The organism is Flavobacterium sp. CAN_S2 (assembly GCF_015752255.1).
In the GTDB taxonomy this organism is placed as follows: Bacteria; Bacteroidota; Bacteroidia; order Flavobacteriales; family Flavobacteriaceae; genus Flavobacterium.
On the sequence record NZ_JADOVA010000001.1, the window covers coordinates 1,268,773 to 1,326,443 of the forward strand.

At 35.0% G+C, this 57,671-nt stretch carries 58 protein-coding genes (2 of these 58 only partly in view); 32 read left to right on the forward strand and 26 right to left on the reverse strand.

Annotated elements, in window-relative coordinates; translation table 11 throughout:
- From IWX80_RS05745 to IWX80_RS05765, 5 genes are all read left to right on the forward strand, one after another.
- Window positions 1-982 carry the end of a hypothetical protein gene (locus tag IWX80_RS05745; RefSeq protein WP_196852528.1) on the forward strand. It extends 2,321 nt beyond the left edge of the window, so the window shows 982 of its 3,303 coding nt (coding positions 2,322-3,303); the start codon falls outside the window, past its left edge; its stop codon occupies window positions 980-982.
- On the forward strand, window positions 979-1,398 hold the full coding sequence (ybeY, locus tag IWX80_RS05750) for an rRNA maturation RNase YbeY (RefSeq protein WP_196852529.1): 420 nt from the start codon (window positions 979-981) through the stop codon (window positions 1,396-1,398). Before IWX80_RS05745 ends, ybeY begins: the two co-directional genes overlap by 4 nt.
- Before the next feature lie 144 nt (window positions 1,399-1,542).
- Window positions 1,543-3,414, forward strand: coding sequence for a tRNA uridine-5-carboxymethylaminomethyl(34) synthesis enzyme MnmG (mnmG, locus tag IWX80_RS05755; RefSeq protein WP_196852530.1), 1,872 nt, complete (start codon window positions 1,543-1,545; stop codon window positions 3,412-3,414).
- 210 nt (window positions 3,415-3,624) lie between these two features.
- A complete protein-coding gene (locus IWX80_RS05760; protein WP_196852531.1) occupies window positions 3,625-4,473 on the forward strand; it encodes a class I SAM-dependent methyltransferase in 849 nt (282 codons plus the stop codon).
- Window positions 4,474-4,716: 243 nt separating this feature from the next.
- A complete protein-coding gene (locus IWX80_RS05765; protein ID WP_196852532.1) occupies window positions 4,717-5,283 on the forward strand; it encodes an OmpH family outer membrane protein in 567 nt (188 codons plus the stop codon).
- Between the two features lie 60 nt (window positions 5,284-5,343).
- On the opposite strand, the gene IWX80_RS05770 is transcribed toward IWX80_RS05765, so the two are convergent.
- Genes IWX80_RS05770 through IWX80_RS05785 form a run of 4 tightly spaced genes read right to left on the reverse strand, consistent with a single transcriptional unit; the run spans window position 5,344 to window position 9,630 of the window.
- Complete coding sequence (locus tag IWX80_RS05770; RefSeq protein ID WP_196852533.1) at window positions 5,344-6,582, reverse strand: nucleotidyltransferase family protein; 1,239 nt, start codon at window positions 6,580-6,582, stop codon at window positions 5,344-5,346.
- 47 nt (window positions 6,583-6,629) lie between these two features.
- On the reverse strand, window positions 6,630-7,148 hold the full coding sequence (locus IWX80_RS05775; protein ID WP_196852534.1) for an aspartyl/asparaginyl beta-hydroxylase domain-containing protein: 519 nt from the start codon (window positions 7,146-7,148) through the stop codon (window positions 6,630-6,632).
- The gene (locus IWX80_RS05780; RefSeq protein WP_196852535.1) at window positions 7,138-7,803 is read right to left on the reverse strand and encodes a sulfotransferase family 2 domain-containing protein; all 666 of its coding nucleotides are present in this window, start codon (window positions 7,801-7,803) and stop codon (window positions 7,138-7,140) included. The genes IWX80_RS05775 and IWX80_RS05780 overlap by 11 nt, the downstream gene beginning before the upstream one ends.
- A gap of 33 nt (window positions 7,804-7,836) precedes the next feature.
- Window positions 7,837-9,630, reverse strand: coding sequence for an asparagine synthetase B family protein (locus IWX80_RS05785; RefSeq protein WP_196852536.1), 1,794 nt, complete (start codon window positions 9,628-9,630; stop codon window positions 7,837-7,839).
- Window positions 9,631-9,687: 57 nt separating this feature from the next.
- Here IWX80_RS05785 and IWX80_RS05790 point away from each other — a divergent pair, with 57 nt between their 5' ends.
- The 7 genes from IWX80_RS05790 to IWX80_RS05820 all read left to right on the forward strand — a co-directional run bounded on the left by IWX80_RS05790 (window position 9,688) and on the right by IWX80_RS05820 (window position 17,881).
- Window positions 9,688-10,602 (forward strand): hypothetical protein, encoded by a 915-nt coding sequence (locus IWX80_RS05790; RefSeq protein WP_196852537.1) that lies wholly within the window; start codon window positions 9,688-9,690, stop codon window positions 10,600-10,602.
- Window positions 10,592-11,452: a sulfotransferase domain-containing protein gene (locus tag IWX80_RS05795; RefSeq protein WP_196852538.1), complete on the forward strand. Its 861-nt coding sequence runs from the start codon at window positions 10,592-10,594 to the stop codon at window positions 11,450-11,452. The genes IWX80_RS05790 and IWX80_RS05795 overlap by 11 nt, the downstream gene beginning before the upstream one ends.
- Window positions 11,453-11,461: 9 nt before the next feature.
- Entirely contained in the window at window positions 11,462-11,740 is a 279-nt protein-coding gene (locus IWX80_RS05800; RefSeq protein ID WP_196852539.1) for a PqqD family protein, read from the forward strand.
- Window positions 11,724-12,164, forward strand: coding sequence for a lasso peptide biosynthesis B2 protein (locus tag IWX80_RS05805; RefSeq protein ID WP_334682232.1), 441 nt, complete (start codon window positions 11,724-11,726; stop codon window positions 12,162-12,164). Before IWX80_RS05800 ends, IWX80_RS05805 begins: the two co-directional genes overlap by 17 nt.
- Before the next feature lie 988 nt (window positions 12,165-13,152).
- Window positions 13,153-13,773 carry an adenylyl-sulfate kinase gene (cysC, locus tag IWX80_RS05810; protein WP_196852541.1) on the forward strand — a complete coding sequence of 207 codons (621 nt, stop codon included), beginning with the start codon at window positions 13,153-13,155 and terminating at the stop codon, window positions 13,771-13,773.
- 6 nt (window positions 13,774-13,779) lie between these two features.
- Window positions 13,780-15,552 (forward strand): ABC transporter ATP-binding protein, encoded by a 1,773-nt coding sequence (locus tag IWX80_RS05815; RefSeq protein ID WP_196852542.1) that lies wholly within the window; start codon window positions 13,780-13,782, stop codon window positions 15,550-15,552.
- A gap of 61 nt (window positions 15,553-15,613) precedes the next feature.
- On the forward strand, window positions 15,614-17,881 hold the full coding sequence (locus tag IWX80_RS05820; RefSeq protein WP_196852543.1) for a helix-turn-helix domain-containing protein: 2,268 nt from the start codon (window positions 15,614-15,616) through the stop codon (window positions 17,879-17,881).
- 58 nt (window positions 17,882-17,939) lie between these two features.
- Here the strand turns inward: IWX80_RS05820 and IWX80_RS05825 are convergent, their stop codons facing one another.
- Window positions 17,940-18,887: an SPOR domain-containing protein gene (locus IWX80_RS05825; protein WP_196852544.1), complete on the reverse strand. Its 948-nt coding sequence runs from the start codon at window positions 18,885-18,887 to the stop codon at window positions 17,940-17,942.
- 199 nt (window positions 18,888-19,086) lie between these two features.
- Between IWX80_RS05825 and dprA the strand changes: the two genes are divergently transcribed.
- On the forward strand, window positions 19,087-20,187 hold the full coding sequence (dprA, locus tag IWX80_RS05830; protein WP_196852545.1) for a DNA-processing protein DprA: 1,101 nt from the start codon (window positions 19,087-19,089) through the stop codon (window positions 20,185-20,187).
- A gap of 89 nt (window positions 20,188-20,276) precedes the next feature.
- Here the strand turns inward: dprA and trpS are convergent, their stop codons facing one another.
- Window positions 20,277-21,251 carry a tryptophan--tRNA ligase gene (gene trpS / locus IWX80_RS05835; RefSeq protein WP_196852546.1) on the reverse strand — a complete coding sequence of 325 codons (975 nt, stop codon included), beginning with the start codon at window positions 21,249-21,251 and terminating at the stop codon, window positions 20,277-20,279.
- A gap of 258 nt (window positions 21,252-21,509) precedes the next feature.
- Here trpS and IWX80_RS05840 point away from each other — a divergent pair, with 258 nt between their 5' ends.
- Window positions 21,510-22,271: a lysophospholipid acyltransferase family protein gene (locus IWX80_RS05840; RefSeq protein WP_196852547.1), complete on the forward strand. Its 762-nt coding sequence runs from the start codon at window positions 21,510-21,512 to the stop codon at window positions 22,269-22,271.
- On the opposite strand, the gene IWX80_RS05845 is transcribed toward IWX80_RS05840, so the two are convergent.
- From IWX80_RS05845 to IWX80_RS05875, 7 genes are all read right to left on the reverse strand, one after another.
- A complete protein-coding gene (locus IWX80_RS05845; protein WP_196852548.1) occupies window positions 22,255-23,661 on the reverse strand; it encodes a hypothetical protein in 1,407 nt (468 codons plus the stop codon). The genes IWX80_RS05840 and IWX80_RS05845 overlap by 17 nt on opposite strands.
- Window positions 23,658-24,200, reverse strand: a complete 543-nt coding sequence (locus tag IWX80_RS05850) for an RNA polymerase sigma factor (protein WP_113636063.1) — start codon at window positions 24,198-24,200, stop codon at window positions 23,658-23,660. The genes IWX80_RS05845 and IWX80_RS05850 overlap by 4 nt, the downstream gene beginning before the upstream one ends.
- Window positions 24,201-24,218: 18 nt before the next feature.
- The gene (locus IWX80_RS05855) at window positions 24,219-24,626 is read right to left on the reverse strand and encodes a hypothetical protein (protein ID WP_196852549.1); all 408 of its coding nucleotides are present in this window, start codon (window positions 24,624-24,626) and stop codon (window positions 24,219-24,221) included.
- Between the two features lie 144 nt (window positions 24,627-24,770).
- Window positions 24,771-25,778, reverse strand: a complete 1,008-nt coding sequence (gene recA / locus IWX80_RS05860) for a recombinase RecA (protein ID WP_113636065.1) — start codon at window positions 25,776-25,778, stop codon at window positions 24,771-24,773.
- A 201-nt stretch (window positions 25,779-25,979) separates the two neighbouring features.
- Window positions 25,980-26,489, reverse strand: coding sequence for an acyl-CoA thioesterase (locus tag IWX80_RS05865; protein ID WP_113664684.1), 510 nt, complete (start codon window positions 26,487-26,489; stop codon window positions 25,980-25,982).
- A gap of 53 nt (window positions 26,490-26,542) precedes the next feature.
- On the reverse strand, window positions 26,543-26,926 hold the full coding sequence (locus tag IWX80_RS05870; protein ID WP_113635803.1) for a DoxX family membrane protein: 384 nt from the start codon (window positions 26,924-26,926) through the stop codon (window positions 26,543-26,545).
- Window positions 26,927-26,930: 4 nt separating this feature from the next.
- Complete coding sequence (locus tag IWX80_RS05875) at window positions 26,931-28,079, reverse strand: DNA polymerase III subunit (protein ID WP_196852550.1); 1,149 nt, start codon at window positions 28,077-28,079, stop codon at window positions 26,931-26,933.
- A 283-nt stretch (window positions 28,080-28,362) separates the two neighbouring features.
- Between IWX80_RS05875 and IWX80_RS05880 the strand changes: the two genes are divergently transcribed.
- From IWX80_RS05880 to IWX80_RS05895, 4 genes are all read left to right on the forward strand, one after another.
- Entirely contained in the window at window positions 28,363-29,550 is a 1,188-nt protein-coding gene (locus IWX80_RS05880) for a phosphoglycerate kinase (RefSeq protein ID WP_113635807.1), read from the forward strand.
- Window positions 29,551-29,852: 302 nt separating this feature from the next.
- On the forward strand, window positions 29,853-31,898 hold the full coding sequence (locus IWX80_RS05885; protein ID WP_196852551.1) for a LysM peptidoglycan-binding domain-containing protein: 2,046 nt from the start codon (window positions 29,853-29,855) through the stop codon (window positions 31,896-31,898).
- Window positions 31,899-31,946: 48 nt separating this feature from the next.
- Window positions 31,947-32,924, forward strand: a complete 978-nt coding sequence (locus tag IWX80_RS05890) for a DUF4837 family protein (RefSeq protein ID WP_196852552.1) — start codon at window positions 31,947-31,949, stop codon at window positions 32,922-32,924.
- Between the two features lie 44 nt (window positions 32,925-32,968).
- The gene (locus tag IWX80_RS05895) at window positions 32,969-33,433 is read left to right on the forward strand and encodes a GNAT family N-acetyltransferase (protein ID WP_196852553.1); all 465 of its coding nucleotides are present in this window, start codon (window positions 32,969-32,971) and stop codon (window positions 33,431-33,433) included.
- On the opposite strand, the gene IWX80_RS05900 is transcribed toward IWX80_RS05895, so the two are convergent.
- Genes IWX80_RS05900 through rnpA form a run of 4 tightly spaced genes read right to left on the reverse strand, consistent with a single transcriptional unit; the run spans window position 33,416 to window position 37,123 of the window.
- Entirely contained in the window at window positions 33,416-34,222 is an 807-nt protein-coding gene (locus IWX80_RS05900) for an OmpA family protein (RefSeq protein ID WP_196852554.1), read from the reverse strand. The genes IWX80_RS05895 and IWX80_RS05900 overlap by 18 nt on opposite strands.
- A complete protein-coding gene (locus IWX80_RS05905; RefSeq protein WP_196852555.1) occupies window positions 34,222-35,859 on the reverse strand; it encodes a S41 family peptidase in 1,638 nt (545 codons plus the stop codon). The genes IWX80_RS05900 and IWX80_RS05905 overlap by 1 nt, the downstream gene beginning before the upstream one ends.
- A 4-nt stretch (window positions 35,860-35,863) precedes the next feature.
- Window positions 35,864-36,700, reverse strand: a complete 837-nt coding sequence (locus IWX80_RS05910) for a DUF4349 domain-containing protein (protein WP_196852556.1) — start codon at window positions 36,698-36,700, stop codon at window positions 35,864-35,866.
- Window positions 36,701-36,742: 42 nt separating this feature from the next.
- On the reverse strand, window positions 36,743-37,123 hold the full coding sequence (gene rnpA, locus IWX80_RS05915; protein ID WP_196852557.1) for a ribonuclease P protein component: 381 nt from the start codon (window positions 37,121-37,123) through the stop codon (window positions 36,743-36,745).
- A 125-nt stretch (window positions 37,124-37,248) separates the two neighbouring features.
- Here rnpA and IWX80_RS05920 point away from each other — a divergent pair, with 125 nt between their 5' ends.
- The 3 genes from IWX80_RS05920 to IWX80_RS05930 all read left to right on the forward strand — a co-directional run bounded on the left by IWX80_RS05920 (window position 37,249) and on the right by IWX80_RS05930 (window position 39,727).
- Window positions 37,249-37,983: a lysophospholipid acyltransferase family protein gene (locus tag IWX80_RS05920; RefSeq protein ID WP_196852558.1), complete on the forward strand. Its 735-nt coding sequence runs from the start codon at window positions 37,249-37,251 to the stop codon at window positions 37,981-37,983.
- Between the two features lie 10 nt (window positions 37,984-37,993).
- Window positions 37,994-38,983 (forward strand): acyl-ACP desaturase, encoded by a 990-nt coding sequence (locus IWX80_RS05925; protein WP_196852559.1) that lies wholly within the window; start codon window positions 37,994-37,996, stop codon window positions 38,981-38,983.
- A gap of 90 nt (window positions 38,984-39,073) precedes the next feature.
- Window positions 39,074-39,727 (forward strand): HD domain-containing protein, encoded by a 654-nt coding sequence (locus tag IWX80_RS05930; protein ID WP_196852560.1) that lies wholly within the window; start codon window positions 39,074-39,076, stop codon window positions 39,725-39,727.
- A gap of 94 nt (window positions 39,728-39,821) precedes the next feature.
- On the opposite strand, the gene IWX80_RS05935 is transcribed toward IWX80_RS05930, so the two are convergent.
- From IWX80_RS05935 to IWX80_RS05965, 7 genes are all read right to left on the reverse strand, one after another.
- Window positions 39,822-40,226: a hypothetical protein gene (locus tag IWX80_RS05935; protein WP_196852562.1), complete on the reverse strand. Its 405-nt coding sequence runs from the start codon at window positions 40,224-40,226 to the stop codon at window positions 39,822-39,824.
- 149 nt (window positions 40,227-40,375) lie between these two features.
- Complete coding sequence (locus tag IWX80_RS05940) at window positions 40,376-41,158, reverse strand: enoyl-CoA hydratase/isomerase family protein (protein WP_196852564.1); 783 nt, start codon at window positions 41,156-41,158, stop codon at window positions 40,376-40,378.
- Between the two features lie 10 nt (window positions 41,159-41,168).
- Window positions 41,169-42,641, reverse strand: coding sequence for a sensor histidine kinase (locus tag IWX80_RS05945; RefSeq protein ID WP_442899831.1), 1,473 nt, complete (start codon window positions 42,639-42,641; stop codon window positions 41,169-41,171).
- Window positions 42,642-42,643: 2 nt separating this feature from the next.
- Entirely contained in the window at window positions 42,644-43,198 is a 555-nt protein-coding gene (locus IWX80_RS05950; RefSeq protein WP_121364010.1) for a CopD family protein, read from the reverse strand.
- On the reverse strand, window positions 43,185-44,540 hold the full coding sequence (locus IWX80_RS05955; RefSeq protein WP_196852565.1) for an MATE family efflux transporter: 1,356 nt from the start codon (window positions 44,538-44,540) through the stop codon (window positions 43,185-43,187). The genes IWX80_RS05950 and IWX80_RS05955 overlap by 14 nt, the downstream gene beginning before the upstream one ends.
- Entirely contained in the window at window positions 44,541-45,596 is a 1,056-nt protein-coding gene (gene hemH, locus IWX80_RS05960; protein ID WP_196852566.1) for a ferrochelatase, read from the reverse strand.
- 99 nt (window positions 45,597-45,695) lie between these two features.
- Complete coding sequence (locus IWX80_RS05965; protein WP_196852568.1) at window positions 45,696-46,571, reverse strand: helix-turn-helix domain-containing protein; 876 nt, start codon at window positions 46,569-46,571, stop codon at window positions 45,696-45,698.
- 228 nt (window positions 46,572-46,799) lie between these two features.
- Between IWX80_RS05965 and hemA the strand changes: the two genes are divergently transcribed.
- From hemA to IWX80_RS06020, 11 genes are all read left to right on the forward strand, one after another.
- Complete coding sequence (hemA, locus tag IWX80_RS05970; RefSeq protein WP_196852570.1) at window positions 46,800-48,056, forward strand: glutamyl-tRNA reductase; 1,257 nt, start codon at window positions 46,800-46,802, stop codon at window positions 48,054-48,056.
- Complete coding sequence (gene hemC / locus IWX80_RS05975) at window positions 48,056-48,973, forward strand: hydroxymethylbilane synthase (RefSeq protein WP_442899832.1); 918 nt, start codon at window positions 48,056-48,058, stop codon at window positions 48,971-48,973. The genes hemA and hemC overlap by 1 nt, the downstream gene beginning before the upstream one ends.
- Window positions 48,973-49,656, forward strand: a complete 684-nt coding sequence (locus IWX80_RS05980; RefSeq protein WP_196852571.1) for a uroporphyrinogen-III synthase — start codon at window positions 48,973-48,975, stop codon at window positions 49,654-49,656. Before hemC ends, IWX80_RS05980 begins: the two co-directional genes overlap by 1 nt.
- Window positions 49,657-49,678: 22 nt before the next feature.
- On the forward strand, window positions 49,679-50,704 hold the full coding sequence (gene hemE / locus IWX80_RS05985) for a uroporphyrinogen decarboxylase (protein WP_196852573.1): 1,026 nt from the start codon (window positions 49,679-49,681) through the stop codon (window positions 50,702-50,704).
- A 68-nt stretch (window positions 50,705-50,772) separates the two neighbouring features.
- Window positions 50,773-51,675 carry an oxygen-dependent coproporphyrinogen oxidase gene (hemF, locus tag IWX80_RS05990; protein ID WP_196852574.1) on the forward strand — a complete coding sequence of 301 codons (903 nt, stop codon included), beginning with the start codon at window positions 50,773-50,775 and terminating at the stop codon, window positions 51,673-51,675.
- An 80-nt stretch (window positions 51,676-51,755) separates the two neighbouring features.
- The gene (hemB, locus tag IWX80_RS05995) at window positions 51,756-52,748 is read left to right on the forward strand and encodes a porphobilinogen synthase (RefSeq protein WP_196852575.1); all 993 of its coding nucleotides are present in this window, start codon (window positions 51,756-51,758) and stop codon (window positions 52,746-52,748) included.
- A 2-nt stretch (window positions 52,749-52,750) separates the two neighbouring features.
- A complete protein-coding gene (locus IWX80_RS06000; RefSeq protein WP_196852577.1) occupies window positions 52,751-53,260 on the forward strand; it encodes a DinB family protein in 510 nt (169 codons plus the stop codon).
- Between the two features lie 37 nt (window positions 53,261-53,297).
- Window positions 53,298-53,684 (forward strand): c-type cytochrome, encoded by a 387-nt coding sequence (locus tag IWX80_RS06005; RefSeq protein WP_113635853.1) that lies wholly within the window; start codon window positions 53,298-53,300, stop codon window positions 53,682-53,684.
- 238 nt (window positions 53,685-53,922) lie between these two features.
- Complete coding sequence (locus IWX80_RS06010; RefSeq protein WP_196852579.1) at window positions 53,923-54,393, forward strand: methylated-DNA--[protein]-cysteine S-methyltransferase; 471 nt, start codon at window positions 53,923-53,925, stop codon at window positions 54,391-54,393.
- 81 nt (window positions 54,394-54,474) lie between these two features.
- A complete protein-coding gene (locus tag IWX80_RS06015) occupies window positions 54,475-55,188 on the forward strand; it encodes a 3'-5' exonuclease (RefSeq protein ID WP_099713896.1) in 714 nt (237 codons plus the stop codon).
- 68 nt (window positions 55,189-55,256) lie between these two features.
- Window positions 55,257-56,696: a nucleoside recognition domain-containing protein gene (locus IWX80_RS06020; protein WP_196852580.1), complete on the forward strand. Its 1,440-nt coding sequence runs from the start codon at window positions 55,257-55,259 to the stop codon at window positions 56,694-56,696.
- Between the two features lie 117 nt (window positions 56,697-56,813).
- On the opposite strand, the gene IWX80_RS06025 is transcribed toward IWX80_RS06020, so the two are convergent.
- Together IWX80_RS06025 and IWX80_RS06030 are read right to left on the reverse strand one after the other, a co-directional pair.
- Window positions 56,814-57,473 (reverse strand): CoA transferase subunit B, encoded by a 660-nt coding sequence (locus IWX80_RS06025; protein WP_196852582.1) that lies wholly within the window; start codon window positions 57,471-57,473, stop codon window positions 56,814-56,816.
- Between the two features lie 2 nt (window positions 57,474-57,475).
- On the reverse strand, window positions 57,476-57,671 hold the final stretch of the coding sequence (locus IWX80_RS06030) for a CoA transferase subunit A (RefSeq protein WP_196852584.1). Its footprint extends 506 nt past the window's final position; the window shows 196 of its 702 coding nt (coding positions 507-702); its start codon lies off the right edge, out of view; its stop codon occupies window positions 57,476-57,478.

The window sequence follows — 57,671 nt, forward strand, 5'->3', positions numbered from 1 at the left end:
TGCGATGTTGCGACAAATTTTAGACAATTTATTAGCATTTTCTTTGTCACAAGAAGACTTGATGAACCAATTTAAAAAGCATAAATCAGGATCTCCGGCGTTCAATAAAAATATCAAAGTTCAACAGGATTTAAAACAGCAGTTCAAGCATGTTGACGACAGTTTATTTGCGATGTCGTTGCGCAATCCTAAAATTGCGGAGGATATTACTAAAGAAATTGGCAATGTAGTTTACAACGTAGATAAGTCTTTGTCCAGTTTAACAGATGCTCAAGTTCCAAAAGGTTTGTCGCATCAACAATATACCATTTCTGCGGCTAACAAATTAGCAGATTTCCTAAGTGATATGCTTAACAATATGCAAATGCAAATGTCAGGTATGGGTTCTGGTAAACCGAAACCGGGTCAAGGACAAGGAATGCAATTGCCGGATATTATTAAAAAGCAAGAAGGTCTTGGCGAGAAAATGAAAGACGGAATCAAGAAAGGCGAGAAGCCTGGTGAAGGTCAAAAGGGACAAAATGGCAAACAAGGAAAACCTGGTGAATCAGGTCAAGACGGTGAGGGTGGTGAAGGCGATGCAAAAGCTATAATGGAAATTTATAAAGAGCAAAAGCAATTGCGCGAAGCATTACAAAACGAATTGAATAAACAAGGATTGGGCGGTAATGGACAAAGTGCTTTGGAACAGATGAAGCAAATTGAAAAGCAATTATTGAACAAAGGTTTTAAGAACGAAACGCTTCAAAAGATTTTAAATGTAAAACAGGAATTGTTGAAATTGAATTCTGCCATTCAGCAACAAGGAGAGGAAAATAAACGCCAATCTGAAACTAATAAAAAGGAGTTTAATAATCAATCTAATGCGCTGCCAGCTGCTTTATTAGATTATTTAAATAGCATAGAAATATTAAATAGACAATCCTTACCTTTGCGCTCGAATTTTAATCAAAAGGTTCAAGAATATTTTAATAAAAAATGATCAATTTTAATTACGAAACCGACTTTAATTTAGACAACGAAGAAGCTACAGCTGCTTGGCTGGGAAATGTTATTAGCTCGGAAAATAAGAAAGAAGGTGAGATAAATTACATCTTTTGTGACGACGAGTATTTACATAAGATCAATGTTGAGTATCTCGATCACGATACATTAACGGATATCATCAGCTTTGATTATTCTATGGGTAATGAATTGCACGGAGATATTTTTGTTTCTATCGAAAGAGTAAGAGACAATGCTAATGATTTCAATGTTTCTTTTGAGGAAGAATTAAAGCGCGTTTTAGTTCATGGAATTTTACATTACTGCGGTTATAAAGACAAAGGTGAGGCTGAAGAGCTTTTAATGCGATCTAAGGAAGACGAAAAAATTGCTATGTTTCACGTGGAACAATAGTGTCGTTCTAATTTTTAAATCAAAAGTGTTTCACGTGGAACATTTAGTTTTGATTTAAAAAATAAATTTACAGTGTTTCACGTGGAACAAAATATATAGATTTCAAAATTACAATCCTTAAGAAGGATTAAATTATAAAAGAAGATGTTTCTAAATGAATATGATGTAATCGTTGTTGGTGCAGGACATGCCGGTTCTGAGGCTGCTGCAGCTGCAGCAAATCTGGGTTCAAAAACCTTATTGGTAACAATGAGTTTGCAGAATATTGCCCAGATGTCATGCAACCCAGCTATGGGTGGAATTGCCAAAGGACAAATTGTGCGTGAGATTGATGCGCTTGGAGGATACTCGGGAATTGTTTCGGACAGAACTGCAATCCAGTTCAAGATGCTGAATAAATCCAAGGGTCCTGCAATGTGGTCGCCGCGTGTTCAAAGTGACCGTATGCGTTTTGCTGAGGAGTGGAGAATGATGCTAGAAGGTACTCCAAATCTTGATTTTTATCAAGAAATGGTTAAAGGTTTGGTTATTGAAAACGGAAAAATAAAAGGAATCCGAACTTCGCTTGGAGTGGAGATTCGATCTAAATCTGTTGTGTTGACCAATGGAACTTTCCTGAATGGTTTGATTCATATTGGTGAAAAACAATTTGGAGGAGGAAGAGCAGGCGAGAGTGCTGCTCATGGAATCACAGAAGATTTAGTTGTCGCAGGTTTTGAATCAGGACGAATGAAAACGGGAACGCCTCCAAGAGTAGATGGACGTTCGTTAGATTACTCGAAAATGAATGAAGAAAAAGGAGATGCTAAACCGGATAAGTTTTCCTATTCCGATGTGACTTCGCCTTTGGTTCATCAAAGATCTTGTCACATGACGTACACCTCTCTGGATGTTCATGATATTTTGAGAGAAGGTTTTGATCGTTCGCCAATGTTTAACGGAAGAATAAAAAGTCTTGGGCCAAGATATTGTCCGTCCATTGAAGATAAAATTAATCGTTTTGCAGATAAAGAAAGACACCAATTATTTGTGGAGCCAGAAGGATGGAATACGTGCGAGGTTTATGTAAATGGATTTTCCACATCGCTTCCTGAGGATATTCAATTCAAAGCGTTGAGTTCTGTTGCGGGATTTGAGAAAGTGAAATTCTTTCGCCCGGGTTATGCAATCGAATATGATTATTTCCCGCCGACACAATTGAAACACACTTTGGAAACTAAGCTTGTTGAAGGTTTGTATTTTGCAGGACAAATAAACGGAACTACAGGATATGAAGAAGCGGCTTCTCAAGGATTGATGGCTGGAATAAATGCGCATTTAAAAGTGCATGAAAAAGCGCCATTAATTTTAAAAAGAGACGAAGCGTACATCGGAGTTCTTATTGATGATTTAATTACGAAAGGAACGGAAGAGCCTTACAGGATGTTTACTTCTCGTGCAGAATATAGAACGTTGTTGCGTCAAGATAATGCCGATTTCAGGTTGACGCCAATGTCTCATGAAATAGGTTTGGCTTCAGAAGCGCGTTTGCGCAGAATGGAACACAAATTAAATGAATCTGAAAAAATGGTAGCATTCTTCAAAGAAACGAGTGTTTCGGTTGCAGAAGCAAATCCTATTTTAGAATCAAAAGATACGACATTGATTACCCAAGGGGATAAAATGTTCAAAGTGTTTTCTCGTCCGCAAATTGATTTGGAAGACATCATGAAATTTGAAAAGGTTGCGGCTTATGTTGCGGAAAATGATTTAGACCAAGAAATTTTGGAACAAGCCGAAATTCAAGTGAAGTATTCTGGTTACATAGAAAAAGAAAGAAACAATGCTGATAAATTGCTTCGACTGGAAGATGTGAAAATCCCAGAGAATTTTGATTATGAGAAAATCAAATCCATGTCGATTGAGGCAAAACAAAAATTAAGCAAGATTCGTCCGGTAACTATTTCTCAAGCATCAAGAATCAGTGGTGTTTCGCCAAGTGATGTTTCTGTATTGTTGATTTACATGGGACGTTAGGGATTGTAGATTTTTGATTGCAGATTTATGAAAGATCTGAAATCAGAAATCGTTAATCTTTATTCTTAAATCATTTTGTTCCACGTGAAACTACGCTGTGAAGCCTTGCTATAATTGAATAATCACAAAAATAAAAATTCAGCCCTGAAAGCATCCGTCGATTTTTTCAGGGTTTAGTTTAAATTTAAAATATAAAAGCACTATTAATTAATGGACATTTCAAACCAACAGCCTTTTTTGACCGTTCAAGATTATTCTGTTTCTCAGGAAATTTTCGATTTGTATCATGATGATAAATTGGACATGCTGATTACGACTCCGCAGCCCAGTTTAGAAAATTTAGGAAAGTATTACGAAAGCGTGGATTATATTTCGCACACCGACAGCAAAAGGTCTTTATTTGAAAAAGCATATCATTTTGTAAAAAGCATTGCGCTTAAAAACAAATTGAATTTAATCAATTCATTGCAACCGAATAAAGGAAGCATTTTAGACATTGGTGCCGGAACAGGAGATTTTTTATTTGTGGCCAAAGAAAACGGTTGGCATACAGTAGGAGTGGAGCCAAGCGACAAAGCAAAATCGATTGCAAAAAAGAAAGGTGTTTCATTTGTTGGGGAAACCAGCGAATTAGACAGTCATTCTTTTGATGTGATTTCGATGTGGCATGTTTTGGAACACGTTCCAAATTTGGAAAATCAAATCAAAGAATTGAAACGATTATTAAAACCAAACGGAACTTTAATTATTGCTGTTCCAAATTTCAAATCTTTTGATGCAAAACATTACGGAAAGTTTTGGGCAGCTTATGATGTGCCAATTCATTTTTGGCATTTCTCTAAAACGGCTATAAAAATGCTTTTCGAAAAAGAAGAAATGAAATTGGTAAAAGTACTTCCTATGAAATTTGATTCTTTTTATGTGAGCTTACTTTCTGAAAAATACAAAACCGGTAAAATGAATTATGCAAAAGCCTTTTTCATCGGTTTGCAGTCGAATTGGAAAGCGAAGAAGAATTTCGAGTATTCTTCACACATTTACATCTTGAAAAACAAGTAAAATCATTTTAAGCGTATTTAAGCGCATTTTTTGGCTAAATCTAGGGTGATTATTCGATTTTAAAACTAATTTCCTTAATTAAAAGATATGAAGTCCGTTTTTAATAGTCATAAATTATCCATTCATTAATCACAATAATAAAATCCTATATCACAAAAAAGTAGCATTTTTTAAACTTTATGTCAATGCTATCTATTTTTTTATATTTTTGTCACCAATACTCAAAACTAGAAATTTATCAAAATGAAAAAAGCATTATTAATTATCGCATTATCAATTTCAATTGTTGCTTGTAACAAACCAGCCGAAGTAGCTAAAGAAGTAAAAACAGCTTACGTAGACACTTCTGAATTAATGAAAGAATATACAGAGGCAAAAGACCTTGAAGCAAAATATAAAACAAAAGCAGAAGAAAAAGGAAGACAGCTAGAAGCAGAGATTGCAAGGTTTAAGCAAGAAGCGGCAAATTTTCAAGCACAAGCACAAGCTAATGGCCAAGAATGGGCTCAGAAAAAAGGAGCTGAATTGCAAAAAAGAGAACAACAATTAGGTTATGCACAACAAGCATTGTCTCAAGAATTACAAGTGGAGAGCGGAAAAGAAATGGATTCTTTAGTAAGCGGTGTGAAAAAGTTCATAAAAGCGTACGGTAAAGAAAAAGGATATGCTTACATCTATGGAACTGGTGATGCAGCTTCAATTTTATACGCTGAAGACAAATTTGATATTACAAAAGAAATCATTAAAGGCTTGAACGATAAATATAAAGCACCTGCAAAAACAGAAGAAAAAGCAGAAGCTAAAAAATAATTTTTTATATTAATTCAAAGATTTGCCTTCATCTAGCTTTAGATTGAAGGCATTTTTTTATTAAACATGTTTATAAGGATTGCTGGGAGTGAAAAGCAACCGGAATGGCCTGATTATATAATATAAAAAATAGAGGCTTTTATAAAGCTTAATTGACATGTAATCATCTGGCTGCGGATCGCTCAAACTAAGGATACTTTTTACGAGATACATGGTTTTATCGCGCTTTCTGTTGTAGAACTGAGATTTGTATTTTAATTGAATATAATTAAAAACAATGCCATCTAAAAAGGGATATTTATTTTTTCGGACTTTTCTATAGGAACTAGTCAAGATTCTTTTGGTAAGTGATTTTTCGGTTCCACACTCAATAGTTTCATTTAATGGAATACCAATAATTTGAGAGAGTATATTCTGCACTAAAACTAAATTATAATTGGTATTTAGTTCATTTAAGATATTTTGGCTGTCTGCGTCAATTTTCTCATCTTTATTTATAATTTCAAGATAAACAGTAATTTGAGCTAAATCAACGACTGTTTTGAGGTAGCCCATACCATCCATCAGCAGGTGATGTAGTACAATTGATCGATACTGTTCAACAGGATGTAAAGTTGAAATTTCTTTTTGAAAAAGTTTATTTTTGTATAATGTATTTGTGTTAAAGGTATTGCGGTGATTGGGTAAATGAATACTTTTATTGATTGTATTAAAGTGCATCTCTACATGCTGGATCCTCTTTGCATCTTTGATCAAATCAAAATTTAAATCCTTGTGCGTCTTAATAAATTGTTCATGCCCCATCCAATTATAGTAATTTTTTTGGGGAGCAATATAACCTACATTCTCTAAAATATGTATTGTTTGCGGAATATCTTCAGGACTAATGATTAGGTCAATATCACTAGACTCTCTCATACTGATATTACCAAAAAACTGCTTCGAAAATGCCGTTCCTTTGTACGGAATCACAGTAATATTATTTTGTTGAAGTAATAGAATTAATCTTTCGGTTTCTTTGGCCTGTTCGAAACTTTGTAACGTAAGTTTGTTTAATTCATTCGTTATTTTATTTCGGAATTCTATCGGTACTGTTGCTTTTAATATAATTCGGTACACTAAAGGCCTAATGCGATGAATACGGCAGTTTTTTACAAAGCTTGACCAATCAACCTCATTGCAATCTATAAAGTCATTTAAATCGCTTGTTTCGGCCGTTTTAAAGTGAATCCTACAGCATAAAAGAATTAGTGCCATGGAGTTTCCATATCCGTTTTTTATGTCTGTAATAGCTATCATTTAGTAGAATTGGTTTTGCTTTGGCTAGTAATAGTTTGCTTTTAGAATTAACGATTAGATACTTTCCAATCAATCAAGAGGTGTATGCGGTCAGTTTCTCCTCTATTTTCTACAGAGTGGTATTTATCATCATTATTGATTTCCCATATTTCACCTGCTTTCATATTGATAATTTCATTATCAACCTCGAAATAGCATTTTGAATTAGTTTGAATAGGTATATGAATTCGATGGTATTTTTTAAAATTTTCCCCTTTGTCTATGTGTCTTTTTATTGTTTTTCCAGCTGGGAGATTAATTAAAATTGCAGATTGAAATTCTCCTTTTCCGATTTTTTCGTGTAAAATTATTTTTATTTTTTCTAGTTCAGGAATAAAACGTCCAAAATCTTTATGAATTTTTATAGACTCTAGTTTTTCATCAAAAAGCATTGGAACAGTAAGTGTTTCTGCATGGACTTTATGAGCAATTTGCCTGAATTGAAAACGGTTCCAGTCTAAACTTTCTAGTTTTTCTAACAAACTATTGATGTCAATTGTCCCAAAATATTTGAAATTAAAATTCATAATCTAAATCTTTAAAATCGTCATTAAATAATTCTTGAACCTGTTTTTTTTGGTCATCAGTATAATAATTATTAAAATCTGCTCTTGTAGAGGAGTTTACTTTTATTTTGGGTAAATCATCTAGTTTAAAGTTAATTAATTCAGACAAAGAACTGATATCCTCAGTCAATTCTTCTAATTTGAAATAATGGATTATAGCATTCATATCATTCCAATAGGTTTGATTAAAATAAAATCGCAATCCGCCCCAATTTCCTCTGGCAAATGATTTTTTTTTATGTGCAATACTACCATAAAAACTTTCATAAAACGAGTCAGTTTCATTAGGGAGCAAATGTTTGAAGTCACCTAATTTTTCAATTAATTCATCTAGACTCATTTTTGTTTTCAAGATGTCCATCTGATGGAACCAAGCAGAAATTAAACGGTCATAAGGATTTCTGACTATTTGAATAATTTTATAATTCGTTAATTGATCAATAGGAATATTGTATACATAACATATTTCAGATAAAGTTAAATGATAAATTGGATAGTCCACTTTTCGTATTGGAGGACGAAAATAAAAGCCCGAATCCATTAAAAGTTTTCTTAATGAATTAGAAGCTGTTTTTGGTGGCAAAAGAAGAATTATTTTTTCTTTTTCAATAATCATAATTTTAAAAATATTTTGTGTTCAAAGAGTATGTTAAATATTCATATCAATTAAATAATCCATTTCTTTTAAATTATTCAATCGTTTCATTTTCATGAGTTCATTTTCAGCTTCTTTAAGAAGATATTCATCTTCAGAAATCATTAAGCCCGTGCGGTTTTTGGGTCTATAGTTTTTAAGCTCTTCTGCTTTAGTAAGTATCCAATAATCGGCAAAAGCTAGGGTTTTAGCACCGCTTCGCTTGGGTTGTAATCTAACTTTATCTGGTAAAATACCAATAGCTATGTTTCGAAATAAAGCCCTAGAATAAGGTTTTGGTTTAAATAAATCGGAAGGTAAACTATACATAATTTCTAATAAACGGACATCTGCTAGCGGATAAACAGTTTCTATATTGTATTGATTGGCATAGGCGCCCTCGGATTCAGTACGTAACGAAGTATGCGCTCTACAAATTTGTTGTTTTTGCCAACTTTTAAAACTAGGATTAAATGCAAAAGAACTATCTTTTAATTCCTTGTAAAATTTAGAATTAGGATTTAGTAAATTTCTTTTTTCTTGAATTTCGGAATAGTTTAATGCAGTTGTTTTTGCTCTTTTCGAGCGATAATAATGAATTGTGTTTCGGATTGCACCAAGTTTAAAATCAATTAGAAATCTAAATAAACCTTTAATATTAAAATTGTTTAGATAGTCGTAAAAATAATTGCTTCCATTTTGTGAAATTCCCTCGTCTCCCGGAAAACCACTAAAAATGACTTCTACTTGGTTTTTTTCTGCAGCTACTTTATACAAACTGTCCTGCCAGATACAATCGCTATTAGCAAATCCGCCCATAACGGCATTCTTCTTATCTAATTCTTCAAAAGCATCTTTGTAGTAAAAAGAAGTAATGTGGCTGTGGTTTTCACGAATTAAATTAGCATATGAAATGATTTCCTCCTGTGTTCCTTGTTCGTCAATGCCATTATCTGAGTAGTTTTTTGTGGTTTCGTCCAAAACAAAAGAGTAGGTATACAGCTTTTTTTTATCCATAATTCGAGACAAAATAACTGCTATGGCTGAGGAATCCATACCGCCAGAAAGTTGACATCCCACATTTTTCTTGCCTCTTATTCTTGATTGTATTGCAGTTTCAAGTGCTGTTCTTAAAAGGGAATAGTAATCTTCTTTGGTCTTACAGTGACTTAAATCTACCGTTCCGAGTTCCCAATACCTGATTTCTTCTATTTTTGCTCCAGCATTTATTGCAACATAATGAGCTGGTTTTAATCTTCTAATATGCTTAAAAAAAGTATCTTCTACCTCTTGAGGAAAATTACAGAGTTCTTTGGCTATGTAGCTTTTGTTCAACTCTGGTTTTTTAACTAAAGCTGATTTTATCACTGGAATACTTGTGCCAAAGTAAAGCAAGCCTTCCTGCTCGATATAAAAAAGTGGGCGAATTCCCATTTGGTCTTTGGCTAAAAAAAGGTTTTTTTTACTTTCATCCCAAATAGCAAAACTAAAATCACCTACGAGGTATTTCACGCAATCTTTACCCCAGTGTTGGTAAGCGGCCAAAATCACCTCTTTTTCAACGGTATTTTCAGCAAGATTCAATTGTGATTGTAGTTTAGCAATATTGTCTAATCTACACCAGCCTACATATTGTAGATGAGAAAACGGAGTATTTACAGCTATTGGTGAGGCAAAATCTTCCAGTAAAATTTCATCAATTAGTAAAGCAGTGTTTTCTTGAATTACTAATTTAGTGGTTAGATATTTAGCAGTTACGTTTGCAAAATCGCCATTTTTTAAGTTTAAAATTCCAAAAAATCCTTTCATTTCACTGTATTTTTTTACATTTGCTAAGTTAATAAATTTTTAAAATGATGCTAACTAATGCTATATAATTACAAAGTTTTTAATTTAAACTGTACATCAACTATTACGCTTCCTTCATTTATTGTTAATGAAGATAGTATAAAAGCTGATTTTGAGGTAGTTTTAGGAGCTGTAGCCCCTAATTTTAAAAAGGAACCGGCGGTAAAAAAACCATTTACTCACTTTAATGAAAATGAATTTTTTTATCAAGTACCTGACATTGCTCGTTATTTTGTTACTGATGGCAATAAAGTTGTCATTGAACCACTATGTGAAGATTGGGATTCTATTTTATTATTTTTTTATTCGAATTGTATTGCGGCCATTTTATTTCAGAGGGATTTAATTCCTTTCCATGTTTCTGGAGTTTTGGATAAAAATGATGGACTTTGGTTGTTTGCCGCTCCTTCCAGAACAGGTAAATCAACAACCGCTTTAAAATTAAAAGAAAAAGGTTATACCTACTTTACGGATGATACAGCATTAATTACTATTGAAAATGATACTTGTGTTGCCATTGCTTCGTATCCTGTTTTAAGAGCTTGGCAAAACACCATGAACAACCAGCGAGTATATGATTTGTCCGAAGGAAAGCAATTGCGTGCGGAAGTCAATAAATTTGGAATTGCTTTTCACGATGATTTTGTATCCTCATCGCAAAAAGTAAAGGGAATTATTTTCTTAGAGATGCAAGGTGATACTATTCAAATAGAACGTTTGAAACCAGCTTTAGGTATGCAAAACTTAGGAAACAATATTTACCGCAGTAAATGGGTGCATGGAATGAACAAGCAATTGTTGCAGTTTAAAACTGTGGGCGCCATTTCGCAAAAAGTACCTTTCTGGAAAGCAATAAGACCTAAAGATAAAGCGAGTTTTGATAGTTTTGCCGATGCCATAATTGAACAAATTATTGAAGCGGATGGAAAATAATATTATTTGGCTGGCTTCGTATCCTAAATCAGGGAATACTTGGTTTCGCAGTTTTTTGACCGCTTTATTGAATCAAGGTGAAATTGACATCAATAAAATGGAAACCGACGGTATTTTCTCTGCAAAAGAGTATATTGAAAGTATTTTAGATTTATCTGTGGATGATCTAAGGCCACGAGAATTTGAGTCTTTTAGAAAAATAGCTTTTGTACATAAAGCCCAAGAAACAAAAAAAGAATTATTTGTCAAGATTCATGATGCCTATACCTATTCCCGTTGGGATGGATTGCCTTTAATTCCCAATACAGGAAGTCGGGTAGCGTTGTATTTAGTTCGTAATCCGCTAGATGTGGTCCTTTCATTAGCAAACCATGCGGGATTGAACATAGATGATACCATAGAAAAATACATGAATTGTGAAGAAGGCGCTTTTATAAAAAAAGGAAAAACTGCCCAGCAATATTATCAACTAATGGGTACTTGGGCTATGCACGCGGCTAGTTGGATGAATCAAAAGGAAATTCCAGTTCATTTTATTCGGTATGAAGACATGAAAGCAAAATCCTTTGAAACGTTCAAAGCAGCGGTGGTACAAATGAAGCTCAATTACAGCGACGAGGCTATTTTGAAAGCTATTGAGGCTTGTGATTTTAAGAAATTAAAACAACAGGAAGAAAGCAAAGGTTTTAAAGAAAAACAAATTCCTTCTTCGGCTTTCTTTTTTAAAGGAGAAACCGGACGCTGGAAATACGAATTAACCAAAGAACAAATACATAAAATTATTACAGTAAACGAATCGATAATGAAGCGTTTTGGGTACTGGGATGAAGCAATAAACCAAATAAAATAAACTCAAAATATGGAAAATAAAAAATACCTTTTAAATACTGATAAAGTTTTGTTTACGCCTCTTGAAGAAGAAGGCGTTTTATACGCTATTGAAGACAATAAATACATCAGTTTGAATACTACTTATACTTCTATTGTACAGTATATTGCCGAAGGCCTAGAATACAATGCTATTGTAGCTCAATTAATGAATGAATATGAAGTGGAGCAAAAGCTGTGCGAAGAGCAATTAATGACTGTTTTAGAAGATCTTATTGCGAAAGATTACATTAATGAAACTACTGCTTAGAAAATTTAAAAACGCTCTTTTTTTAAGCGCACGCCAGCGAAAATTCATTTTGCTGGTGTTTTGGCTTTCGATTTATAGAAACCTCTTATTATTGTGCAATTCCCAAAAAGCGTTTACTGAACATATTTGCAAAAAGGAACACATTAAAACAAGTATAACTAAAGAAAAAATAGCCATAGTAAAGGATATTGCAGTGGCTATTGCTATCGTCAATAAGTATTTGCTTTGGAAAAATGTTTGCCGCCATCAATCATGGCAGGCAGTCTATTTATTGTTAAAATACCAAATTCCGTTTGAATATATCGTTGGTATTCATAAAACAAAGATCATTAAAGAAGGACATTCTTGGGTAAAAGTTAATGATAAATTTGTTTGCGGGAAATGCAATGTAAGTGATTACAGCATTATACTTTTACAAAGTTAACTGTTTTTATCGACTAGAAACACCAGAATAATCAAGAGATTCATTGACGTCTGTAGCTCCTTTTCTTAAAGGAGCATTCACTTCAATTTCAATAGCTTGAGTAGTGATCTGTTGTTTTTTTCAATATTCATGATTTTTTTCGTATGTTATTAATTCAAATAAAAACAGTTTTTTTACACTTAAATTTCTAATTAACTTTACGTTTTAGAATAAAAAAAGTCCACTTGTATGAAAGTGAACTGAATTTGTTAACAAATGTAATTTTTTGCATTAACTACTAAAGTCTGTATCTTTGACCGCGTTAGTCAAGTCGCCACTATTCACTTCAATTTCAATAGCTTTAGGATTAATCCATTGTTTTATTTTTAAAAAAGTGTGTTTTAATAAAAACGATTAAAGGTTATTCAGACCTTGTAATTTTAATGATGAAAAAACACATTAATTTTAATTTAAGATGCTGGTCCATAGGAAGCTACTTCAACAATGTTGTCGTATTTACCAGTATTCACTTCAATTTCAATAGCTTTAGGATTAATCCATTGTTTTTTTTCTGGATTCATAGTTTTCTGTTTTGAGTAGGTTTAAAATTAAAATATAAAAATATAATTTTTTCTAGAAAATTCGTGTAGTTTTAAATTTTAGGCAGAAAAAAAGTAGATTTGTGGAGAAAAAATGGACTAAATTAATTTTATAACTTCATTTAGCTCATTGTCTGGTAACTTATACCTTCTCGGATGCTTGTAGGGTTACCACTATTCACTTCAATTTCAATAGCTTCTGGAGCAATCCATTGTTTTTTTTCTGTATTCATAGTTTTATATTGTTTAAGGTTTAAAATAGTAAATCAAAGTTATGCTTTTTTTTGTAAAAAAAAACTTTACGAAGAAAAAAAGGAAAAAGACTTATTTACATGACTATTTTTTTAAAAAATATTTTTGTCGAAAATACAACCAAAAGACTAAATTTGAAATTTCAATACATTACTATTATGGCGGCATCAAACCATTTATTTAAAGAAAACTATACGGTTTCCAGACAAGAACGTGAACAATTGAATGGGCATACTTCTTTTACTATTTGGTTAACAGGTTTTTCGGGTTCTGGCAAATCGACTATCGCTGCAGCTTTAGATCAATGGTTTTACAAGCGACAAATACGTTCGTACATCACTGATGGCGATAATACCCGCATGCACCTAAACAGTGATTTAGACTTTAGCCGTGAAGGCAGAAAAGAAAACATCCGCCGGGTTGCTGAAGTAGCCAGACTTTTTAATGATGCTGGAATTGTAGTTGTTAGCTCTTTTATTTCGCCATTTGAAGAGGATAGAATAACAGCAAAAGCTATTGTGGGAGCCGCGCATTTTGTAGAAGTTTACATTTCGACTCCACTTGAGAAATGTATTTCCAGAGATACTAAAGGGCTGTACGCCAAAGCAAAAAAAGGAGAAATCAAGGATTTAACGGGAATTGATAGTCCGTATGAAGTGCCCTCTAATCCAGATATTGTGGTGGATACTACAATAGATACCATTGAAGCATCTTTACAAATCATAACCGATTGGTTGTTAGAAAACAAATTGCAAGCTGTTGCTGAACTAAAGCTATAATTCATTGTGAAAAAACAATTCCAATTCAAAAAAATCCTTCAAGATTATATAAAAATTTTAAAAATCATCTACAAATCCTCTCCAGGCAATGCGGTGAGTTATTTTGTATTGGTTTTGTTCCAGTCTGTTGTTCCTGTTTTATCCCTTTACATTACAAAGGAAATTATCGATATTATTACGAATCCCAAAGGGCATGATTTCAGTGAAATTATCAAGTTGGTTATTGGATTTTGTGTTTTACAACTTATTTCGTCGGTCTGTAGTCAAATGGCAACTTACGTCAATTCGCTTTACCAGCAAAAGGTAGCGGATTATTTGTCCAGAAGAGTATTGGACAAAGCCATTTCCGTTGATTTTTCGTATTATGAAAATCCTATTTATCACGATACACTACATCTGGCGCAGCAACAAGCTGTTTTTAAAGCTGCTCAATTGCTAAATGGATTTAGCAATTTGTTGATGCAATTTTCGAGCGTGATTATGATTGCGAGTATGCTCGCGTATTATTATTGGCAATATGCAGTAATTATTGTGGTGTTGTCTTTGCCATTGTTTGCTGTAAAATGGTTTTTTTCTCGAAAAAGCTTTACCGAAGAAACGAAGTTGGCCAAGATAGAAAGAGAATCCAATTATTTACAACAGGTTTTAACAGGATTGAGTTATGCTAAGGAAGTGCGTCTTTTCGGTTTTGGAAAAGAATTCATTTCTCGTTACAGTACTTTAAGAGACTATTTGTTTAAACAACGAAAATCCATTCAAAACAAACAAAATTTTTACAGCGTAATTATTGAAGCGGGCGAAATTATCCTAGTGGGTTTTATTTTTTTATCGTTGGCTCAAAATACCTGGGAGCAAATTATTACGCCAGGACTTTTTGTAATTTATTTACAAGGTTTTCAAAAATTACAGTCAGGAACAAAAAGCTTTTTGACGGCTTTGGTACAGTTATTTCAGCACCGTTTATTTATCAATCATCTTTTTCAATTTTTAGACATTCCTGAAAAAAATGCTAAGGAAGAAACAGTTCCTTTTCCTCTAAAACCTTCCAAATTAGAAATCAAAAACCTTCATTTTTCGTATCCTGATACCGAAAGAGAAATTCTAAAAGACATTTCTTTATCATGTGAGAAAGGTCAAATTATTGCTATTGTTGGGGCAAATGGTTCTGGAAAATCGACTTTGGTCAAGCTTTTAGGGAAGTTATATAATTATGAAAAGGGCACGATTAGTATTGATGGGGTTTCGTTGAAAGATATCAATAAAGAAGAATTTAGAATCAATAGTGTTTTTCTTTTTCAGGATTTCGAGAAATATTTTCTAAGTGTAGGACAGAGTATTAGTTTAGGTTCTAAGGAAAAAATCAATTTGGAACGATTAAAAGAAGCCGTAAAAAATAGTGGCGCCCATGTTTTTATTGATAAAATGAAGCGTGGATTTGATACTAAATTAGGTCGTACTTTCTGGATGGGCGAACAGTTGAGTGGCGGTGAATGGCAAAAATTAGCTCTAGCCAGATTATTTTATCGAGATGCCGATTTGGTGGTTATGGATGAGCCAACAAGTGCATTAGATGCTTTTTCAGAAAGTGAGTTGTATAATTCACTTCGTGTTTGGGGAAAGGAGAAAATGATTATTTTAGTTTCTCATCGACTGTTTCAATTAAAAAAGGCCGATGTAATTTATGTAATGAAAAATGGAAGTATTGTAGAGAAAGGTAATTTTGATGCATTAATCGCGCAGAAAAGTTATTTTTGTGAAATGTTTGATGATCAATTGTAATTTATTTTTGGAGGTATTTAAAAATGAATTATGTTTTAAACCGTTTTAATTTACACGCCTAATGCAAACCATTTCAGAAGCCGCCGCTTATACCTTACGATTCATCAATCAAACCCATCGATCCGTTTTCCTTACTGGGAAAGCAGGAACGGGAAAAACCACACTTTTACGGGAAATTATTCAAACCACGCACAAGAATACGGTTGTTGTGGCGCCAACGGGAATAGCCGCTTTAAATGCTGGCGGAGTTACGATTCACTCGATGTTTCAGTTGCCGTTTGGAGGATTTATTCCGGATAATTCATCGCCTCAATTTTCCGAAAGTACCAAATTTGAAACCAAAGCTACGTTGCGCAGGCATTTCAAAATGAGCGGTTTGAAGAAATCAGTAATTCGCAATATGGAGTTGTTGATTATCGATGAAGTCAGTATGCTTCGAGCAGATTTATTGGATGCCATGGATTATATGATGCAAACGGTACGCAAGAAAAGTACTGCTTTTGGTGGTGTCCAAGTCTTGTACATTGGGGATTTGTTGCAGTTGCCACCGGTAATTCGGGATGAAGAATGGCGTACGCTGAAAACCTATTACAAAGGAAAGTTCTTTTTCCATTCGCATGTTGTGCAGCAACATCCGCCTTTATACATTGAATTATCCAAGATTTTTCGCCAGACCGATGATACATTTATTTCGGTTTTGAATAATCTTCGCAACAACCAGATTTCGCAGGAAGACATTCAAACTTTAAATCAATATGTAAAACCCGATTTTGATTTAAAAGCAAATAAAGGATATATAACATTAACAACGCACAACAACAAAGCCGATTCTATGAATGCGCAGGCTTTGGAAGATCTGGAAGGAAAGTTAGTGGTTTATAAACCTGATATAACAGGAGATTTTCCGGACAAGATATTCCCCGTTGAACAACAACTACAGTTGAAAGTGGGCGCGCAAATCATGTTTGTAAAAAATGATTTGTCTTTTGATAAGCACTATTTCAACGGAAAAATGGGCGTTATCAAATCGCTTTCGAGTCAGGAAATTTTGGTTCATTTTCCCGAAGAAAACAAAACCATAGAAGTCGAAAAATACGAATGGCAAAACATCCGTTACAAAGTAGACGAAACCACCAAAGAAATTGAGGAGGAAGTTCTGGGAACTTTTGTTCATTATCCCATCAAATTAGCGTGGGCAATTACGGTTCATAAAAGCCAGGGATTGACATTTGATAAAGCTGCGCTTGATGTTTCGCAAGTTTTTCTTCCAGGACAAGCATATGTCGCATTATCACGTTTGCGCTCGTTAGAAGGGCTTATTTTGCTTTCTCCGCTGCGCATGAACGGCATTTCAAACGATCAGGATGTGATGGATTATTCGTTGAATAAAGCTTCGGATTCGTTTTTAGAGAATGCCTTGCATTTTGAAACCAAAAATTTTATCCATAATTATCTGATAAACACGTTCGATTGGAGTGATTTGGCTCAGGAATGGCGCAATCATAAATTCAGTTACAACGAAAAATCAGAAATATCAGAGAAATCCAAACATGCAGTTTGGGCCAAAAAACAAACGGAAGTCATCGAACAGCTTTTGGATCCATCCAAAAAATTCATATCACAATTGAATAAGCTTTTTGGTCAGGAAACAGTCGATTTGAATCATGTTTCCGAGAGAATTCAGGCCGCTTTTAGTTATTTCCTAAAACCAATGGACGATTTGGTTTTTGAAATCCTTTGGAAAATTGAAGAAGTGAAACGCATTAAGAAAGTAAAAGCGTTTTATGATGAGTTAATCGTGCTGGAAGAACTGCAAACCAAGGCCGTTTTGCGATTAATGAAGGCCAAATTATTGATAGAAACCGTTGTGGCGGGAGAAACGATTTCGAAAGAGAAATTGACGTCCTCAGATATAAAAAATTACATCAGCCGTAAAACGGAAGCCATACAAAATCAGTTCAAGGAATTAAATATTACACTGATTGAAGACGAGAGGGACGTGGAACGTTATACTGCGAAAAAATCTAAAACTGCAGCGCCTAAGAAATCAACAGTTCAGGAAACATACGAATTGTGGGTCGAAAAGAAATCAATTGAGGATATTGCGACAATCAGGGTTCTAACCAAACAAACGATTTACTCCCATTTTGTGAAGTTGATACAAACCAAAGCGGTATCTATTGCGCAAGTTTTACCGGAGGATAAAATGCAGGATTTAGCAACTGCTTTTGCTGGATATAAAGAAGAATCACTGAATACTTTAATGGAAAAACACGGTCAAAAATTCTCGTGGGAAGAAGCGAGAATGTACAAAGCGAGTTTAAATTAGAAATTTCAAAAAGTGCTAAACTAAAAAACCCTATTCGGTAAGAATAGGGTTTTTGTTTTTATAGTGATTGAATCAATATCCAAGCTTCTGGATTATGCTTTTCATTGATCTCTTTTTTTGCTTTTTCTGCTTCAGCAAACGTGGCGTAACTGCCATACAAAACTGGAAAAAAACCGTTTTTATTGGGAGCGATTCGTTTGGCATCATATCCCAAGCGATTTAAAATTCGAAGTGTCTTGTTAGCATTTTTTTCTTCTCGGTACACGCCAGCCATAATGTGATACGGCATTTTTATTTCGGCAGTCGATTTTACGGAGAGAGTAACAGCCGGAACTGGACTTTCGATGAAGAAAGTGGCTTGCTGAATTTTATTTTGAACTTGTTTTTGAACGGCAGTTTCAACAAGAATCGTTTCTGAGGCGATTTGGTTTTGATACATTGGATAACCAACACTTCCTGCAAGTCCCAATCCTAATACAAAAATAGCAGCGTATTTTAAATACGGATTCACTGTTCTGGTTTCTTCAGAAACCATTGTGATAGTTGCTTTTTCTTCAATTGCTTCTACTTCTTTTTCGAAGATTTCTCTTTTTACAAGTGGTGAAACAAAAGGAACCAACCCAAAAGAACTGGTTAAATAATTCGTTTGATCGTATGGCGTGAAAACAATGTTTTTATCTACGTTCAAACGAAGATCACCTACATTTTTTATAGAAATAAGCTCGTTTTCTTCAAATGCTTTTTTCCAATTAAATACCTCGTATTGAATTTTACTTACGGCATATTCATAAGAAGTTTTTTCTGCTAAAGCGATATGATTGGCTAATAAACCATCATTGTTTTTCAGATTTGCATTGAAAGCGATCATTTTTTTGGGAGGAGAAAATGAATTTGTACTTTCGTTTAGTTTAGCCGATTGGATTTCGGTTAAAAAAGCTCCGAAACCAGGAACGGTAACACATTGATAACGGTATAAAAGCTGCGCGATGTATAGTTCGATTTTCATACTTACAAAGTTATACAACCAAAATAGTTATCAAAATTTTATTCACAATTTTTATTAACAATTCGCATAAAAATTTATACATTTCACTCTCAAATATTTAGCATGAAATAGCCATGTTTAATCGTTATACAAACATAAATAGAGATTTTTTTAAACTGGCGTATTCCATATTCCAATAAAAAACAAGTATTATCTACATATGAAAGAGCAGGATTTATTTTATTTATTGGCATTGCAAAGAATAGAGGGCGTGGGCGACATAATGGCCAAAAAGCTGCTGACTCATTTTGGAACTGCTGAAGCTATTTTTAATACTAAGGCATCGCAACTTGCTGCTATTGATGGAGTAGGATCTGTTTTGCTGAAAAATTTAAGAGATAAATCCGTTTTTGAAAAAGCAACTCAAGAACTGGAGTTTATAAAAGCAAATGAAATAAATGCAGTTTATTTTCAGGATGAAGACTATCCGGAACGGTTGAAACATTGTATTGACGGACCACTTTTATTATTCACATCTGGAAACATCAATTTAAAAAACAGAAAAATAATCAGCATTGTAGGAACACGGCAAATTACATCGTACGGAACTGAATTTTGCAGAAAATTGATTGAAGATTTGGCTCCGCTAGATCCTATAATCGTCAGTGGTTTTGCGTATGGCGTTGATATTGTCGCACACCAATTAGCGATGGAATATAATTTACAAACGATAGGAGTAGTAGCGCACGGTTTAAACCAAATTTACCCGAAAACCCATAAAAAATATGTATCGAAAGTCGAGCAAAACGGTGGTTTCATGACCGAGTTTTGGAGTTCATCCAATCCCGATAAAGAAAATTTCGTAAAAAGAAACAGAATCGTTGCGGGAATGTCTGAAGCAACAATCGTAATTGAATCAGCAGATAGAGGTGGATCTTTAATCACGGCGAACATGGCTAATGATTACAATCGTGATGTCTTTGCGGTTCCGGGACGTGTTACGGATAAATACAGCCAAGGTTGCAACAACCTGATAAAAACCCAAAAAGCAAATGTCTTGACCAGTGCTGCAGATTTGATTTATATTTTGAATTGGGATATCCAGAAGGAATCTAAACCCGTACAGAAACAATTGTTTGTAAGCTTAGATGATGATGAGCAAAAAGTATACGATTACCTCCTTAAAACTGGAAAAGAACTCATGGATATTATTGCTTTGCGCTGTGATTTCCCTATTTATAAAATCTCAGGAATGCTCTTGAATATGGAATTGAAAGGTGTGATACGACCTTTGCCGGGGAAATTGTTTGAGGCGATTTGATTGTAACATAGAAGTCATGTAAGCTTTCGTGAAATAGAAATAAAACTATAAAAAACTTACATGACTTATATGTTTAAAAAAATGGATTGTTACACCTCAAATCCTAGTTTTTCTCTCACTCTTGCCAGAACTCCATTCGCAACAGCTGAAGCTTTTTCGGCTCCTTTTTTGAGTAAAGCATCAACTTCAGTAAGATTATTGATGTAGTAATTGTATTTTTCTCTCTCCGTTTTGAAAGTTTCTGTAATCAATTCAAACAACGCTTGTTTTGCGTGGCCGTAGCCATAATTCCCACCAAGGTAATTGGCTTTCATCGCCGCGATTTGTTCTTCATTTGCCAGTAAAGAATAAATAGCAAAAGCATTGCATGTATCTGGATTTTTAGGATCTTCCAGCGGCGTGCTGTCGGTTTCAATACTCATTACCTGTTTACGCAACGCTTTGTCATCTAGAAAAATATTGATAATATTATTGGCTGATTTGCTCATCTTTCCCCCATTGGTTCCCGGAATCAACATGCTGTCTTCCTGAATTTTGGCTTCGGGAAGTACGAAAGTTTCTCCCATTTGGTGGTTGAAACGGGACGCTACATCGCGAGTGATTTCAACGTGTTGCAATTGGTCTTTTCCTACGGGAACCAATTCTGCGTCGTATAATAAAATATCGGCAGCCATTAGCATTGGATACGTAAACAAACCAGCGTTTACATCTTCCAGTCTATCGGCTTTGTCTTTGAAAGAATGCGCTAATGTCAAGCGTTGAAAAGGAAAAAAACAACTCAAATACCAGGATAATTCCGCTGTTTGTGGTACGTCTGATTGTCTGTAGAAAACAACTTTGTCTACATTCAAACCACACGCCAACCAAGCTGCAGCAGTACTGTAGGTATTGGTTCGTAAGCTTTCGCCGTTTTTTATTTGTGTTATCGAATGCAAATCGGCAATGAAAAGAAACGATTCGTTTTCCGGTTTATTTGATAATGCTATTGCGGGAATGATTGCGCCAAGTAAGTTTCCTAAATGCGGTGTTCCTGTACTTTGAACACCTGTAAGTATTTTTGCCATTATTTCTTTTTTCTTAAGCGCAAAGTTCGCAAAGTTTTTTATTTTTTACCGCAAATTCGCAAATTATAAAATCAACTGACTTTAAATAGTGTTAGTAATTTTTTTAACCATATAAGTCATTTAAGTCTGTAAAACGTTGATGATTAAAAGAACGAGTTATAATTGACCAGTAACATAAAAACTTTGATGACTTAGATGTTGAAAAACCGAAGAATATTTTTTGAGCATCATAACATCTGATTTCTTACTTTTGAACCTATGAGAGGATTAAAAATTATTTTTTGGGTATTGTGGCGCATTTGGTTTTATATTTTGATGGCCATTCCCATATTGGTGATGTTTCCTTTACTGGTGTTGTCTATTTTGACGGAAAGCGGCTATCCTTATTTTTTTAAGATGGCGCGTATTTGGGCAAAATTTATTCTTTTCGGGATGGGATTTTATTATAAAATAGATAAAAGCCAAGAAATGGAATACCAAAAAAGTTACATGATTGTAGCCAATCATACCTCAATGGCTGATATTATGCTGATGCTTGCCCTGACCAGAAATCCGTTTGTTTTTGTGGGTAAAAAAGAACTCTCAAAAATTCCATTGTTTGGATTTTTCTATAAAAGAACCTGTATTTTAGTGGACAGAAGTTCTTCAAAAAGTAGAATGGAAGTTTTTAACCGCGCTCAAAAAAGAATCAATCAAGGATTAAGCATTTGTATTTTTCCCGAAGGTGGCGTTCCCGATGATGAATCTGTAGTTTTGGATACTTTCAAAGATGGTGCTTTTCGCTTGGCGATAGAACACGAAATTCCTATTGTTCCAATTACTTTTGCCGATAACAAGAAGAGGTTCTCTTATACTTTTTTTAGCGGAAGCCCAGGAATTATGCGTGTCAAAATGCATTCTCACATAGAAACTTCAGGAAAAAAAGGTGTCGATCGCAAGGAAGTTCGCGAGGAAGTTCGTGAAATAATATACAATCAACTGATGGCTTTTGATGCTGATGTGATTAAAAACTATAACTGATTCCAGAGTATAACCCAACGAAGATTGGTTTGAAATTCCCGGAATTGCTTGAAAACGTGTTCATCTGGTATTTCAGCATGGGTTCAAAATTAATTTTAAATGATTTCACGATTTGGTATTGAAAACCAACACCAACATTGGTACTGAAATTAATTTCATTTAAATTCCGTGCCTCTCCTAATGTAATATTCGTTTCAGAGGAAACCAACGAAATTTTATTCTGGTTGAGAAACAAAGTACTTACACCACCAATAAGGTTAATTCCAAATTTTTTATCCAAAACAGCATAGGAAACCTCCATTGGAATTTCATAATATCCCATTTTTTGATTGATAGCTCCTGTATTTGTTTTTTGTAAGTTGATTTCAAATAAGGATAACATATTCAAATTAGATCCGTTTTTTATCTCTATTAACGCAGTTGAAGTATAATTAATATTTGTCAGGTTATTATTTGCCAAACCTGTCGAATATACTACGTTATTCGTGTTATATCCCAGCGAGAGCTTGTTAATTCCGCTTCGTAATGTCACTTTTTTAGAAACAGCATAATTTACACCTACACCAAAACTTAAGCTGTTATCTGTCGTTTTTTGATTTTCTGAAAATTGTGGATCAATGGAAGACCCACCTGAATTCGAATTCAGATATACGGCAGCAACATTTGGAGTAATTTGCCACTTGTTTTTTGAACTAAGAACAACAACTTCTTTGTCTTTTACTTTTTTGTTTTTTAGGATTTCTTCTAATTCGTTCGGCGATTCAACAGAATTTAATGGCTGCTTTTTAGAATCTATCGCAGCAATTTTAGTGTTTTCAGTATCGTTTAAATACTCTTTTTCCAAAGTTTGATTTGATGTATTATTCGTTTCAGCGATAATCACTTTAGTCGAAATTTCTCTGGTGTTTGTTGTTTCTTGTTTTAGCGAAGGATGATTTTTTTGTAAAGAAACAACAGCATTAGTTTGAGTTTTCTTCTTATTCGAATGGATCTCAGATTGATTTGTGGATGTAAATTCTTTTCCATCTTTTTGTTCCGTTTTAATTATGTTCTCAACAACTGGAAGTTCTTTTTTAATTTCCAATGTGTTGCTCTTCTTTTCAATAATAGAATCCCGATTTTCCGAAGAATTTTTTAGAATTTCTGGCGAGACAACAATACCGTTTTGAGTATCGAGATTGTTATTCAAAAGACTGTTCAAAGCAAATAAACCCAATAGAAATGCGGCCGCAATTCCCGGGAATTTTATCCATAACGGAATTACTTTTCGCTCTTTCTTCTCTTTTTTTAATTCGGTTTGAATATTTTTCCACACTTGTTCATTCGGAGGCAGTTCAAAATCCTTGAATCGTTCTTGAAAAAATCGGTCTATATTTTTTTTATCGTTCATTTTGCCAATGAATTTATTTTAATTTTTGTGTAATGATCAATTTTTTCTTTCAAGATGGTTCTAGCTCTCGCAAGATTTGACTTTGTGGTTCCGGTACTGATTTTGAGCATTTCAGAAACTTCTTTATGAGAATATCCATCAAGTACGTAAAGACTAAAAACTAACCGGTATTGGTCCGGTAATTCTTGAATAATTTGCATTAAATACTCAATAGAAATATTTTCGTCTTCAATTTCGACTTCTTCCTCAGGAATATTGTCGTTTATAATTTCCATGTATCGAACGCCTCTGAATTTTTGAAGGGCATTATTGATCATTATTCTCTTTGCCCATCCTTCAAAAGAGCCTTTAAAGTTGAACTGCTCAATTTTATCAAAAATAATCAAAAACCCATCTTGTAGATTGTCTTCGGCATCTGCGTAATCACGGGAATATTTTAAACACACCCCAAAGAATTTTTTAGAAAACAATTGGTACAATTGCTCTTGTGCTTTGGGGCAGTTTTTTTTGCATTGATTAATGATTTGATCTAATACCACAGTTTTTACGGTCATTAATTAATTCACTGGAATTTCAACTTCTTCAAATATATTTTGACCGTTGGCGTCCTCACCTTTATAAAACTTAAAGATATAGGATCCGGTATTGGTTACTAAAAAATTGAAAGAAACTTCAACCGGTGCTGTTGTTAAAGGTGTGCAATTTGTACTTTCAAGAACTGCAGTTTGTATTCCAATGGTTCTTACGTTTAAATTTTTATCGTAATATATTCCTTGATAAGAATGACAATCGGAGGGTTTTTTGTACTTCAATTTTATTTCATAGGTTTGTCCCAAGGTGAAAGATTGTGGCACCGTGTAACTGTCTACAGCAAGTACTTCATAACTGTAATTTGGTTGATCATCATCAATACTACAACCCATTAAGGTTAATAAAAACAGAGTAAGTAAAACAATTTTTTTCATCTTTAATAATTTAAAAGTTAACACTATTCCGCCAGTCTAAAACTTTTATCGACGGTTTATTAATAGATGAGATTTTAAAAAAAAGGTTGCGTTTAAAAATGAAAAAACCCGTCTGACTTTTAGGTGCGAGACGGGTTTTAGTATTTATGCTTCTGCTAGTTCTTTTATTCTAGCTTTAATTTTCACTTCAAGTTCATCAGCCAGTTCTGGATTGTCTTTGATTAAAGACTTTACCGCATCACGACCTTGTCCTAATTTGGTTTCACCGTAACTGAACCAAGATCCCGCTTTTTTGATGATTTCAAACTCAACAGCAAGATCTAAAATCTCTCCTGTTTTTGAAATTCCTTCACCATACATGATGTCAAATTCAGCAATTTTAAACGGCGGAGCCACTTTGTTTTTCACCACTTTTACTTTGGTTCTGTTTCCAAGGACGTTATCACCATCTTTAATTTGTGTAGAACGACGGATGTCTAAACGTACCGAAGCGTAAAACTTCAATGCATTTCCTCCTGTTGTAGTTTCTGGATTTCCAAACATTACTCCAATTTTCTCTCTCAATTGGTTGATAAAGAAAACCGTACAATGTGTTTTGCTGATCGTTCCTGTCAATTTACGCAATGCTTGAGACATCAAACGAGCGTGTAATCCCATTTTAGAATCTCCCATTTCGCCTTCAATTTCACTTTTTGGCGTCAAAGCAGCAACCGAGTCAATTACAACAATGTCAATTGCTCCGGAACGAATTAAGTTCTCTGCAATCTCTAACGCTTGTTCTCCGTTATCCGGTTGTGAGATGATTAAGTTTTCGATGTCTACGCCTAATTTCTCAGCATAATTTCTATCGAAAGCATGTTCTGCATCAATAAAAGCGGCAATTCCACCTGCTTTTTGAGCTTCAGCAATAGCGTGAAGTGTCAACGTGGTTTTTCCAGAAGATTCCGGACCGTATATTTCAATAATTCTACCTCTTGGATAACCGCCAACTCCTAATGCCAAATCGATTCCTAAAGACCCTGAAGAAATGGTTTCTACTTCCTCAATGGCTTTGTCGCCCATTTTCATTACCGTCCCTTTTCCGTAGGTTTTGTCTAATTTGTCAAGCGTAAGTTGCAGCGCTTTTAATTTGGATTCTTTCTCTGTACTCATCTTCTCTTTTACCTTTTCTTTCATCTATTTGTATTATTTTATAACGGTAAGAAACTGACAGGATGACTAATTATCCTATAAATTTCATTTGTAAACTGAACATTTGTTTTGTAAAAATACTTCTTTTTTTAATTAAAAATTTCTCTTTCAAGAATATTTTAAATCTATTTTGAATTAAAAATTACGAGTCAATTATGTGTATTAAGTGAACAATGCTTTTAATTCGGTTGCGTCATGCGGATTCATTTTTCCGGCTAAAACTAAACTCAACTGTTTGCGTCGCAATGCGGCTTCAAAACGTTGTTTTTCCAGTTCGGTTTCCGGAAGAATTTGGGGTACTTCAACGGGTCTTCCAGTATCATCCACCGCCACAAAAGTATAAATCGCTTCATTGGCTTTGGTTTTATTACCAGATTCTCTGTCTTCGACCCAAATGTCAATGTATATTTCCATCGAACTTTTGAAAGCTCTGGAAACCTTTGCTTCAACAGTCACTACACTTCCCAACGGAATTGCTCTATTGAACGCCACGTGATTTACGGATGCGGTCACCACAATTCTTCGGGAATGTCTTCGTGCCGCAATACTAGCTGCGCGATCCATACGGGCTAATAGTTCTCCTCCAAAAAGATTGTTCAAAGGATTGGTCTCGCTTGGCAAAACTAAATCGGTTAATGTTGTCAGGGATTCTGAAGGATGTTTTGGAGTCATTTTTTTTTATATAAAAAGAGAATTGTTGTTATTCAAAATAGTAAGATGTAATATTAATTTAACCAATAAACGGCCAATATTGCTGGGATAAAATAGATGACAATTGTTCTGGCGCCATCATAATCTTTGGCCAATCGCTGTCCAAAAAGCAACATCAATAACGTGATACACGAAAAAACGGCACCATAGAAACCAAATATTCTTCCGTTGTTCACGAATAATTCGATACAACCCACCACACATAAAATCCCGGAAATTAATTCCAAAATAAGAATGTTTAGTAACGCTAGTGGCACTTGGTTTTTTAGTGGTGTTTTGGCAAAATGACCTTTTAGCCAGTCCACATTGTCTTTCCAATAAAACAGTTTGTCATAACCGGACTGAAGGAACGTGATGGCCAGGAAAATTAAAATTAAAATAGAAGTAATGTTGTTCATGTTTTTATTTTTTGTGGATTAATCGGGTCAGTTTTATGGATAAATCGGTGAGAATAATTTTGGCGTTTCCGTTGCGTTCTATATGATACATGGCTTCAGAAAGTTCTTTGAAAATATCGTTGATATTATTACCATTTACGAAAGGCGCAAAATTCTCCAGTTTGAACTTATCTACTTGCGGTTCTATGTAAACTAAGCTTGGCGTTTGGTAATTCAGCAGCAATGCCTGACGAAACATGTCGATACAGAAATGTAAAAATTTCTTCTGGGTTTCTCTTCCTAAACCGGCAATTTGCTCGCTCCATTGAATCAAATCCTGAATAGCTGCTGCGTTTCCTTTGGCTCTAAAAGCAGCCCGAACCCAATCGACAAACCATTTTTCAAAAAAAACGGATTCGCTGTCCGGTTGCAGTAATTGTAATGCTTTGTTGAAATTTCCTTGTGCCTGATGCGCAATTTTTACAGCGGTTTTTGATTCTATATTTTCTTTTGAAACTAAAGCTTCCGAGATTACTTTTTCGCTTAATCCATTAAAATGCAACACTTGGCATCGGGAACGAATCGTTTGAATAATATCTTCTTCGTTTTCTGAAATCAGGATAAAAACAGTTCTGTCCGTAGGTTCTTCCAATAATTTCAGTAGTTTATTAGATGCGGCGATATTTAATTTATCGGCCATCCAAATAATCATTATTTTGTATCCGCCTTCATAAGATTTCAAAGCTAAGGATTTCAAGATTTCCTGCGCATCATCAACTCTGATTTCGCCTTGTTTGTTTTTAACACCAAGCATTTGGTACCAATCAAACAAACTTCCGTACGGATTATGTTCTAAAAACTGACGCCATTCTGTGATGAAATCAATGCTTTTTGGTTTTGTTTTTACTTCATCGGTGCTGACAGTAGGATAAATAAAATGCAAATCCGGATGTGAAGTTTTCTGGAATTTGATATTACACGCTTCATTTGTGCCGGAATTTTCTCCGTTTTGATTGCTGCAAATGATGTATTGAGCATAGGCAATCGCCATAGGCAATGTGCCGCTTCCTTCGGGACCAACAAACAATTGCGCATGTGGAATTCGGCCCAAATCAGCACTTTTTGTCAAATGGCTTTTGATGTGTTCTTGTCCTAAAATTTCTGAAAATTGCATGAAGCAAAGATAGCAGAAAATGGTTTAGTCTAAAATTTTAGCAGGCAAAGTTTCAGTAGAAGCAAGTGCAGAGAAGTGGTAATTAAGGTATTTACTTTTGAAATTTAATTTGTCTTTATTTAGAACAAAAAACACATAAAGTATTAAAAAGGAACATTATTTATTAATTTACAACGATTTCGTTGCTTAAAATTTATTTTAAATGGTTTTCCCTAATTTATTAATAATTTAAAAGTTCTATATTTGTTACTCTTTCAAAAAAAACAAACTAAAAAACAGACTGATGAAAACGTTAAGTGATTTCAATTTTGCAAATAAAAAAGCCATAATCCGTGTTGATTTTAATGTGCCTTTAGACGAAAATTTCAATGTAACGGATGCAACTCGTATCGAAGCGGCAAAACCTACTATTGACGCGATTCTTGCTCAAGGCGGAAGCGTGATTTTGATGTCGCACTTAGGTCGACCAAAAGGAGTGGAAGAAAAATATTCTTTGAAACACATACTTAAAACAGCATCGGATATTCTTGGTGTACCTGTTCAATTTGTTTCTGATTGCGTTGGTTCAGAAGCGAAAGCAGCTGCTGAAAAATTGCAAGCTGGTGAAGTTTTATTATTGGAAAATTTACGTTTTCATAGCGAAGAAGAAGCTGGAGATGTTGCTTTCGCAAAAGAATTAGCGTCACTTGGTGATATTTACGTGAATGACGCCTTTGGAACAGCACACAGAGCACACGCGTCGACTACAATTATTGCACAGTTTTTCCCAACGGAAAAATGTTTTGGATTGTTATTGGCCAAAGAAATTGAAAGCTTGAACAAAGTTTTGAAAAACAGTGAAAAACCAGTTACAGCAGTTCTTGGTGGATCTAAAGTATCTTCTAAAATCACGGTGATTGAGAATATTTTGGACAAGGTTGACCACATGATTATTGGTGGCGGAATGACTTTTACTTTTGTAAAAGCGTTGGGCGGTAAAATTGGCGATTCTATTTGCGAAGATGACAAACAAGAATTAGCGTTAGAAATTTTGCGTTTGGCTAAAGAAAAAGGAGTTCAAATTCATATTCCTGTTGATGTTGTTGCTGCAAATGCATTTTCAAATGATGCAGAAACACAAATTGTTGATGTAAAAGAAATTCCTGACGGTTGGCAAGGTTTGGACGCAGGTCCAAAATCATTGGAAAACTTCAAAAAAGTAATAATGGAATCTAAAACGATTCTTTGGAACGGACCATTAGGTGTTTTTGAAATGGAAAATTTTGCTAACGGAACCATTGCTTTGGGTAACTTTATTGCAGAATCTACTGCAAACGGAGCGTTCTCCCTTGTAGGCGGAGGTGATTCAGTAGCTGCAGTAAAACAATTTGGATTGGAAGACAAAGTAAGTTACGTTTCTACCGGTGGAGGAGCAATGCTGGAAATGCTGGAAGGCAGAACTTTGCCTGGAATTGCAGCTATTTTAGACTAAATAATTGTGTTATAAAGTCATTATAAACTGTTTTATTGGGTTTAATTAAAACATCAAAAAAACGGAAATCAGGATTAAACGGAAAACCTTAGCGATAGTATTTATTGCTGAGGTTTTTTTGTGAAATTTCAGAATTTGATTTTTTAAAGTGGTTTTCCCTTTCAAAACAGCGAAAATTATTTGCAAATGCATCAAAGATTGCATTTTTAACAATATTTAAAGAAATTTTTAGTTTAAACCTATTAAGTTTGTAAAAACAAGCTTTGTAATCATTTGTAATATAGGTCTTTGATCGTAAAAATATGAATATAAAAAATACCACATTATCACTTTTGCTGCTGTTATCGTCGCAATTGTTTGCTCAAGAAAGTTTCGAAAATAAAGAAATTCCGAGATTCGAAACAAAATTATCCTACTTAGATTCCATCAAAAAAACGTTCGTAAAAGACGATTTAGCCGCTTGCGTAGATAGTTTGTGGATGAAGGAATTGACTAATTTAGATTTGTACAACACCATTTCGGATGATATTAAGAATGTCAATATCGATGAGAAAATTGAGTACGAATTATCAACGGAACTCCTCAAGGAAAGATTGGCCGCAATGGATGCGAAATCACCTTTCAATATTGAATACAATCAAGGATTAGAAAACATCATCAAATCATTTTTGAAGAATCGAAAAAAATCTTTTGAACGTTTAATGGCGGTTTCGGAGTATTATTTTCCTGTTTTTGAAGAGGCTTTAGCCAAACAAAATGTCCCATTAGAAATAAAATATTTAGCCGTGGTGGAATCCGCTTTAAATCCTAAAGCAGTTTCTAAAATGGGAGCAACCGGATTGTGGCAATTTATGTATCAAACCGGAAAACAATATGGGTTAAAGATTGATTCCTATGTGGATGAACGCAGTGATCCCTTGAAAGCCAGTGAAGCCGCTGCTCAATACATGACTAATATGTACCGAATATTTGGTGACTGGGATTTGGTTTTGGCTTCCTATAATTCAGGTCCGGGAAATGTCTCAAAAGCAATCAGACGCTCTGGTGGTCAGCAAAATTATTGGAACATCAGAAAAAATCTTCCTAAAGAAACACAGGGATATGTTCCTGCTTTCCTAGCAACGATGTACATTTATGAATACCATAAAGAACACGGAATTGTTCCTAATAGAGCAACAGTAAAACATTTTGCTACGGATACCATAATGATTAAGAAGCAAATGACTTTCAAGCAAATATCTGATTTATTGGATGTTCCTGTAGTTCAGTTGCAAGTTTTGAATCCGTCGTATAAACTGAATGTAGTTCCATTTTATCACGATCAAAATCATTATTTAAGATTACCTCAAGAAAAAATTGCTGTTTTTGCGTCTAATGAGGATCAAATTTATGCGTATACGCAACATGAATTAGACCAAAGAGAAAGACCCTTTCAGGTGATGAAAGCAATAGTTCAAAAAGACACTTCCAGTTATACTATTCAGCGCAATTCACTGTCCAAAACGTCTTATTATAAAGTAAAACGAGGTGACAATCTAACAGCTGTAGCCAATAAATACGATGTTTCTGTTTCTGATATAAAGAAATGGAACAACTTAAAAAGTAATACGCTTTCTTATGGAAAAAGCCTTAAAATTGTAACAGGCCAGAGTGTCGATTCATCAGCAAAAGCGGAACCTAAGATCGATGCTGTAGTCTCAAAAAATAAATCTTTATTGACATCAGAATCAAAAAGCAGTAAAGAAGAAAAAATAAATAATAATTCAGCTCCATTGACAACGGATTCCTCTACACTTTATGTGGTTCAAAAAGGAGATAATTTGGGAAGTATTGCTCAAAAATACGAAGTGACCGTTGCCGAAATTCAAGAATGGAATGGACTTTCAAATGATACGGTACAATATGGAACGTCATTACAAATTGCCAAAACCGGATTGGATTCTAAGAATGAGCTGACTTTAAATCCCGTACGAAAAGACATTGAATATGTGGTTTTGAAAGGAGATAATTTAGGGAATATCGCCAGTAAATTCGGGGCTTCCGTAGTTGATTTGAAACAATGGAATAATCTACCGGACAACACAATTACTATTGGAAAAACATTAATTGTTGCCAAAGATGAAATTGCGATTATCACGGATAAAGCAACAGTTAATTCCTTCAAGAGTAAATCAAGTGCAACGTCAGCAGCTAAAAAAGTAAGTGCTGATTATTATGTAAAAAAAGGAGACTCTTTATTTAGCATTGCCAAAAAATATCCTGGCGTAACCATTTCCGACTTGAAAAAATGGAATGGTATTCGCAGTGAAGATATTAAACCCGGAATGAAGTTAAAAATTAACGGATAATAGAAGAAACTTCTATAAATTTGGGTTTTATTTTATAATTGAATTATAATGAATAAAGCCCATTTTTTATTTCTTTTCGTTGCTCTGCTATTGTTTTCCTGTAAAAAAGAAAATGATCATTTACCGCGCAAAACAACAGGAAAAATCAACACTATTTCAGTAATTATTGATGATCAGTTGTGGAACGGAGATATTGGTGACAGCATTCGAAACAAATTTGCATCGCCAGTTATAGGTTTGCCTCAAGAAGAACCTTTATTTAACATCAATCAATATCCGGTCAAACTTTTAGAAGGATTTATGACTGATACCCGAGCGATCATTGTGGTGAAAAAAGCGGAGGAAAATAAGTTTGAAATCCGTAAAAATCAATACGCATCCCCTCAAAACGTATTTCATATTTCGGGTAAAACAGCAACAGATATTATCGATTGCATTGAAAAAAATGCTCCTCAAATGATTCAGATAATCAAAGAAGCTGAAATCGCCGAGAGTCAGCGATTAAACAGCCAATCATTGATGGATCCTAAAGTAATCGAGAATAAGTTTCATCTTTCAATACAAATTCCTTCCGGTTATGCATATGTTCTTCAAAAAAGTAATTTTTTGTGGCTAAAAAAAGAAATCATCGGCGGAAATACCAGCCTTTTAATGTATCAGGTTCCTTTAAATACCTTAAATAAAGACAAGGACTTGGTCGCCAGTATCATTAAAATGCGTGATTCCATTGGCAAATTATACATTAGCGGAAAGGAACCGGAGACGAATATGATTACTGAAGAGGCGTATGCTCCGTATCTTTTTAAGATTAATCTCGATGGAAAAGAAACCTTTGAAACAAAAGGAACTTGGCAGCTGAACAATGATTTCATGTCCGGACCTTTTATCAATTATGCTATTATTGATACCGAATACAACCGAGTTTTGGTATTAGAAGGATTTTGTTACGCGCCTTCAAAAGACAAACGGGATTTGATGCATGAACTGGAATCCATTATAAAATCAGTTGTTGTTGCAAAAAGGTAATCTTAAATTTCTTTTATTTGCATTCTATAAAACTTATACAAGGCATGGCAATACAATGGAAAATAAAGGCGTTTGACGCTCTTTCTGTTCACGAATTATACGATTTACTGCGATTGAGAAGTGAGATTTTTGTGGTCGAACAAAACTGTGTTTATCTCGATCTTGACGGAAAAGACAAAGTGGCTTTGCATCTTATTGGAGAATTTGAAGGTAAAATTGTCGCACATTCCAGACTTTTCAAACCGGGAATTAGTTTTGATAATGCCTCAATTGGCCGAGTAACTGTTGATGCAAATTACCGCGACAGAAAATGGGGGCATGACTTGATGCGAGAATCAATTGAAGGAATTTCGAAACATTTTGGCGAAAGCAAAATCACTATTGGAGCACAATTATACTTGAAAAAATTCTATGAAAGTCATGGATTTGTACAAACCAGTGAAATGTATCTGGAAGACGATATTCCGCATATTGAGATGAAAAGAGGCGAATCAGATTTTAAGAATTAGAAACTCAACTCTGCGGTCCAGTGCTTCTCCTTGGCCTAGGGGGAACTTGTTGCCGCTTCCTACATAATGCATTCTAAGGCTGTTTATTCCTTTATTCATCAAGTAATGGTAGACATTTTTGGCGCGATTCAAAGAAAGTTTTCGTTCCCGTGTTTCCTTATCTATGGCGTCCTGAAAATAACTTGGAGTGCAACAAACGTGGCCTCTGATTTCGAATTCCAACGTTTTTTGCTGTTGCAAAAGAAGTACAATTTTATCTAATTCTTTCTTGGATTGCTCTGTCAACGCACTGCTGCCAAGAGGAAAAAGGATGTTTTCCAGATAAATACGGTCTCCCACTTTATGCTTATCCTGAAACGAATTGTAAATGCCGTTTCCAAAACTGTTTTTCTTAACAATAAATAAATCAACACGCCTGTTTTTAGATCGGGTTTCGGACAGGTTTTCCACCATATCTTTTTGTACAATTACACGCCCTTTGCCTTCAATAATGACAATCTTGTTTTTGTTGAAACCATTTTGAGTAAGAATGTTTTGAACTGTAATCACCCTGTTTTTTGATAATTCAAAATTATAATCGTTGGCACCACGATCGTCGCAATATCCATAAATTTGAATGGATTCTACTTTTGTGGTATCCAAATTTTTCATGAAATCGACTATCGTTTGTATTTGATCGTTGTCAAGTGTGAATTTGTCAAATTCAAAATATACCGTTTCTACAGGTTTTCCCTGAGCTGATAAAAAGCTGGAAAAAAGAAGCAGTAGTATTGAAAACGATTTTTTCATTATATTTTTAGAATGGACTTGTACTCTGTATTATTATTCAAAATAGTGATGGCTCTCTTGATTTCCGAGTTGTTTTTGGTGTAATATTGATACAATCCTTCCTGATATTGGTAGCGTTTTATGATTTCATCGACCATCAGGTTTTTGATTTCCTTTTGGTTTTTGTCCAATAAAGCATTTTCACTTTTCTGCAGTGCGGCTAGCAATTGTTGGTATTCGGCCTGGATAGATTCTTCTAGTTTTTCTTTTTTGGCTATAGCCAAAGTGTTTTTCAATGCCAATTCCGTTTCCGTGTCAAAAGAGAATTTCTGCACTTTCAAGAACTGTTTAAAATCGGAATAATCCGTATCAGAAATAACAGGAATCTGATTTCCTAAATTCGGATTTTTGTAATAATAAATAGTGGCATAGTTGAAAATCCCGTCGTTGCGTAGCAAAGCATTTGTAATTGGACTTGATTTTGTTTCCTCCAGTTCCACATCCGGCTGAATTCCTCCGCCATCATAAACGGTTCTTCCTTTTCTGGTTTTAAAAGCATTGAAGTTTTTCTCTTCTGTTTTTATAGCCATTCCATTTTTGTCTTTTCGAGAATAATCCAAAGCTTGAATGCATCTTCCGGATGGCGTGTAATAACGGGAAATAGTTACTTTTAGCTGCGTTCCAAAAGTCAAATCTACCGGTCTTTGTACCAGTCCTTTTCCAAAACTGCGACTTCCTACCACCACAGCGCGATCTAAATCCTGAAGTGCGCCAGCGACAATTTCTGATGCCGATGCACTTCGGCCGTTTACAAGAATAATCAAAGGAATTTCAGTATCTACAGGGTCTTTTGTCGTTTTGTAGGTGCTGTTGTGTTTCTCTATTTTTGATTTTGTAGTAACGATAATCTCATTTTTCGGAACAAATAAATTACAAATATTCACGGCTTCATTCAAGAGTCCGCCCGGATTATCTCGTACATCCAGAATAATGCGTTCCGCACCTTCTTTTTTGAGTTGTTCCAAAGCTTCTTTGGTTTCCAAGGATGCTTTTTTATTAAAATGAGACAATACGATATAACCCGTTTTGTCGTCTATTTTTGCGAAAAAGGGAACCGATTTGATTTCGACTTCGTCCAGAATAATCTGTGTAGTGTTCACTTTTCCCTGACGGATGTATTTAATGTCAATCTTTGTGTTTTTAGTGCCTTTGAAAAGCTGAGAAGCTTCATCTTTGAAATCAGATAAAAGTACATCGCCCACCTGAATAATTTCATCTCCGGCCTTTAAACCCGCTTTGTCGGCAGGAAAATCTTTATAAGGTTCCTTGACAATTAATTTGTCTTCTTTTCGAGTCAATAAAGCGCCTATTCCGGTATATTCCCCGGTGTTATTTATCTTGAATCGCACCACATCCTGCTCGTTGAAATAAACGGTATAGGGATCTAAATTAGCCAGCATTCCCTTGATGGCCTTGTCCATTAGTTCCCCAGGATTGGTTTCATCAACATAATTGCGGTTCAATTCCTTGAAAAGTGTAGTGAATATCTCGATTTGCTTGGCGATTTCGAAAAAATCATCTTTGAAACTGGTTCCAACAAATAGAAATGCCGAAGCGACAACGGGAATTATGAATTTTTTTTTGAAGAAAGAATACATTGTTTTATATTTTTTTTGACTTAAATCTTTTTCTAATAAAGTAACCTGCAGCAAACAGAATTATGATAAACGGCCAAATGCTGAGTAGATTTATAAATAAACTCGAAAGGCTATTGAATCCTGATTTGATTGCAGTCCAAATTTTCATTCCGTATGAGGTAGTTACACCACTTTCTTCAGCGATAGATTTGTAGAATTCTATAGTAATGGTGCTGAACGAAACACGGTTTTGCATGTAATTCAACTGACCTTCTTTTGCTTCGATTTCTTCTCGAATAGCTGAAAGCTGTTTTTCGATTTCCAGCATTTCTGTTACCTTATTTGCTTTTTTTAAAAGTTCGAGATAACGATTTTCAAGGACTTTTTTAGCTTTTAATCGCGCATCAATATCAATGTATTCTGCAGTTACATCCTGAGATGATATTTCTTTATTGTCAAAATAAGCAACTCCTTTTGAAATGTCTTTTAAAAATGAATCGAAATTTTTGCTTGGAACACGAATGATTAATCTTCTAAAAATAGATTCGTAATTCTTGCCCTCTGTATCATTTTGGATGATTGCATTATGACTCTTTACCGCATTTTGTATTTGAGTATAGGTAGACTGTAAATCATTGGTTTCAAAACGAAGATCGCCTTGTTTGATGATTTTTTGTTCAATGTTTTGTTGAGTTTCCTTTGTCGATGAATTTAGTTCTCCTTTGTCATAAAGTGCATTGCCGGCTGAAACTTCTTTTGAAGGAAGTTTGATAGCTGATACTTTCATGTCTAAATCAGCCTCGGCCTTTTTACAACCGGAAAAAGAAACTAATAATAGAAAAAACAAGGCTATTGACTTCATAAACATTAAATTTTAATGCTAAAAATACAAAAAATAGAATTGCTACTCTTCTTTTTTTATTTGGAGTAAAAACTTCTCGAACAACTGAATGGTTTTAGTATTAATTTCCTCGTATGTCAAGCGGTCTTTAGTTTGGTAAAAAAACATAAAGGAATACGGTTGGTCCAGATTGTCAATCAAAAGGTGTTTGTTCAGGCGATAGGTTTCGCGCAGTACCCGTTTGAAATAATTGCGGTCTACGGCTTTCTTAAAATTCTTTTTGGAAACAGAAACTCCCATTTTTATTTTTTCACTTTCGTTCAAAGAACCGGCTTTATAAACCAATCGCAACGGATATTTAGATACTGATTTCCCTTCGGTAAACAATAATCCAATGGTGATTTTACTTTTTAGCTTTTCGTTTTTTGGGTAAGTGAAGTTCATTTTAATAGAAAAAATTCTTAGATTTTGACTGGCAAAGTTACGATTAAACGTTGAGCCTGTATATTGTTTCGGATTTAAATACCGCTAAAAATATATTTCTTACTTTTACGGCAAATTTTTAAAGCATGCAAAAACTGATTTCGTATCCCATTTCCGTAATTTATTATTTATGTTTCGGTCTTACTTTGGTTGTTTTTCACCCGATACAATGGGTTTGCTTCCATGTTTTTGGCTATCAAGCCCATAAAATAAGTGTCGATTATTTGAATTTTTTCTTGTTGAGATGCACGAATCTTTTGGGGACAACATATAAATTTGAAAACAGAGAAAGCATTCCAAAAAATGTTCCTTTAATTTTTGTGTCCAATCATCAAAGTATGTACGATATTATTGCGATGATTTGGTTTTTCCGCCGTTTTCATTGTAAATTTGTAAGTAAAATAGAATTAGGAAAAGGAATTCCAAGTGTGTCTTTTAATTTACGTCACGGAGGTTCTGTTCTTATTGATCGAAAAGATCCCAAACAAGCCATTCCGGCCATCAAAGGTTTAGGAGAATATATTGAAAAACACAATCGTTCGGCAGTTATTTTTCCGGAAGGAACACGAAGCAAGACGGGAAAACCAAAAGAGTTCTCGCAAACTGGTCTTAAAATTTTATGCAAGAACGCACCTTCTGCATATGTGGTTCCAGTAAGTATAAACAACTCTTGGAAAATAGTTAAATACGGTTTTTTCCCATTAGGTTTAGGAAATCGCCTTACCTTTGTAGTACATAAACCGTTAGCGGTTAAGGATTATGATTTTGCTGATTTAATGGAGAAAACAGAAACAGCAGTAGTTCAAGGAATAAAAATTTAATTTATATATAATGTCAATAAAAAACATTCGATTAGAAGTAATGCAGTTTTTGGAAAAAAACGTAGACAGCTTTGTCGATCAGTATCTAATTCCAGTGGAGAAAATATGGCAACCAACTGATTTTTTGCCTAATTCCCAAAGCGATACTTTTTTTGATGAGGTCAAAGAATTACGTGAAATTGCAAAAGAATTACCGTATGATTTCTGGGTAACGTTAGTAGGTGATACCATCACTGAGGAAGCTTTACCAACTTACGAATCCTGGTTAATGGACGTAGAAGGAATTGATAATGTAGAAAGAAACGGTTGGTCTAAATGGATCAGACAATGGACTGGTGAGGAAAATCGTCACGGTGATTTACTGAACAAATATTTGTATTTATCTGGTCGTGTAAACATGCGCGAAGTTGAAATGACAACGCAACACTTGATTAACGACGGTTTTGATATTGGAACGGGAAGAGATCCATACAAAAACTTTGTGTACACTAGTTTCCAAGAATTAGCAACATACGTTTCTCATAATAGAGTAGCGCAAATGGCTAAGAAATATGGTGATAACAAGTTGTCTAAAATGTGCAAAATGATTGCTGGTGACGAGATGCGTCATCATCATGCGTATAGCGAATTTGTAAATCGTATTTTTCAAGTTGATCCAAGTGAAATGATGCTTGCTTTCCAATATATGATGAAAGCAAAAATCGTTATGCCGGCTCATTTCTTGAGAGAATCCGGTGAAAAAATAAGTACTGCTTTCGAACAGTTTTCTGATTCAGCACAACGAATTGGGGTTTATACCGCGGCGGATTATGTGGACATTATGCAGAAATTAATTGACAAATGGGAAATTGACAAGATTTCCGGCTTGACTGATGAAGCAGAAAAAGCTCGTGATTACTTGATGAAACTACCGGGTAGAATGGCGAAAATATCGGAGAGATTAGTCATTCCACAAGAATCACATATCTTCAAATGGGTTGAGCCAGCTTTAGTACGATAGATTTTTGAGTTCTAAATAAAGAATAAAAATGTTGGATTTTGAAGTTGGAAAACTTTGAAATTCAACATTTTTTTTAAAATATAATAAACAATGATAAACCCTGATTTAATAGACAAAACGATTCTTTTTGTAAAAGAAAAATTAGAAAATGCCGAAGGCGGACACGACTGGTTCCATATCGAAAGAGTTTTTAAAAATGCTCTTCTGATTTCAAAAAATGAAGTTTGTAACCCTGTTATAGTTCAACTAGGTGCTTTGCTTCATGATATTGCCGACAGTAAGTTTCACGATGGTGATGAAACCGTTGGTCCAAGAATAGCTCGAGAATTTTTAGAATCAGAAAAGGTTGATGAGGAGATTATCACGCATGTGGTGAATATTATTGAAAACATCTCATACAAAGGCGGTAATTTCGAAAAGAAATTCTCATCCATAGAATTAGATGTGGTTCAGGATGCAGACCGTTTAGATGCGATTGGCGCCATTGGAATTGCCAGAACGTTCAATTATGGCGGATTTAAAAATAGAGCGCTTTACGACCCTAATATCGCCCCAAATTCCAGTATGACAAAGGAAGAATACAAAAAGAACGATTCTCCAACGCTCAATCATTTTTACGAAAAGTTATTGCTCTTAAAAGATAAGATGAATACCCAAACAGGAAAGCAAATTGCACAAGTAAGACACCGTTACATGGAAGGATTTTTGGCGCAGTTTTATGCGGAATGGGAAGGGGAGAAATAGGATTTTTGATTACGGATTAACGATTTTAAATTTCAGATGTTTTTTCGATTGCTGATTTTTTAAATCAAAAATCAAAAATCAGCAATCAAAAATCTTAAATCGAAATTCCTTTTTCTTTCATTTCCAAAATCACATCCGAAGCGTTTTTAAAAGTTGGCGCTTGCTCGATAATGGTTCCCACTCTTTTTTTATTGAGTTTAAAGGTGATGTCATTTTCTGTAGTAAAAAGTAAAGCTGTCAAAAATGGGTTATTCATATACGGCGCCAATATAATAAAAGCCTCGTCAAGTGTATGGAAACTTTCTATTTCTTCGGTTTTGTAACGCGCAGTAACCGAAAGACTGAATACGTCATTCTCCAGTAAAACGGGACGCACATAGATATTTTTCAGTTCCGTATCACCAATAGTTTTGGCAAGTGTTAGTTTAGCGTAAGTGTGGTTTTCGATGCTTTCTTTTACCTTTTCCCAGAAAAGTTCAAATACAGGTTGGAAGGACATAAGTTTAATTTTAGATGGTGTGTTATATTCCGAAACGGGTCTGCAAAATTAAGTCTTGTAAACCAAACAATCCGTTTTTGAAGAAAGATTATTTTAAAGGATAATCACTTAAAAACTAAAAAGAGAACCAATGTGGCTCTCTTTTGTTATTATTTTCCAGTAAAAACTGCTTTTCTTTTCTCCAAGAAAGCGGTTGTCCCTTCTTTAAAATCTTCTGTTCCAAAGCATTTTCCAAAGGCTTTTATTTCAGTTTCATAGCCATTTTTTCCTTCTTTGAAATTAGCATTGACAGCTTTTATAGCTTTACCAATAGCATACGGAGAGTTCTTGATTATTTTATTGGCAACACTCACACAATAATCTAAAAGTTCTGCTTCTGGTACTACGTGATTTACCAATCCAGTTCTGTAAGCGTCTTGTGCCGTTACCATACCGGCGGTCATAATCATTTCCATCGCGCGTCCTTTTCCTATCAATTGTGGCAAACGTTGTGTGCCTCCGTAACCAGGAATTACTCCCAATGAAACTTCTGGCAATCCCATTTTTGCGTTTTCTGAAGCGACTCTAAAATGACACGCCATCGCTAATTCTAATCCGCCACCCAATGCAAAACCATTTACGGCTGCGATAACAGGAGTTTTTAAATTCTCTATAAAATCAAATAATTTCTCTTGTCCTTCTGCTGCTAATTGCGTTCCTTTTTCAATCGAGAAATGAGCAAATTCAGAGATGTCAGCTCCGGCTACAAACGCTTTTTCACCGCTTCCCGTTAAAATAATAACACGAATTTCAGCATTTTTTCCTAAGTTTTTAAACGCTTTGTTCAAATCAGAAATCGTCGCAACATTCAACGCATTTAGTTTTGTAGGACGATTGATGGTAATCGTTGCAATGTTATTTTCAGTTGCAATTAATATATTTTCGTAATTCATAGTTGTAATTTTAAGAGTTAATTATTGGAAGCGAAACGGTAAAAGTAGTTCCTTTTCCAAATTCAGTTTCAAAGGTAATCGTTCCTTTATAATTTTCGATTATGTTTTTTATAATTCCAAGACCAAGACCCATTCCACTACTTTTGGTGGTGAATTTTGGTTCAAATATGCGGCTGATATCTTCAGGCTGAATTCCAATTCCGTTATCGGTAACGGCAATTAATACATTGTTTGCTTCCTTTTTGATGCGAACAATTACTGATTTAATCTCTTGTTGTTCCGGTATCGATTGAATAGCATTCTTTGCTAAATTGGTGATAATTCGTATGAGTTGTGTTCTGTCAATTTTCGAAATGATCTCAGGAGAATCACTTTGGAATTCAATGTATTCTTCGTTGAAAATATCCATCGCAAGTTCAACTACTTCTACCACATTCAAAGTTTCATTTTGTTGCGCCGGCATCGATGCAAAATTTGAAAAAGCAGAAGCCACCGCACTCATGGTGTCAATTTGTTGAATCAACGTTTCTGAGTAATCGTTCATTTTCTGTTTTACATTGGGGTCAGTCGGGTCAAATTTTCGCTGAAAACTCTGGACTGTTAAGCGCATTGGCGTAAGCGGATTCTTGATTTCATGGGCCACTTGTTTCGCCATTTCGCGCCAAGCTTCCTCACGTTCGCTTTGCGCTAATTTAATGGCACTTTTCTCGAGTTCATCTACCATTCCATTATAAGCTTTTATCAAAAGATTTATTTCTTTACTGCTGGCTTCTAAAACAATTTTCTCGTTTTTTTGGTTCAAACTCGTTTCACTTAACTTATCTGAAATGGTCTTTAATGATTTTGTGATGTAAGAGGACAAGAAGTAGGCAAGGGCAAAAGCTATCAGAAGCATGAAAGTGTACACTTGTCCAAGACGTATCAAGAAACTTTTGAGTTCGTTTTCATAATAGCCGTCATCTTCTACATAAGGCAGATTTAAGATTCCTAATGGTTTAAACTTGTCATCTTTAATTTGGCTGAAAGCAGAACGGTTCTTTTTGCCATCAATAGTTTTGATGTCTACGTATCTTTTTTCGATAGAGGAACGAACCAGCTTTAAAATATATTTAGGAATTGGCGGGGCTACTTTATCAACAGAAAAGGATTCCTTAGAGGATTTTAACAATTTTCCGTCTAAGCTGTAAATATTGATTTCGATGTTGTGAATGTGGGCTAATTCGTGAATTTTATCTTTAAAAATTAAATCCAGATTCGCAGAAGTCAACGGATAGGTGGTTGTTGAAAGGATAAAGTTAATGTGTTGTTTTACTGCATTTTCATTGCGCTCTAACCGCTCTTGATGATATTCCTTAGCTTCATTTTTAAATTGGATGATTGAAATGGAAGCTAGTATTACAGAAGCCATTAATATCAATACAATCATCGAAAGGAAAATCCTGATTCGTAAAGAAAGCATTGCTATTTTGAAACTTTTGAACATATTTATGATTGATTTCGTTCTCTAATTCTTTTGTAAAATTTAAAACCAAGCATTATCAAAATGGAAAATAAGAAAATCCCAATCACGCCATAAATCCAGTTAACGGCATTTTTTAAAACCACTAAAAAAACCACAGCAAACAGGATAATGGTTGCGCCTTCATTCCACAATCGCATAAAAGTTGTAGTGTATTTTACTTCGTCATTTTGCAATTGCTTGAATATTTGTTGGCATTTTGCATGGTATAAATACAACACAAATACAAAGCCAAGTTTTACGTGCATCCAAGGCATTTTTAACCACGCTTGTCCTAAGTCCGTGAAAAACAACATCCAAAAAGCGAAAATACTCGCTAAAACGGCTGACGGCCAAGTGATAATATACCACAAACGATAGGTCATTATTTTGTACTGTTTTTGCAGTATTTCCTTTTCTGGAGATGGTTTTTGAGCCGCTTCAATTTGGTAAACGAATAAGCGCACAATGTAAAACAATCCTGCAAACCATGTAATTACAAAGATGAGGTGTAAGGATTTTAGGTAATTATAGTATTCCATCGTTAGTTTGAATCAGTTTTGTGTTTATTTCTTTTTTTAGAAAATAGCCAGTTAAAATCGTTGATAAAATATCCGCAATTGGGAATGCAATCCACACTCCAAAAATACCTAAAAAATTTGGTAGAATCAGCACTAACGGAATCAGGAAAAATCCTTGTTTGCTTAGTGTCAAAAGCAAAGCTTTTTTTGCCTTTCCCGCTGCCTGAAAGTAAGCTGCGCCAATAAGTTGAACAGCAATAATCGGCGAAGCCGCAAAAACCCAGCGCAACGCTTCTGGAGTTTGGTCAATTACAAGTGGGTCAGTTGTGAAAACGGCAACTATAGGTTTGGCAAAAATTAGAATAACCACGAAAATCAGCGAGGCTAAAATGGCAGCGTATTTTATTGAAAGTTGTACACTTTCTTTCACTCTTGAATAATTTCCTGCGCCATAATTGAATCCGGCAATTGGCAGAAATCCTTGTGTAATTCCCAGAATTGGAAACAAGGCAAACATCAACATTCGGCTGATAATCCCATAAATAGCAACAGAATGTTCGCCACCATACGTGTATAGAGTGTGATTCAGGATTATGGCTAAAACACTCACGACTCCTTGTCTTGAAAAGGTCACAAAACTCAGTTCGGTTATTTCCTTTACAATGGGAATGTTGAATTTAAAATGTCTTGTTTTTAATTTCAGTTCACTTTTAAAAACAAAAAACCAAAGCACAAATAAGAAGCAGGTAAAATAAGATATGGCTGTAGCCAAAGCCGCTCCAAACATTCCTAAATCTAAGTATTTGATAAAAAGGATATCCAGTGCAATATTTACAAATGCAGGAATAATCATGGCGACCATTGCGAACTTGGCCTTGCCTTCTGCACGGATTACGTTGTTTCCCATCATGCAAAGTGCCAAAAACGGAACACTTATAATTATTGGTATAAAAAATTCTTTCGCGGGTTTCATTATGGCTCCTTTCGAACCAAAAAGCATCAGCATTTCGTCGCTGAAAAAAAGACCAAATAGCACGAAAACAGATGCCAGTAAAAAAGTCATCATGATTTGATTGCCAAAGGTATGCAATGCTTTTTCCTTGTGATTCGCTCCTAACGCTCGAGAAAGTACAGAACCTCCGCCCACACCAATCGCCATTCCCAAAGAAGAAATCAAAAAGGTGATGGGCAAAACTACGGTTACCGCCGCAATGGCCAAAGAACCAATCCATTGTCCAACAAAAATCGTGTCAATTAAAATATTAACCGACATGAATAAAATCCCAATAGAAGACGGAACTGCTTGTTTTATCAAGAGTTTTTTGATGTCTTGAGTTCCTAACTCATCGGCGGTAACAGCCATTTAAGCGTTTATTTTTTCAGAATCAACTTTAACAGTTGAAGAGGCGTTTGACCAATTCGTAATCCAATTGCTTACGGTTTTACACCAATCATCACTGTCGTTCAAACACGGAATTGCTAAAAATTCCTCACCACCATGAACTTTGAATTCATGATTAGCTTCCATCGCAATTTCTTCCAAAGTTTCCAAACAATCAGATACGAATGCAGGCGTTACAACTGCTAATTTTTTAATTCCTTTTTCAGGCATTTTGTTCACTTCGACGTCCGTGTAAGGAGTCAGCCATTTATCTCCCGCTAAGCGCGATTGAAAAGTCTGGCTGTATTTTCCTTCTGGGATCCCCAGTAATTTTACCACTTGTTTGGTCGTTTCGTAACATTGGTGACGGTAACAAAATTCATGTGCAGGCGAAGGGGTGTTGCAACAAGAACCGTCAATTTTACAATGGGATTTAGTAATATCCGTTTTGCGAATGTGACGCTCCGGAATTCCGTGGTAGGAGAATAATAAATGATCGTAATCATAACCTTCTAAATGTCCTTTGATAGAATCAGCCAGGTTTTGTAAATAATCAGGTTTATTATAAAAAGCAGGAACAATTGTAAATTTCATTTCTGGGAAATATTTTTTACGGTGTTCTTCAGCTAATTCTAATATTGTAGTCGTTGAAGCCATTGCATGTTGCGGATACAAAGGGAAAAGTAGCACTTCAGTCACGCCTTTATCATGCAATTCTTGTAAACCAGATAATAAAGATGGATTTCCGTAACGCATTGCTAAGGAAACAGGAATGTCAACAAGTTGTTTTACTTTAGCATGCATTCTTTTCGAAATCACGACAAGCGGAGAACCTTCGTCCCACCATATTTTTGCGTAAGCGGCAGCTGATTTTTTAGGTCTTGTTTGTAAAATTATTCCACGAACTAATAATGCTCGTAACAAAAACGGAACATCAATTACGTATTTATCCATTAAAAATTCATCTAAATATGGTTTTACATCTTTAGGAGTTGGACTTTCCGGAGAACCTAAATTAACTAATAATACACCTTTCATGTTGTCTTTTTTTGTTGGTACAAAAGTAATTAAACTTACTTTTTTATAAATTCCGATTAACTATTTTTTATTTATTGTTTAATATAAGAAATCAATTGTTTACGGCATGTTTGGGTTGATTGACATCAAATATTTCTTTGGTGTGGTTGCAAATTTCTTTTTGAATGCTGCTATGAAATGACTTCCAGTGCTGTACCCAATTTTCAATCCTACTTCATTTACATTGTAAGAACCGCTGTCTAGTAATTTTCGGGCAAAATCCATTTTGTAGTCAAATAGAAATCCATAAACCGTATCGCCATAAATTTGTTTGAAACCCATTTTTAGTTTCTTTAAATTCAAACCTATTTCATCTGCTAATTCTTGTAATCCGGGCGGTTCGGCCATGTTTGCAATGATGATTTCTTTGGCTTTTTTGATTTTTATTACATTATCCTCGTCTATTAAAAATGGACATTGTTCTGCGTTTGGATCTTCGGTTCTATTGAAATATAGGCTCAATAATTCATATCCTTTTCCTTTGTAATACAGGTTTTTTATCGAAGGATGCAAGCTGTAATGAAACAATTGCGACAAAACAATTGCCATTGAAGGACTAATATTTCCTTCGTTGTAATATTTTTTGTCCTTGTTATCGGCACTTAAAAAAGTAATATAATCAGCTTCTGTCGAAAATAAGGCGTGAAATTTTTTGATGGAAATAATTACGGAAATTACCCAAGAGTTTGGCGCTAATTCTAAATTCAAAGGCAATTCCTTTTGTGGATTGTACAAAAGCAGTGACTTTTCTTCTTTCAGTTCCAAAGCGTAATTCCCTTGATTAAATATAAATTTGGCACTTCCTTTTAATCCAAAATGAAATTGAATCAGACCGCTGCTGACTTCGCGTTGGGCATTGAAAGCGTCAATACCGTCATTTTGAAACCGGATAAGCGTAAAATCATCTTCTATTTTTATAATTTCCTGAGAACCCATAGCGATATTTTTTTAATATGAAAATCATACTTTCGAAACCTTTTTATTTAGAACAACTCTAAATAGAGTACTTCAAACGACTTGATTTCACTACAAAAATAGAGTTTTTTACAATTAAATAAGCAATTGGAATTAAAAAATCATTAAGCGATACAAAAAGAACTTCTAGCGTTACTTTTATAGATACTATAGTGATAATTTTGTTCCACTTTCTTGAAAAGTGCAAATATGGAAAACAACAACACATCAAAGCATCAGTATTTTTACTCCGTAGGGTTGAGTTATAAAAAAGCAGATGCGGAGATTAGAGGTAAGTTTAGCTTGGATGCCACTGCAAAAACGCGTTTGCTGGAACAAGCTAAAACGGAAGGAATTGAGAGTTTGATAGTCACTTCAACCTGCAATCGTACAGAAATTTACGGTTTCGCGGAACATCCATTTCAATTAATCAAATTAATTTGTGAGAATAGTCAAGGCTCTGTTGAAGCATTTCAAAAGGTAGGTTTTGTCTATAAGAATCAAGAAGCCATCAGCCACATGTTTCGTGTAGGAACAGGATTAGATAGTCAGATTCTGGGTGATTTTGAAATTATCGCTCAAATAAAATCTAGTTTTTCACAGTCAAAATCGTTGGGTTTAGCCAATGCTTTTATGGAAAGATTGGTGAATGCCGTTATCCAAGCTAGTAAAAAAATAAAAACAGATACAGAAATTAGTTCTGGCGCTACTTCGGTTTCTTTTGCCGCAGTTCGCTATATAATCAACAATGTGCAAGACATTGGAAACAAAAACATTCTATTGTTTGGTACAGGGAAAATTGGTAGAAATACGTGTGAAAATTTAGTAAAACATACTAAAAACGAACATATTACCTTAATTAACAGAACCAAAGAAAAAGCAGAGAAATTAGCCGGCAAGTTAAATCTAATTGTAAAAGATTATTCTGAATTGCATTTGGAACTACAAAAAGCAGATGTTGTTGTGGTGGCTACCGGCGCACAAAATCCAACGATTGACAAAGCGATCCTGAATTTGAAAAAACCAATGTTGATTTTGGATTTATCAATTCCAAAGAATGTGCATGAAAATGTAGAGGAATTAGCTGATGTTACCTTAATTCACATGGATTATTTGTCACAACTAACAGACGAAACATTAGAAAATAGAAAAAAACATATTCCTGCAGCTGAAGCTATTATCGAAGAAATAAAAGAAGAATTTATTACTTGGACCAAAGGAAGAAAATTTGCTCCGACAATCAATGCTTTAAAAGCAAAATTGAATGCGATAAAAATATCTGAATTGGATTTCCAAAGCAGGAAAATTTCAAACTTCAATGAAGAGCAAGCGGAGATTATCAGCAACAGAATTATCCAAAAAATAACGACTCATTTTGCGAATCATTTGAAAGATGATGACACTATGGTAGATGAAAGTATTGAATGGATTGAGAAAGTTTTCAAAATAGGAGCGACTACAAAATAATGAGCAAAATTATACGCATAGGAACCCGCGATAGTGAACTCGCGCTTTGGCAGGCCCACACCGTCGAAAAAAAGCTAAACGATTTAGGTTATAAAACCGAAATTTTAGCGGTAAAATCACAAGGAGATATCATCCTTGACAAACCACTCTACGAATTAGGAATCACAGGAATTTTTACTAAAACGCTAGATATTGCCATGATAAATGGTGATGTTGATATTGCGGTGCATTCCATGAAAGATGTTCCTACGGCTTTGCCAATAGGAATTGTACAGGCGGCGGTTCTGGAAAGAGCGAATACATTGGATATTTTGGTACACAAAGGGAACCTTGATTTTCTTGATGGAGAAGGAACAATTGCCACAGGAAGTTTGCGTCGTCAGGCACAATGGTTAAATAAATATCCCAATCATAAAGTAGTTGATTTGCGTGGAAACGTGAATACGAGGATGCAGAAATTGCAGGAAAGCGATTGGAACGGAGCCGTTTTTGCGGCAGCAGGATTGGAGAGAATCAACTTGAAACCTTCTAATTATATCGATTTAGATTGGATGATTCCAGCGCCTGCTCAAGGTGCAATGGTAGTTGTTGCCATGGCAAATGATGAATTTTGTAGAGAAGCAGTTTCTGAATTGAATGATATTGATACCGAAGTTTGTACACATATTGAAAGGCAGTTTCTGAAAACACTCGAAGGCGGTTGTACGGCACCAATTGGCGCTTTGGCAGTTTTTGTTGAAGATGATATTTTGTTTAAAGGCGTTTTGTTTTCTATCGATGGGAAACAAAAAATCGAAATAGAAAAAACCGTTCCGATGCAAGAATGGAAGAAATTAGGCTTTTATTGTGCCAAAGAAATTTTAGAAAATGGCGGAGCAGAATTGATGACAGCAATTAAAATTAATTTGAAGAAATAATGAGCCAAACAAGCATTTTATCCACCAAAACATTGTCGGCAGAACAAAGGCAAGTATTTATTGATGCTAATTTTGATCTTTTGGAACAGGATTTCATCGAAATTAAAAACAATGTTTTTGACCTCAATACGATCAACAACAACTTAATTTTTAGCAGCCAAAATGCTGTTTTAAGTTTGATAGAACAAAGTGGTTGGGAAATTTTAAAGACCAAACCTGTTTTTTGTGTAGGTATTAAAACTAAGGAATTACTAGAGTCGCATGGCTTTACAGTTGATGTTTATTTGGATTACGCCTCTGAATTAGCCGAAATAATCACTTTGATTTACAATAAGGAAAGCTATACTTTTTTTAGTGGAAATTTGCGTAAAGAAACGTTGCCTGAAGCATTAAAAAGTGCAGGAATAACTTTTAACGAAATCGAAGTTTATCAAACAAAACTTGCGCCTTTTAAAATATCAGACCAAGAAAAGTTTGACGGAATTCTATTTTTTAGTCCATCTGCCGTTGAAAGTTATTTGATAAATAATAAAATCAAGAATGAAGTTTGTTTTTGCATAGGCACTACTACAGCATCAGCATTAGAATCAAAGAAAATTAAAAACATAGTAATAGCCGAAACACCAACTATCGAAGAGGTGATTGAGGAAGTTATTGAATATTATACAACGGAAAGCATCTAGCAATCTGCTAAAATTTAAATACATGATTAAGAACGACCTATTTTTAAGAGCACTAAAAGGAGAAACAGTACAACGTCCACCAGTTTGGATGATGCGTCAAGCCGGAAGATATTTGCCGGAATTCATCGCTTTGCGTGATAAATATGATTTTTTCACCCGTTGTCAAACTCCAGAATTAGCTGCCGAAATCACCGTACAACCAATAAGAAGAATTGCTCCGGATGCTGCCATTTTGTTTTCGGACATTTTGGTAATTCCACAAGCAATGGGAATTGAAGTGGAGATGAAACCTAATTTTGGTCCGTATTTACCAAATCCAATTCGTACAATTCAGGATGTGGAGAAAGTTATCGTTCCAGATGTTCATGAAACATTAGGTTACGTTTTTGACGCTATCAAATTGACCAAAGAAATGTTGAATGATGAGGTGCCATTAATTGGTTTCGCAGGTTCACCTTGGACAATTATGTGTTATGCAGTGGAAGGGAAAGGTTCTAAAAGTTTTGATATGGCCAAAGGATTTTGTTTCCAATATCCAGAAGCAGCCCATGTTTTATTACAGAAAATCACCGATACCACTATTTTATACTTAAAAGAAAAAGTAAAAGCGGGAGTTAATGCCGTTCAAATTTTTGACTCTTGGGGCGGAATGTTATCTCCAGTAGATTATCAGGAATTCTCTTGGAAATACATCAACCAAATTATTGAAGCTTTGGCAGATGATGCGCCGGTAATTGTTTTCGGAAAAGGATGTTGGTTTGCATTAAATGAAATGGGTAAAAGTAGAGCTTCTGCTTTAGGAGTAGATTGGACGTGTTCTCCAAGAAATGCAAGATACTTGTCTGGTGGAAATATCACATTACAAGGAAATTTTGATCCATCTAGATTATTATCTCCAATTCCGGTTATCAAGAAAATGGTTCACGAAATGATTGACGAATTCGGAAAAGACAAATACATCGTGAATTTAGGTCACGGAATTTTACCAAATATTCCTGTGGATCACGCAAAAGCGTTTATTGATGCAGTGAAAGAATACAATCAGTAGTCAGTCAGAGTCACAGTTTTTGGTTTCCATTTTTGTAGCTGAAAACCATTACTGAAAACTAATTTATAATGAAAGAACAATTTTATTCTTACATACAAAACCTTCAAGACCAAATCTGTAAAGGATTGGAAACGGTTGAAGGTCAAGCCAAATTCCGTGAAGACCTTTGGGAGCGTCCGGAGGGTGGAGGAGGAAGAACCCGCGTGATAGAAAACGGAACTGTTTTCGAAAAAGGCGGAGTTAATATTTCGGCAGTTCATGGAAAATTACCCGAAGCCATGCAAAAGATGTTCAATGTAGGCGAAGCTGATTTTTTTGCCTGCGGATTGAGCTTAGTTTTGCACCCAAAAAACCCAATGAATCCAACGGTTCATGCCAATTGGCGTTATTTCGAAATGTACGATGAGAACGGAAACGTAATTCAACAATGGTTTGGTGGTGGGCAGGATTTAACACCTTATTATCTGTTTGAAGAAGATGCGATTCATTTTCATCAAACCTGTAAAACCGCCTGCGACAAACATAATCCGGAGTTTTATCCAAAATACAAGAAACAATGTGATGCCTATTTCTGGAACACTCACAGAAATGAAGCACGCGGAATCGGTGGATTGTTTTTCGATTATTGCAAAGCCACGGATACAATGTCAATGGAGAACTGGTTCAATTTCGTTTCAGAAGTTGGAAATAGTTTCCTCCAAGCGTATGTTCCAATTGTAGAAAAGAGAAAAGATTTAACGTATACTCCAGAACAAAGAACGTGGCAGGAAATCCGCCGTGGTCGTTATGTGGAGTTTAATTTGGTACATGACAAAGGCACTTTATTTGGTCTAAAAACTAACGGAAGAATCGAAAGTATCCTGATGAGTTTGCCGCCGCACGTGCAATGGGTATACGACCATCATGCAGAAGCCGGAAGCGAAGAAGAAAAATTAGTAAACGTATTAGAGAATCCAAGAGATTGGCTTTAGGTTTATTTTAAATTCTGAATTTTAAATTTTAAATGGGTTTAACTTTAAACTTTTAAACCTGAAACTTTAAACAAAAACATATGTTCCCATTACACAGAGGCAGAAGATTAAGAACGAATGAATCCATTAGAAGTTTAGTTCGTGAAACCAGTTTGAGTCCATCGGATTTTATGTTTCCTATGTTTATTGCTGAAGGTGAAAACTACAAAGTAGAAATTCCTTCCATGCCAGGAATATTTCGTCGTTCGATAGATTTAACGGTAGAAGAAGTCAAAGAAATATTTGCATTTGGAATTCGTGCGGTTAATATTTATGTAAAAGTCAGTGAAAATTTAAAAGATAACGAAGGAAATGAAGCTTGGAATCCAAACGGATTAATGCAAAATACCATTCGTGCCATCAAAGCCGCTTGTCCGGAAATGATTGTAATGCCTGATGTAGCTTTGGATCCATATTCTATTTACGGCCATGACGGAATCATTTCAAACGGCGATGTAGAAAACGATTCGACGAACACAGCTTTGGTAAAAATGGCTGTTTCCCATGCACAAGCGGGAGCCGACTTTGTAGCGCCATCGGACATGATGGATGGACGTGTATTGCGTTTGCGCGAAGGTCTGGACGCTGCCGGTTTTCATAACGTAGGAATCATGAGTTATTCAGCAAAATATGCTTCTGCATTTTACGGACCGTTTCGTGATGCATTAGACAGCGCTCCTGTTGATGCCACTGAAATTCCAAAAGACAAGAAAACCTACCAAATGGATTATGCCAATCGTATCGAAGCCATCAAAGAAGCGTTGTGGGATGTGGAAGAAGGCGCTGATATGGTTATGGTAAAACCAGGAATTGCCTATTTAGACATCGTTCGCGAAGTTAAAAACGCGGTAAATGTTCCGGTAACGGTTTACCACGTTTCGGGAGAATATGCGATGATCAAAGCCGCAGCCGAAAGAGGTTGGTTAGACAACGACAAGATTATGATGGAACAATTAATGTGTATCAAACGTGCTGGAGCCAGTTTAATTTCAACTTATTTTGCCAAAGAAGCAGCGATACTTTTAAACAAATAAACATGAAAAAGTGTTTAATAATAGCTGTTTTATTGCTTTCTAATAGCATTTTTGCACAAGTTGAAGTTGTTTCCACTTTCATCGAGAAATGGGATAATTCCAAAGATTATTTAGTAGCCGTTGCAGAAGCTATGCCGGAAGAGAAGTATGATTACAAACCTGCTGCCCGTGAAATGTCATTTAGAGAACAATTATTTCACATACAAGAGAATATGAATTGGTTGAGTACAACGCATTTTTCGGAAGAGAAATATGTGAAAAAAGAACCCGTAAAAGGACTTTCTAAAGCGCAAATAATCCAAGAAATAAAAGCCTCTTTTGATAAAGCAAAAGCATTTGTACAAAAAACTAACGATGCTGAATTATCCCAAAAAGTAGCTTTTTTTGCTGGTCCAAAATCAAAATTACAGATACTCAATTTGATGCAAGACCATGTTACGCACCACAGAGCGCAAATTTTAGTATATTTGAACCTGAATCAAATTCAACCACCCAAATATATTGGTTGGTAATTTCGCAATTTAGATACTTATAATTAAAGAAATTAACATGAGAAAGACGTTGTTTTTATTTGCCGTTTTAGCCTTTGCTTCTTGTAAAAAAGAAGAAGTCAAAAAAGAACCTTTATACCCAACCACTACCGAAGAAGTTGCCCAGACTCCAGAGGAATTAGGGGAGGAAATTTTCAAAGGAAAAGGAAATTGCGTTGCTTGTCATCAAGTAGACAAGAAAGTGATAGGACCAAGCCTGCAGGATATTGCTAAGATTTACAAAGATAAAAATGCTGATATCGTAACGTTTTTAAAGGGCGAAGGTGAACCTATTGTTGACCCAAGCCAATACGAAGTTATGAAAACAAACTTCGCGGTTACTAAAGCGATGTCTGATGATGAATTAAAAGCATTAGAAGCTTACGTTTACTCACATTTGAAATAATCCTGATATTTTTCAGGAGCTAATCCCGCTTTACGCTGTATTCCCGATTAATAAAGACTACGGCTAAAAAGCCTTGTTTTTCTAAATCGGGAGATGTCGCTGCTATCGGGGCTAAAATACAAGAACCATTCGTCTCTGCGAGTGGTTTTTTTTATGTTCAAAACGTTCTGATTTTATTTCTTTCTGAACTTTGTTGCTTCTTTAGGAACAATGTGGTTAATTTTTTTATCTTTAAAATATGGAAACAGCCAACATCAAAACGCCTTTAGGAATTGCCACAATCTTCGGCGATGAAAACGGAATATCAGTAATATCAGTTTCTGATGTAGGCGAAATTTCAACTACAATTCCTGCTGTTTTGCAAGAAGCGGTGAATCAGCTCAACGATTATTTTGAGGGGAAACGAACCGATTTTGACTTTGCACTGAATCCAAAAGGAACTGAATTCCAACAAAAAGTCTGGAAAGGATTACTGGAAATCCCATTTGGAAAAACGTGTAGCTATATGGATTTATCCAAAAAACTGGGTGATGTCAAAGCCATTCGAGCCGTTGCATCTGCTAATGGGAAAAACCCGCTTTGGATTGTCGTTCCGTGTCACAGAGTCATTGGGACAGATGGTTCATTAACAGGATATGCAGGTGGATTATGGCGAAAGAAATGGTTATTAGAACATGAGAATCCAACTACTCAACAAACTCTTTTTTAGTTGTTTGTCAATAAATTTCCTATATTCGTTTAAGAAAATCCGTGCAATTCTTTAAAATCCGCGTCATCTGCGTGCCATAAAATGATAGAAAAAATAAACCTCAATAATATCCTGTTTCTCGATATAGAAACTGTTCCGGAAGCCGAAGATTTCAATGCATTAGATGCTGAAATGAAAGACCTTTGGGAGCATAAAACCCAATACCAGCGCAAAGACGAATACACGCCTGAGGATTTTTATGATCGCGCGGGAATCTGGGCCGAGTTTGGTAAAATCGTTTGTATTTCGGTAGGTTATTTTACCATCAAAGGCGATATTCGGAATTTTAGGGTGACTTCTTTTTTTGGAGAAGAAAAGAAAATATTGTTGGACTTTAATAATTTGCTGAACAATCATTTCAATCAGCCGCAACATGTTTTGTGTGGTCATAATGCTAAGGAATTTGATATTCCGTTCCTTGCCCGACGTATGATTATCAATCAAATTGCCATTCCGAACAAACTGAATTTATTTGGAAAAAAACCATGGGAAATTCCACATTTAGATACGTTGGAATTGTGGAAATTTGGCGATTACAAGCATTTTACTTCCTTAAAGTTAATGTGTAAAGTCCTTGGAATCCCTTCGCCAAAAGGAGACATCGACGGTAGTCAGGTGGGACATGTTTTTTATGTAGATAAAGACATTGACCGCATAGTGACCTATTGTGAGAAAGATACTATCGCTGTAGCGCAAATTTTCCTGAGATTACGGAGAGAAGAATTGTTAATTGAAGACGAGATTATTCATGTGTAAGCATTCTTTCATTGTAATTGATATTTGCAATTGATATTGGTTTATTACATTTACAAAAATTATAGATTATGGTATTGAGTAGATTTTGGTTGGTCATTTTTATTTCAGCAATTGTATTTGTAGTGTTTAGTTTGTTTTCTGGAGACAGTTATACCATTGACCACGTTTTAAACGGAAAGAAAGATGATCCAATTCTGGTTTCGGAGAAATTTGCCGAAGAACTTCCTGCTTACATTAAAGACAGCATTAAGACAGCGCCAGAACAAACCATGATTATCAATCGAGACACACTAAATGCGGATACAACTTATGTTTTTAAAAACAAAACTGTAAAAATCTACAGTGGTGTTCAAAAATCAGATGGTTTATTGCCAACCTGTAAAAGTACTTTGCTAGATTTAGTCCTTCCGTTGATGGCTTATTTGGCTTTTTTCTGTGGATTGATGGAATTGTTAATTATTTCCGGTGCTTCTGGAAAATTAGCTAAAGCATTGAGTCCTGTTTTTGTAAAAGTGTTTCCAAGTATTCCCAAAAACCATCCTTCTATTTCTTATATGACCTTGAATTTTGCTGCTAATTTCTTAGGATTAGATTCTGCTGCAACTCCTTTTGGTCTAAAAGCCATGGAGAGTTTACAAGAGATAAATCCAGAGAAAGACAAGGCCAGTGATGCCCAGATTATGTTCATGTGTTTACATGCTTCGGGTCTTACTTTAATCGCTACATCTATTATAGGGTATCGTGCTGCGGCAAATGCCAGTAATCCTGCGGATGTGATGTTGCCTTGTATTATCACTTCTTTTATTGGTACTATTGCAGCCTTTTTAATTGTTGGAATCAAACAAAGAATCAATTTCAAAAGTGCTTCTTTGGTTATCGTATTGATGGTTTTAATAGCTGCAATTGTTGGTTTGTTGATGTATGTCAATCATTTGGATTTAATTGGAAAAAACTATTTCACCTCTAATCTTTCTGCTTTAATATTAATCGGAATCATTGCTTTTACATTGATCTTTTCTTTTATTCATGAGAAAAAATTTACTGAAGCATCTACAACCGTTTTTGAAAGTTTTGTTGTGGGAGCCAATAATGGTGTGAAAACCGGAGTGACTATTTTTCCTTATGTTTTGGGAATGCTGGTTGCTATTTCTTTATTTAGAAACAGTGGTTTATTTGAAATTATTAGCAATTGGATCGCTTTCATTTTTTCTAATATGGGAGTAAGTAAGGAAATCACGGATGCTTTACCGGTTGCTTTGCTTCGTCCCTTTAGTTCTGCAGGATCAAGAGGGTTTTTGATTGACTCGATGAATACTTTTGGTGCCGATTCCTTAACGGCGAGATTGAGTAGTATTTTTCAATGTAGTGCCGAAAGTACTTTTTATGTGATAGCCGTTTATTTTGGTTCTGTAAATATTAAAAACACACGTTACGCACTAGGAACGATGCTTATAGTAGATTTAATCTGTGTGATTACGGCTATTTTTGTTGCGACTTGGTTTTTCTAAAAATAGGATTTTTGAATTGAATTGATTTTGGATACAATCCCAAATCCAATCAAAAAAAAACCGCAATCTCAATAGTTAATTGAGACTGCGGTTTTGTATTTTATAAGAGTGTTTATTTTAATCTATTTCCATTTCTGGAACATCACCTTCAATAATTAAAGTTGCTTCAGTAGAAGCTATAATATGTTCTACGGTTACACCTGGAGCACGTTCCAATAATTTGAAACCTTGTGGCGTTACTTCTAAAACGGCTAATTCAGTGACTACTTTTTTAACGCAGCCTACGCCGGTTAATGGTAACGTACATTTTTTAAGTATCTTAGATTCTCCAGCTTTATTAACATGCATCATGGCTACAATAATATTCTCAGCAGAAGCCACTAAATCCATTGCGCCCCCCATTCCTTTGACCATTTTACCGGGAATTTTCCAATTGGCAATATCACCATTTTCGGCAACTTCCATGGCGCCAAGGATTGTTAAGTCAACATGTTGTCCGCGTATCATTCCAAAACTGAATGCGGAGTCAAAGAAACTTGCTCCGGGCAAAGTAGTGATGGTTTGTTTTCCTGCATTGATTAAATCAGCATCTTCATCGCCTTCAAAAGGGAATGGACCCATACCTAGAATTCCGTTTTCACTTTGAAATTCAACGTCAATTCCTTCGGGGATATAATTAGCAACTAATGTTGGAATCCCGATTCCGAGATTCACGTAATAGTTGTGTTTTAATTCTTTTGCAATACGTTTTGCAATTTGATTTTTATCTAAAGCCATAATTAGAAAATTTTTCTCACGGTTCTTTGTTCAATTCTTTTTTCATATTTCTCGCCTTGAAAAATTCTATTTACAAGTATTCCCGGAATATGAATTTCGTTTGGATCTAAACTTCCTGCAGGCAATAATTCTTCAACTTCGGCAATGGTTATTTTTGCTGCTCCGGCCATGCAAGGGTTGAAGTTTCTTGCAGTTCCT

What these genes read in the sequence shown, in the direction of transcription:
- ybeY (WP_196852529.1), top strand. Translation starts at nt 979, where the DNA reads ATGATCAATTTTAATTACGAAACCGACTTTAATTTAGACAACGAAGAA.
- mnmG (WP_196852530.1), top strand. Translation starts at nt 1,543, where the DNA reads ATGTTTCTAAATGAATATGATGTAATCGTTGTTGGTGCAGGACATGCC.
- IWX80_RS05760 (WP_196852531.1), top strand. Translation starts at nt 3,625, where the DNA reads ATGGACATTTCAAACCAACAGCCTTTTTTGACCGTTCAAGATTATTCT.
- IWX80_RS05765 (WP_196852532.1), top strand. Translation starts at nt 4,717, where the DNA reads ATGAAAAAAGCATTATTAATTATCGCATTATCAATTTCAATTGTTGCT.
- IWX80_RS05770 (WP_196852533.1), bottom strand. Translation starts at nt 6,582, where the DNA reads ATGATAGCTATTACAGACATAAAAAACGGATATGGAAACTCCATGGCA.
- IWX80_RS05775 (WP_196852534.1), bottom strand. Translation starts at nt 7,148, where the DNA reads ATGAATTTTAATTTCAAATATTTTGGGACAATTGACATCAATAGTTTG.
- IWX80_RS05780 (WP_196852535.1), bottom strand. Translation starts at nt 7,803, where the DNA reads ATGATTATTGAAAAAGAAAAAATAATTCTTCTTTTGCCACCAAAAACA.
- IWX80_RS05785 (WP_196852536.1), bottom strand. Translation starts at nt 9,630, where the DNA reads ATGAAAGGATTTTTTGGAATTTTAAACTTAAAAAATGGCGATTTTGCA.
- IWX80_RS05790 (WP_196852537.1), top strand. Translation starts at nt 9,688, where the DNA reads ATGCTATATAATTACAAAGTTTTTAATTTAAACTGTACATCAACTATT.
- IWX80_RS05795 (WP_196852538.1), top strand. Translation starts at nt 10,592, where the DNA reads ATGGAAAATAATATTATTTGGCTGGCTTCGTATCCTAAATCAGGGAAT.
- IWX80_RS05800 (WP_196852539.1), top strand. Translation starts at nt 11,462, where the DNA reads ATGGAAAATAAAAAATACCTTTTAAATACTGATAAAGTTTTGTTTACG.
- IWX80_RS05805 (WP_334682232.1), top strand. Translation starts at nt 11,724, where the DNA reads ATGAAACTACTGCTTAGAAAATTTAAAAACGCTCTTTTTTTAAGCGCA.
- cysC (WP_196852541.1), top strand. Translation starts at nt 13,153, where the DNA reads ATGGCGGCATCAAACCATTTATTTAAAGAAAACTATACGGTTTCCAGA.
- IWX80_RS05820 (WP_196852543.1), top strand. Translation starts at nt 15,614, where the DNA reads ATGCAAACCATTTCAGAAGCCGCCGCTTATACCTTACGATTCATCAAT.
- IWX80_RS05825 (WP_196852544.1), bottom strand. Translation starts at nt 18,887, where the DNA reads ATGAAAATCGAACTATACATCGCGCAGCTTTTATACCGTTATCAATGT.
- dprA (WP_196852545.1), top strand. Translation starts at nt 19,087, where the DNA reads ATGAAAGAGCAGGATTTATTTTATTTATTGGCATTGCAAAGAATAGAG.
- trpS (WP_196852546.1), bottom strand. Translation starts at nt 21,251, where the DNA reads ATGGCAAAAATACTTACAGGTGTTCAAAGTACAGGAACACCGCATTTA.
- IWX80_RS05840 (WP_196852547.1), top strand. Translation starts at nt 21,510, where the DNA reads ATGAGAGGATTAAAAATTATTTTTTGGGTATTGTGGCGCATTTGGTTT.
- IWX80_RS05845 (WP_196852548.1), bottom strand. Translation starts at nt 23,661, where the DNA reads ATGAACGATAAAAAAAATATAGACCGATTTTTTCAAGAACGATTCAAG.
- IWX80_RS05855 (WP_196852549.1), bottom strand. Translation starts at nt 24,626, where the DNA reads ATGAAAAAAATTGTTTTACTTACTCTGTTTTTATTAACCTTAATGGGT.
- recA (WP_113636065.1), bottom strand. Translation starts at nt 25,778, where the DNA reads ATGAGTACAGAGAAAGAATCCAAATTAAAAGCGCTGCAACTTACGCTT.
- IWX80_RS05865 (WP_113664684.1), bottom strand. Translation starts at nt 26,489, where the DNA reads ATGACTCCAAAACATCCTTCAGAATCCCTGACAACATTAACCGATTTA.
- IWX80_RS05870 (WP_113635803.1), bottom strand. Translation starts at nt 26,926, where the DNA reads ATGAACAACATTACTTCTATTTTAATTTTAATTTTCCTGGCCATCACG.
- IWX80_RS05875 (WP_196852550.1), bottom strand. Translation starts at nt 28,079, where the DNA reads ATGCAATTTTCAGAAATTTTAGGACAAGAACACATCAAAAGCCATTTG.
- IWX80_RS05880 (WP_113635807.1), top strand. Translation starts at nt 28,363, where the DNA reads ATGAAAACGTTAAGTGATTTCAATTTTGCAAATAAAAAAGCCATAATC.
- IWX80_RS05885 (WP_196852551.1), top strand. Translation starts at nt 29,853, where the DNA reads ATGAATATAAAAAATACCACATTATCACTTTTGCTGCTGTTATCGTCG.
- IWX80_RS05890 (WP_196852552.1), top strand. Translation starts at nt 31,947, where the DNA reads ATGAATAAAGCCCATTTTTTATTTCTTTTCGTTGCTCTGCTATTGTTT.
- IWX80_RS05895 (WP_196852553.1), top strand. Translation starts at nt 32,969, where the DNA reads ATGGCAATACAATGGAAAATAAAGGCGTTTGACGCTCTTTCTGTTCAC.
- IWX80_RS05900 (WP_196852554.1), bottom strand. Translation starts at nt 34,222, where the DNA reads ATGAAAAAATCGTTTTCAATACTACTGCTTCTTTTTTCCAGCTTTTTA.
- IWX80_RS05905 (WP_196852555.1), bottom strand. Translation starts at nt 35,859, where the DNA reads ATGTATTCTTTCTTCAAAAAAAAATTCATAATTCCCGTTGTCGCTTCG.
- IWX80_RS05910 (WP_196852556.1), bottom strand. Translation starts at nt 36,700, where the DNA reads ATGAAGTCAATAGCCTTGTTTTTTCTATTATTAGTTTCTTTTTCCGGT.
- rnpA (WP_196852557.1), bottom strand. Translation starts at nt 37,123, where the DNA reads ATGAACTTCACTTACCCAAAAAACGAAAAGCTAAAAAGTAAAATCACC.
- IWX80_RS05920 (WP_196852558.1), top strand. Translation starts at nt 37,249, where the DNA reads ATGCAAAAACTGATTTCGTATCCCATTTCCGTAATTTATTATTTATGT.
- IWX80_RS05925 (WP_196852559.1), top strand. Translation starts at nt 37,994, where the DNA reads ATGTCAATAAAAAACATTCGATTAGAAGTAATGCAGTTTTTGGAAAAA.
- IWX80_RS05930 (WP_196852560.1), top strand. Translation starts at nt 39,074, where the DNA reads ATGATAAACCCTGATTTAATAGACAAAACGATTCTTTTTGTAAAAGAA.
- IWX80_RS05935 (WP_196852562.1), bottom strand. Translation starts at nt 40,226, where the DNA reads ATGTCCTTCCAACCTGTATTTGAACTTTTCTGGGAAAAGGTAAAAGAA.
- IWX80_RS05940 (WP_196852564.1), bottom strand. Translation starts at nt 41,158, where the DNA reads ATGAATTACGAAAATATATTAATTGCAACTGAAAATAACATTGCAACG.
- IWX80_RS05945 (WP_442899831.1), bottom strand. Translation starts at nt 42,641, where the DNA reads ATGTTCAAAAGTTTCAAAATAGCAATGCTTTCTTTACGAATCAGGATT.
- IWX80_RS05950 (WP_121364010.1), bottom strand. Translation starts at nt 43,198, where the DNA reads ATGGAATACTATAATTACCTAAAATCCTTACACCTCATCTTTGTAATT.
- IWX80_RS05955 (WP_196852565.1), bottom strand. Translation starts at nt 44,540, where the DNA reads ATGGCTGTTACCGCCGATGAGTTAGGAACTCAAGACATCAAAAAACTC.
- hemH (WP_196852566.1), bottom strand. Translation starts at nt 45,596, where the DNA reads ATGAAAGGTGTATTATTAGTTAATTTAGGTTCTCCGGAAAGTCCAACT.
- IWX80_RS05965 (WP_196852568.1), bottom strand. Translation starts at nt 46,571, where the DNA reads ATGGGTTCTCAGGAAATTATAAAAATAGAAGATGATTTTACGCTTATC.
- hemA (WP_196852570.1), top strand. Translation starts at nt 46,800, where the DNA reads ATGGAAAACAACAACACATCAAAGCATCAGTATTTTTACTCCGTAGGG.
- hemC (WP_442899832.1), top strand. Translation starts at nt 48,056, where the DNA reads ATGAGCAAAATTATACGCATAGGAACCCGCGATAGTGAACTCGCGCTT.
- IWX80_RS05980 (WP_196852571.1), top strand. Translation starts at nt 48,973, where the DNA reads ATGAGCCAAACAAGCATTTTATCCACCAAAACATTGTCGGCAGAACAA.
- hemE (WP_196852573.1), top strand. Translation starts at nt 49,679, where the DNA reads ATGATTAAGAACGACCTATTTTTAAGAGCACTAAAAGGAGAAACAGTA.
- hemF (WP_196852574.1), top strand. Translation starts at nt 50,773, where the DNA reads ATGAAAGAACAATTTTATTCTTACATACAAAACCTTCAAGACCAAATC.
- hemB (WP_196852575.1), top strand. Translation starts at nt 51,756, where the DNA reads ATGTTCCCATTACACAGAGGCAGAAGATTAAGAACGAATGAATCCATT.
- IWX80_RS06000 (WP_196852577.1), top strand. Translation starts at nt 52,751, where the DNA reads ATGAAAAAGTGTTTAATAATAGCTGTTTTATTGCTTTCTAATAGCATT.
- IWX80_RS06005 (WP_113635853.1), top strand. Translation starts at nt 53,298, where the DNA reads ATGAGAAAGACGTTGTTTTTATTTGCCGTTTTAGCCTTTGCTTCTTGT.
- IWX80_RS06010 (WP_196852579.1), top strand. Translation starts at nt 53,923, where the DNA reads ATGGAAACAGCCAACATCAAAACGCCTTTAGGAATTGCCACAATCTTC.
- IWX80_RS06015 (WP_099713896.1), top strand. Translation starts at nt 54,475, where the DNA reads ATGATAGAAAAAATAAACCTCAATAATATCCTGTTTCTCGATATAGAA.
- IWX80_RS06020 (WP_196852580.1), top strand. Translation starts at nt 55,257, where the DNA reads ATGGTATTGAGTAGATTTTGGTTGGTCATTTTTATTTCAGCAATTGTA.
- IWX80_RS06025 (WP_196852582.1), bottom strand. Translation starts at nt 57,473, where the DNA reads ATGGCTTTAGATAAAAATCAAATTGCAAAACGTATTGCAAAAGAATTA.